The 57,671-nt window shown below is 66.7% G+C and carries 44 protein-coding genes (2 of these 44 only partly in view); 32 read left to right on the forward strand and 12 right to left on the reverse strand.

Annotation, left to right across the window (positions count from 1 at the left end):
- Positions 1-374: the 5' portion of an outer membrane protein OmpA gene (gene ompA / locus AACH10_RS02785; RefSeq protein ID WP_341408826.1), read on the reverse strand. 328 nt of this gene lie to the left of the window's left edge; only the first 374 of its 702 coding nucleotides appear in the window; it begins with the start codon at positions 372-374; its stop codon lies beyond the left edge, outside the window.
- A gap of 278 nt (positions 375-652) precedes the next feature.
- Between ompA and gyrA the strand changes: the two genes are divergently transcribed.
- From gyrA to AACH10_RS02850, 13 genes are all read left to right on the forward strand, one after another.
- Positions 653-3,307 (forward strand): DNA gyrase subunit A, encoded by a 2,655-nt coding sequence (gene gyrA / locus AACH10_RS02790; protein ID WP_341408827.1) that lies wholly within the window; start codon positions 653-655, stop codon positions 3,305-3,307.
- Positions 3,304-3,966 carry a DUF2059 domain-containing protein gene (locus AACH10_RS02795; protein ID WP_341408828.1) on the forward strand — a complete coding sequence of 221 codons (663 nt, stop codon included), beginning with the start codon at positions 3,304-3,306 and terminating at the stop codon, positions 3,964-3,966. The genes gyrA and AACH10_RS02795 overlap by 4 nt, the downstream gene beginning before the upstream one ends.
- Before the next feature lie 28 nt (positions 3,967-3,994).
- Entirely contained in the window at positions 3,995-5,098 is a 1,104-nt protein-coding gene (gene serC / locus AACH10_RS02800) for a 3-phosphoserine/phosphohydroxythreonine transaminase (protein ID WP_341408829.1), read from the forward strand.
- Positions 5,091-6,215, forward strand: coding sequence for a prephenate dehydratase (gene pheA, locus AACH10_RS02805; RefSeq protein ID WP_341408830.1), 1,125 nt, complete (start codon positions 5,091-5,093; stop codon positions 6,213-6,215). Before serC ends, pheA begins: the two co-directional genes overlap by 8 nt.
- A 19-nt stretch (positions 6,216-6,234) precedes the next feature.
- Positions 6,235-7,125: a prephenate dehydrogenase gene (locus AACH10_RS02810; protein WP_341408831.1), complete on the forward strand. Its 891-nt coding sequence runs from the start codon at positions 6,235-6,237 to the stop codon at positions 7,123-7,125.
- 53 nt (positions 7,126-7,178) lie between these two features.
- Entirely contained in the window at positions 7,179-9,245 is a 2,067-nt protein-coding gene (locus tag AACH10_RS02815) for a bifunctional 3-phosphoshikimate 1-carboxyvinyltransferase/cytidylate kinase (RefSeq protein WP_341408832.1), read from the forward strand.
- 163 nt (positions 9,246-9,408) lie between these two features.
- Positions 9,409-11,130: a 30S ribosomal protein S1 gene (gene rpsA / locus AACH10_RS02820; RefSeq protein ID WP_341408833.1), complete on the forward strand. Its 1,722-nt coding sequence runs from the start codon at positions 9,409-9,411 to the stop codon at positions 11,128-11,130.
- A 229-nt stretch (positions 11,131-11,359) separates the two neighbouring features.
- Complete coding sequence (locus tag AACH10_RS02825) at positions 11,360-11,692, forward strand: integration host factor subunit beta (RefSeq protein WP_341408834.1); 333 nt, start codon at positions 11,360-11,362, stop codon at positions 11,690-11,692.
- A 1,199-nt stretch (positions 11,693-12,891) separates the two neighbouring features.
- Positions 12,892-14,487, forward strand: a complete 1,596-nt coding sequence (locus AACH10_RS02830; RefSeq protein WP_341408835.1) for an Eco57I restriction-modification methylase domain-containing protein — start codon at positions 12,892-12,894, stop codon at positions 14,485-14,487.
- Positions 14,488-14,645: 158 nt separating this feature from the next.
- A complete protein-coding gene (locus tag AACH10_RS02835; RefSeq protein ID WP_341408836.1) occupies positions 14,646-17,306 on the forward strand; it encodes a hypothetical protein in 2,661 nt (886 codons plus the stop codon).
- A gap of 358 nt (positions 17,307-17,664) precedes the next feature.
- Positions 17,665-21,504: a helicase-related protein gene (locus AACH10_RS02840; protein WP_341408837.1), complete on the forward strand. Its 3,840-nt coding sequence runs from the start codon at positions 17,665-17,667 to the stop codon at positions 21,502-21,504.
- A gap of 3 nt (positions 21,505-21,507) precedes the next feature.
- A complete protein-coding gene (locus AACH10_RS02845; protein WP_341408838.1) occupies positions 21,508-23,751 on the forward strand; it encodes a hypothetical protein in 2,244 nt (747 codons plus the stop codon).
- A gap of 259 nt (positions 23,752-24,010) precedes the next feature.
- Positions 24,011-24,577, forward strand: a complete 567-nt coding sequence (locus AACH10_RS02850; RefSeq protein WP_341408839.1) for a phospholipase D-like domain-containing protein — start codon at positions 24,011-24,013, stop codon at positions 24,575-24,577.
- Between the two features lie 2,743 nt (positions 24,578-27,320).
- Here the strand turns inward: AACH10_RS02850 and AACH10_RS02855 are convergent.
- On the reverse strand, positions 27,321-27,779 hold the full coding sequence (locus tag AACH10_RS02855) for a hypothetical protein (RefSeq protein WP_341408840.1): 459 nt from the start codon (positions 27,777-27,779) through the stop codon (positions 27,321-27,323).
- A gap of 1,163 nt (positions 27,780-28,942) precedes the next feature.
- On the opposite strand from AACH10_RS02855, the gene AACH10_RS02860 reads away from it, so the two are divergent.
- From AACH10_RS02860 to AACH10_RS02885, 6 genes are all read left to right on the forward strand, one after another.
- Positions 28,943-29,560 (forward strand): LexA family protein, encoded by a 618-nt coding sequence (locus AACH10_RS02860; RefSeq protein WP_341408841.1) that lies wholly within the window; start codon positions 28,943-28,945, stop codon positions 29,558-29,560.
- A 278-nt stretch (positions 29,561-29,838) separates the two neighbouring features.
- Positions 29,839-30,153 (forward strand): hypothetical protein, encoded by a 315-nt coding sequence (locus tag AACH10_RS02865; protein ID WP_341408842.1) that lies wholly within the window; start codon positions 29,839-29,841, stop codon positions 30,151-30,153.
- A gap of 1 nt (position 30,154) precedes the next feature.
- Positions 30,155-30,856, forward strand: a complete 702-nt coding sequence (locus AACH10_RS02870) for a hypothetical protein (RefSeq protein WP_341408843.1) — start codon at positions 30,155-30,157, stop codon at positions 30,854-30,856.
- 17 nt (positions 30,857-30,873) lie between these two features.
- Positions 30,874-32,130, forward strand: a complete 1,257-nt coding sequence (locus AACH10_RS02875; protein ID WP_341408844.1) for an IS1595 family transposase — start codon at positions 30,874-30,876, stop codon at positions 32,128-32,130.
- Complete coding sequence (locus AACH10_RS02880) at positions 32,106-32,672, forward strand: hypothetical protein (protein WP_341408845.1); 567 nt, start codon at positions 32,106-32,108, stop codon at positions 32,670-32,672. The genes AACH10_RS02875 and AACH10_RS02880 overlap by 25 nt, the downstream gene beginning before the upstream one ends.
- 103 nt (positions 32,673-32,775) lie before the next feature.
- Positions 32,776-33,345, forward strand: coding sequence for a hypothetical protein (locus AACH10_RS02885; RefSeq protein WP_341408846.1), 570 nt, complete (start codon positions 32,776-32,778; stop codon positions 33,343-33,345).
- 721 nt (positions 33,346-34,066) lie between these two features.
- Here AACH10_RS02885 and AACH10_RS02890 read toward each other — a convergent pair.
- Positions 34,067-34,585, reverse strand: a complete 519-nt coding sequence (locus tag AACH10_RS02890; RefSeq protein ID WP_341408847.1) for a hypothetical protein — start codon at positions 34,583-34,585, stop codon at positions 34,067-34,069.
- The gene (locus AACH10_RS02895; protein ID WP_341408848.1) at positions 34,545-35,261 is read right to left on the reverse strand and encodes a hypothetical protein; all 717 of its coding nucleotides are present in this window, start codon (positions 35,259-35,261) and stop codon (positions 34,545-34,547) included. The genes AACH10_RS02890 and AACH10_RS02895 overlap by 41 nt, the downstream gene beginning before the upstream one ends.
- Positions 35,262-35,447: 186 nt before the next feature.
- Here AACH10_RS02895 and AACH10_RS02900 point away from each other — a divergent pair, with 186 nt between their 5' ends.
- Positions 35,448-35,768, forward strand: a complete 321-nt coding sequence (locus tag AACH10_RS02900; protein WP_260786578.1) for a LapA family protein — start codon at positions 35,448-35,450, stop codon at positions 35,766-35,768.
- A gap of 25 nt (positions 35,769-35,793) precedes the next feature.
- Complete coding sequence (gene lapB / locus AACH10_RS02905; protein WP_341408849.1) at positions 35,794-36,954, forward strand: lipopolysaccharide assembly protein LapB; 1,161 nt, start codon at positions 35,794-35,796, stop codon at positions 36,952-36,954.
- An 11-nt stretch (positions 36,955-36,965) separates the two neighbouring features.
- On the opposite strand, the gene waaC is transcribed toward lapB, so the two are convergent.
- Together waaC and AACH10_RS02915 are read right to left on the reverse strand one after the other, a co-directional pair.
- On the reverse strand, positions 36,966-37,955 hold the full coding sequence (gene waaC / locus AACH10_RS02910; RefSeq protein WP_341408850.1) for a lipopolysaccharide heptosyltransferase I: 990 nt from the start codon (positions 37,953-37,955) through the stop codon (positions 36,966-36,968).
- Entirely contained in the window at positions 37,952-38,617 is a 666-nt protein-coding gene (locus tag AACH10_RS02915) for a DUF4254 domain-containing protein (RefSeq protein ID WP_341408851.1), read from the reverse strand. The genes waaC and AACH10_RS02915 overlap by 4 nt, the downstream gene beginning before the upstream one ends.
- A gap of 105 nt (positions 38,618-38,722) precedes the next feature.
- Here AACH10_RS02915 and AACH10_RS02920 point away from each other — a divergent pair, with 105 nt between their 5' ends.
- The 3 genes from AACH10_RS02920 to AACH10_RS02930 are packed head-to-tail and all read left to right on the forward strand — an operon-like array spanning position 38,723 to position 42,068.
- On the forward strand, positions 38,723-39,688 hold the full coding sequence (locus tag AACH10_RS02920) for a glycosyltransferase family 9 protein (protein WP_341408852.1): 966 nt from the start codon (positions 38,723-38,725) through the stop codon (positions 39,686-39,688).
- Positions 39,689-39,705: 17 nt separating this feature from the next.
- Positions 39,706-40,800, forward strand: coding sequence for a glycosyltransferase family 4 protein (locus AACH10_RS02925; RefSeq protein WP_341408853.1), 1,095 nt, complete (start codon positions 39,706-39,708; stop codon positions 40,798-40,800).
- A complete protein-coding gene (locus AACH10_RS02930; protein WP_341408854.1) occupies positions 40,797-42,068 on the forward strand; it encodes a glycosyltransferase family 4 protein in 1,272 nt (423 codons plus the stop codon). The genes AACH10_RS02925 and AACH10_RS02930 overlap by 4 nt, the downstream gene beginning before the upstream one ends.
- A 34-nt stretch (positions 42,069-42,102) precedes the next feature.
- Here AACH10_RS02930 and AACH10_RS02935 read toward each other — a convergent pair whose 3' ends face one another.
- The gene (locus tag AACH10_RS02935; RefSeq protein ID WP_341408855.1) at positions 42,103-43,089 is read right to left on the reverse strand and encodes a hypothetical protein; all 987 of its coding nucleotides are present in this window, start codon (positions 43,087-43,089) and stop codon (positions 42,103-42,105) included.
- A gap of 125 nt (positions 43,090-43,214) precedes the next feature.
- Here AACH10_RS02935 and AACH10_RS02940 point away from each other — a divergent pair, with 125 nt between their 5' ends.
- Together AACH10_RS02940 and AACH10_RS02945 are read left to right on the forward strand one after the other, a co-directional pair.
- Positions 43,215-44,066, forward strand: a complete 852-nt coding sequence (locus AACH10_RS02940) for a DUF5672 family protein (RefSeq protein ID WP_341408856.1) — start codon at positions 43,215-43,217, stop codon at positions 44,064-44,066.
- Positions 44,059-44,496 (forward strand): ComEA family DNA-binding protein, encoded by a 438-nt coding sequence (locus tag AACH10_RS02945; protein ID WP_341408857.1) that lies wholly within the window; start codon positions 44,059-44,061, stop codon positions 44,494-44,496. The genes AACH10_RS02940 and AACH10_RS02945 overlap by 8 nt, the downstream gene beginning before the upstream one ends.
- Before the next feature lie 63 nt (positions 44,497-44,559).
- Here the strand turns inward: AACH10_RS02945 and AACH10_RS02950 are convergent, their stop codons facing one another.
- From AACH10_RS02950 to AACH10_RS02965, 4 genes are all read right to left on the reverse strand, one after another.
- Positions 44,560-45,030: a hypothetical protein gene (locus AACH10_RS02950; protein ID WP_341408858.1), complete on the reverse strand. Its 471-nt coding sequence runs from the start codon at positions 45,028-45,030 to the stop codon at positions 44,560-44,562.
- A gap of 117 nt (positions 45,031-45,147) precedes the next feature.
- Entirely contained in the window at positions 45,148-48,702 is a 3,555-nt protein-coding gene (dnaE, locus tag AACH10_RS02955; protein WP_341408859.1) for a DNA polymerase III subunit alpha, read from the reverse strand.
- Positions 48,703-48,756: 54 nt separating this feature from the next.
- Complete coding sequence (locus tag AACH10_RS02960; protein WP_341408860.1) at positions 48,757-50,178, reverse strand: sigma-54-dependent transcriptional regulator; 1,422 nt, start codon at positions 50,176-50,178, stop codon at positions 48,757-48,759.
- Entirely contained in the window at positions 50,175-52,103 is a 1,929-nt protein-coding gene (locus AACH10_RS02965; RefSeq protein ID WP_341408862.1) for a sensor histidine kinase, read from the reverse strand. The genes AACH10_RS02960 and AACH10_RS02965 overlap by 4 nt, the downstream gene beginning before the upstream one ends.
- 173 nt (positions 52,104-52,276) lie before the next feature.
- On the opposite strand from AACH10_RS02965, the gene AACH10_RS02970 reads away from it, so the two are divergent.
- The 5 genes from AACH10_RS02970 (at position 52,277) to AACH10_RS02990 (ending at position 56,398) form a co-directional block, all read left to right on the forward strand.
- Positions 52,277-53,518, forward strand: a complete 1,242-nt coding sequence (locus AACH10_RS02970; RefSeq protein ID WP_341408863.1) for a hypothetical protein — start codon at positions 52,277-52,279, stop codon at positions 53,516-53,518.
- A 7-nt stretch (positions 53,519-53,525) separates the two neighbouring features.
- On the forward strand, positions 53,526-54,038 hold the full coding sequence (locus tag AACH10_RS02975) for a type 2 periplasmic-binding domain-containing protein (protein ID WP_341408864.1): 513 nt from the start codon (positions 53,526-53,528) through the stop codon (positions 54,036-54,038).
- A gap of 160 nt (positions 54,039-54,198) precedes the next feature.
- Positions 54,199-54,609 (forward strand): JDVT-CTERM system glutamic-type intramembrane protease, encoded by a 411-nt coding sequence (locus tag AACH10_RS02980; protein ID WP_341408865.1) that lies wholly within the window; start codon positions 54,199-54,201, stop codon positions 54,607-54,609.
- A 50-nt stretch (positions 54,610-54,659) separates the two neighbouring features.
- Positions 54,660-55,427, forward strand: coding sequence for a sulfurtransferase (locus tag AACH10_RS02985; RefSeq protein ID WP_341408866.1), 768 nt, complete (start codon positions 54,660-54,662; stop codon positions 55,425-55,427).
- Positions 55,428-55,441: 14 nt separating this feature from the next.
- On the forward strand, positions 55,442-56,398 hold the full coding sequence (locus AACH10_RS02990; protein ID WP_341408867.1) for an alpha/beta fold hydrolase: 957 nt from the start codon (positions 55,442-55,444) through the stop codon (positions 56,396-56,398).
- A gap of 21 nt (positions 56,399-56,419) precedes the next feature.
- On the opposite strand, the gene AACH10_RS02995 is transcribed toward AACH10_RS02990, so the two are convergent.
- Positions 56,420-57,136, reverse strand: a complete 717-nt coding sequence (locus tag AACH10_RS02995; RefSeq protein ID WP_341408868.1) for a DUF599 domain-containing protein — start codon at positions 57,134-57,136, stop codon at positions 56,420-56,422.
- A 152-nt stretch (positions 57,137-57,288) separates the two neighbouring features.
- On the opposite strand from AACH10_RS02995, the gene AACH10_RS03000 reads away from it, so the two are divergent.
- On the forward strand, positions 57,289-57,671 hold the 5' portion of the coding sequence (locus AACH10_RS03000; protein WP_341408869.1) for a hypothetical protein. The gene runs 553 nt beyond the window's last position; only the first 383 of its 936 coding nucleotides appear in the window; its start codon is at positions 57,289-57,291; its stop codon lies off the right edge, out of view.

Consider the following 57,671-nt stretch of genomic DNA (forward strand, 5'->3'; position numbering starts at 1 on the left):
AAGGCGTCAGCGGCGAAGGTCACCTTCTCGCTGGTGGGCTTGGCCGGGACCGGCGCAGCAGCCGGAGCGGGCGGGGCCACCGGAGCGACCGGCGCGGGAGCCGGAGCCGGCGGGGGCGGCGGGGGAGCCACGCGCGGCGCGGGGGCCGGAGCGGGCGGGGGAGCCTTCTTCAGTGCGCCATCGCACTGCTCGGCGGCCGTGGCCGGCGTCCATTGCGCATCGCGCCAGCACAGCTCGTTGGTGCCGTTCTTCCACACCGTGCCATCCGTGCCGCGCCAGTTGTCGCCACCCGTGCTGACTTGAGCGAAGGCCGCGAGCGGCGCAGCGATTGCGGCCGACGCGAAGAGCACCGCCACCTTGTTCAGTTTCTTCATGATTCTCCTCTCGAGGAAAGCCGCAGATGACTGCGTAACGTCCAAATCGGAAGCAAGAAAAGCCGACAAACACCCGGTTCGGCAGGCGTTTGCCACCGATGAATCATTGTGCCACGCACATTTCGGCAGACTCGTTTTTCAGCCACCAGATGCGCTGAACGCGCCGGTATGTTGCATGGCCGCGACAACCGGGCGCCGCTTAGAATGACGGATTGCCCACCCGGGACGCCGGGAAGGGCCTGTCCTCGATGCCCGGCGCTTCAGCCCGCCGCACCCGCATGACGTCCTTCGCCAAGGAAACCCTGCCCATCAGCCTCGAAGAGGAGATGCGGCGTTCGTACCTGGATTACGCGATGAGCGTGATCGTCGGCCGTGCGCTGCCGGATGCGCGCGACGGCCTGAAGCCGGTGCACCGGCGCGTGCTGTTCGCGATGCACGAGCTGAACAACGACTGGAACCGGCCGTACAAGAAGTCGGCACGTATCGTCGGCGACGTCATCGGTAAATACCACCCGCACGGCGACACCGCCGTGTACGACACCATCGTGCGCATGGCCCAGGACTTCAGCCTGCGCCACATGCTGGTGGACGGCCAGGGCAACTTCGGCTCGGTCGACGGCGACAGCGCCGCGGCGATGCGCTACACCGAAATCCGCCTGTCGAAGATCGCGCACGAGATGCTGGCCGACATCGACAAGGAAACGGTCGACTTCGCGCCCAACTACGACGGCTCGGAGAAAGAGCCGACCGTGCTGCCGGCGCGCCTGCCCAATCTGCTGGTCAACGGCAGCGCCGGCATCGCGGTGGGCATGGCCACCAACATCCCGCCGCACAACCTCAACGAGGTGGTGGATGCCTGCCTGCACCTGCTGAAGGTGCCCGAGGCCTCGGTCGACGAGCTGATGCAGATCATCCCGGCGCCCGACTTCCCCACCGCCGGCATCATCTACGGCCTGAACGGGGTGCGCGAGGGCTACCGCACCGGCCGCGGCAAGGTGGTGATGCGCGCCAAGGTGCACTTCGAGGACCTGGAGCGCGGTGCCCGTCAGGCGATCATCGTCGACGAGATCCCGTACCAGGTGAACAAGAAGACGCTTCTGGAGCGCATCGCCGAGCTGGTGCGCGAGAAGAAGCTCGAAGGCATCAGCCACCTGCAGGACGAGTCCGACAAGTCGGGCATGCGCGTGGTCATCGAGTTGAAGCGCGGTGAAGTGCCCGAGGTGGTGCTGAACAACCTGTACAAGCAGACGCAGCTGCAGGACAGCTTCGGCATGAACATGGTGGCGCTGATCGACGGTCAGCCCAAGCTGTGCAACCTGAAGCAGCTGCTCGAGATCTTCCTGGAGCACCGGCGCGAGGTGGTGACTCGGCGCACCGTGTACGAGCTGCGCAAGGCGCGCGAGCGCGGCCATGTGCTCGAAGGCCTGGCGGTGGCGCTGGCCAACATCGACGAGTTCATCGAGACCATCAAGAACAGCCCGACGCCGCCGGTGGCCAAGGCTGCGCTGATGGCCAAGGGCTGGGATTCCAGCCTGGTGCGCGAGATGCTGACCCGCACCGAGGGCACGGCGCCCGGCGGCAGCCGCGCCTACCGCCCCGAGGGCCTGCCCGACAGCTACGGCCTGCAGCCCGACGGCCTGTACCGCCTGTCCGACGACCAGGCCGGCGAGATCCTGCAGATGCGCCTGCAGCGCCTGACCGGTCTGGAGCAGGACAAGATCATCGGCGAGTACAAGGACGTGATGGCGGTCATCACCGACCTGCTCGACATCCTGGCCCGCCCCGAGCGCGTGACCACCATCATCGGTGACGAGCTGATCGCGCTGCGCACCGAGTTCGGCCAGACCAAGGTCGGCGCGCGCCGCTCGGTGATCGAGCACAACGTGCAGGAGCTCGGCACCGAGGACCTGATCACGCCCACCGACATGGTGGTGACGCTGAGCCACACCGGCTACATCAAGAGCCAGCCGCTGACCGAGTACCGCGCCCAGAAGCGCGGCGGCCGCGGCAAGCAGGCCACGGCGACCAAGGAAGACGACTGGATCGACCAGCTCTTCATCGCCAACACGCACGACTGGATCCTGTGCTTCAGCAACCGCGGCCGCGTCTACTGGCTGAAGGTGTGGGAAGTGCCGCAGGGCGGCCGCGCCAGCCGTGGCAAGCCCATCGTCAACATGTTCCCGCTGCAGCCCGACGAGAAGATCACCGTCGTGCTGCCGCTGACCGGTGAGTTCCGCAGCTTCCCGGGCGACCACTACATCTTCATGGCCACCGCGCTGGGCACGGTGAAGAAGACCGCGCTCGACGAGTTCAGCAACCCGCGCAAGGCCGGCATCATCGCCGTCGACCTGGACGAGGGCGACCACCTGATCGGCGCCGCGCTCACCGACGGCAAGCACGACGTGATGCTGTTCAGCGACGGCGGCAAGGCCGTGCGCTTCGATGAGGACGATGTGCGCGCCATGGGCCGCCAGGCCCGCGGCGTGCGCGGCATGATGCTGGAAGACGGTCAGAGCCTGATCGCCATGCTGGTGGCCGAGGACGAGACGCAGAGCGTGCTGACGGCCACCGAGAACGGCTTCGGCAAGCGCACCAGCATCGTCGAGTACACGCGTCACGGCCGCGGCACCAAGGGCATGATCGCCATCCAGCAGAGCGAGCGCAACGGCAAGGTGGTGGCCGCCACGCTGGTGCGCGCCAACGACGAGATCATGCTGATCACCGACAAGGGCGTGCTGGTGCGCACCCGTGTCTCCGAGATCCGCGAACTCGGCCGCGCCACCCAGGGCGTGACGCTGATCGCGCTGGACGACGGCAGCAAGCTCAGCGGCCTGCAGCGCATCGTCGAGAACGACGCCAACGACGAAGGCAACGGCGGCACCGACGGTGAGCCCGAGGCTGGCAACGACACCCCGAACCAGGATCCCGCATGACGTTTCTCCGACCGCTGGCGCAGGCCATCACCCTGGCCCTGATCGCCGGCAGCGCCGGTAGCGCATTCGCCCAGGCCGCCGCCGCGGCCTCGGCACCGGCGCCCGCCCCGGCCGCTGCGGCCGCCGCGTCGCCGGCCAAGAAGGAACTGGTGGCCAAGGTGCTGAAGCTGCAGCAGGCCGGCTTCGAGAACATCGGCGCCTCGCTGATCGGCGAGCCGGCGCAGATGCTGCTGCAGGGCGCCGGCCGTGCGCTGGGCCAGCAGCCGGCCGACAAGCGCGAGGCGCTGGCCAAGGACATCCAGGCCGAGGTGAAGAAGTTCTTCGACGCCAACGCGCCCTACATGCGCGAGCGCGCGGTGAAGCTGGCCGCCACCACCATCGGCCCGGTGCTGGAAGACAAGTTCAGCGAAGACGAGCTGAAGACGCTGGTGGCCTGGCTCGAATCGCCGGTGAGCCGCAAGTTCAGCGAGATCGTGCCGCAGAGCCAGCAACTGCTCAGCCAGAAGCTGGTGGAAGACACCCGCAGCACCATCGAGCCCAAGCTCAAGGCCCTGGAGCAGGGCGTGGCCAAGAAGCTGGGCATGCCGGCACAGCAGGGCAGCGCCCCGGCCGGTGGCGGCGTCAAGCCGCCTGCCGCCGCCGCCTCGGCCAAGAAGTAACCCCCGCCCTGCCCGACCCCTTGCGCCGATGAGCACCACGCACCGCCCCTACAACTTCTCGGCCGGTCCGGCCGTGCTGCCGGAAGAGGTGCTGCGCGAAGCGGCCGCCGAGATGCTGGACTGGCATGGCTCGGGCATGGGCGTGATGGAGATGAGCCACCGCGGCAAGGAGTTCATCGCCATCCACGAGGCCGCCGAACGCGACCTGCGCGAGTTGCTGGCCGTGCCCGCCCACTTCCACATCCTGTTCATGCAGGGTGGTGGCCTGGGCGAGAACGCGATCGTGCCGCTGAACCTGTCGCGCGGTGGTGCGGTGGACGTGGTGGTCACCGGCGCCTGGTCGAAGAAGTCGGCCGGCGAGGCGCGCAAGTACGCCGACGTGGCCATTGCCGCCAGCAACGAGGCCGACGGCCACACCTCGCGCCCTGCCCCGAGCAGCTGGCAGTTGCGCCGCGGCGCCAGCTACGTGCACCTGTGCAGCAACGAGACCATCCACGGCGTGGAGTACGGCGAGTTGCCCGACCTGGCCGCGCTCGGCAGCGACGCGCCGCTGGTGGTCGACTGCTCCAGCCACATCCTGTCGCGCGGCATCGACTGGTCGCGCGTGGGCCTGGCCTTCGCCGGCGCGCAGAAGAACATCGGCCCGGCCGGGCTGACGCTGGTGTTCGTGCGCGAGGACCTGCTCGACCGCGCGCTGCCGATCTGCCCCAGCGCGTTCGAGTACAAGACCGTGGCCGCGCATGGCTCGATGTTCAACACCCCGCCCACCTACGGCATCTACATCGCCGGCCTGGTGTTCCAGTGGCTCAAGCGCCAGGGCGGTGTGGCCGAGATGTCGCGCCGTGCCGACGCCAAGGCGCAGCTGCTGTACGGCGCGCTGGACGGCAGCGGCGGCTTCTACGCCAACAAGGTGGCGCCCGAGGGCCGTTCGCGCATGAACGTGCCGTTCTTCCTGCGCGACGAGTCGCTCAACGACGCCTTCCTGGCCGGCGCCCGCGAGGCCGGCCTGCTGCAGCTCAAGGGCCACAAGAGCGTGGGCGGCATGCGCGCCTCGATCTACAACGCCATGCCGATCGAGGGCGTGCAAGCCCTGGTCGGCTACCTGAACGAATTTGCCCGCCGCCATGGCTGACGACACCTCTTCCGCCTCCCCTGCCCCCGCCGTGCGGCCCGAACTGCTGGCCCTGCGCGAGAAGATCGACGCCGTCGACCGCGAACTGCTGGCCCTGCTGAACCGCCGCGCCGGCCTGGCGCTGGAGGTGGGCGAGCTCAAGAAGAGCGAAGGCTCGGTGGTGTTCCGCCCCGAGCGCGAGGCCCAGGTCATCGACGGCCTGAAGAGCGTCAACCCTGGCCCGCTGAAGAACGACAACGTCGCGCCGATCTGGCGCGAGATCATGAGCGCCTGCCGTGCACTGGAGACGCCCACGCGCGTGGCCTACCTCGGCCCGGCCGGCACCTTCAGCGAAGAGGCGGCACTGGGCTTCTTCGGCAGTTCCATCGTCAAGGTGCCCTGCGCCAGCATGGACGAGGTGATGCGCACCACCACGGCCGGCGCCGCTGACTTCGGCGTCATGCCGGTCGAGAACTCCACCGAGGGCAGCGTGGCGCGCACGCTGGACCTGTTCCTGACCTCGCCGCTGTTCATCATCGGCGAGACCAGCCTGATCGTGCGCCACAACCTGCTGCGCAAGGACAACCGCATGGACGGCATCCAGGTGGTGGCCGCGCACCCGCAGGCCCTGGCCCAATGCCACGGCTGGCTCAGCCACCACCTGCCGGATGTCGAGCGCCGCCCGGTGTCCAGCAATGCCGAGGGCGCGCGCCTGGCCTCGCTGGACCCGTCGATCGCCGGCATTGCCAGCGCCCGTGCGGCGGCCGAGTTCGGCCTGCACATCGTGGCCCCGGCGATCCAGGACGACGCGCACAACCGCACCCGCTTCGCCATCGTCACGCACCCCGATCGCCATCCGGCACCCAAGGCCTCGGGGCACGACTGCACCAGCCTGGTGGTCAGCGTGCCCAACCAGCCCGGCGCCGTGCACGACCTGCTGGTGCCGCTGAAGGAGCATGGCGTGTCGATGACCCGCTTCGAGTCGCGTCCGGCGCGCTCGGGCCAGTGGGAGTACTACTTCTACATCGACCTGGACGGCCACCCCGACGAGCCGCGCATGGCCACCGCGCTGCGCGCGCTGCGCGAGGCCTGTGCCTTCTTCAAGATCCTGGGCGCCTACCCGGTGGACGTCCACTGAAGGCCGGGGCGCACTGACCATGTTCAACCAACTCGGCGTCATCGGCTGCGGCCTGATGGGCGGCTCGTTCGCGCTGGCGCTCAAGCGCGCCGGCCTGGTCAAGCGCGTGGTGGGCTACAGCAAGTCGCCCTCCACCACCGAACTGGCCAAGCGCCTGGGCGTGATCGACACCGCAGCCGAATCGGCGCTGCTGGCCATCTCGGGCTCGGACATCGTGCTGGTGGCCGTGCCGGTGGCTGCCACCGAGGTCACGTTCAAGTCCATCATGCACCTGGTGGAGCCGCATGTGCTGGTGATGGACGTGGGCTCGACCAAGCGCGACGTGGTCGACACCGCCCGCCGCGTGCTGAAGGACCGCATCGGCAGCTTCGTGCCCGCGCACCCCATCGCCGGCAGCGAGAACAGCGGCGTGCAGCATGCCGACGCCTCGCTGTACAACAACCGCCAGGTGATCCTGACGCCGCTGCCGCAGACGCGGCCGGAGCTGGTGCAGAAAGCCAGCGACGTGTGGAACGCCATCGGCGCCCAGGTGCTGCGCATGTCGCCCGAGAACCACGACGCCGCCTTCGCCGCCGTGAGCCACCTGCCGCACCTGCTGGCCTTCGCCTACTTCTCGGCCATCGTCAACCAGCCGGCGGGGCCGGAGTTCCTGTCGCTGGCCGGCCCCGGCTTCCGCGATTTCACGCGCATCGCCGCCAGTGATCCGTCGGTGTGGCGCGACATCCTGCTGGCCAACCGCGAAGAGGTGCTCAAGCAGAGCCAGCGCTTCCGCTACGCGCTGGAAATCATGGAGCGCGCCATGCTCAACGGCGACGCCCAGCTGCTGGAAGAGCGCATCCGCAACGCCTCCGAGCCGCGCAGCCACTGGCAGATCGGCGGCGCCAGCCGCGGCACCGGCAGCGGCGCCTGACCACGGCCTGCCCGGCGCCCGCCCGCCGCCCTTCCGACCACGCCGTCCCCCGAATGTTCGACATCCCCCACCTCGACCTGCCGCCGCTGCGCGGCGCCGCCGGCCGCGTGCGCCTGCCGGGCTCCAAGAGCATCTCCAACCGCGTGCTGCTGCTCGCCGGCCTGAGCGAGGGCACCACCGTCGTGCGCGACCTGCTGGCCAGCGACGACACACGGGTGATGCTGGACGCCCTGCGCACGCTGGGCTGCACGCTGGAGCACCGTGCCGATGGCGCGCTGGCGGTCACCGGCCTGGGCGGCCAGCTGGCCGTGCACGAGGTCGCACTGTTCCTGGGCAATGCCGGCACGGCGATGCGGCCGCTGGCCGCCGCGCTGGCCGTGCTGGCCGCGCTGCAGGGCGGCGCGTTCACGCTGTCGGGCGTGCCGCGCATGCACGAGCGCCCGATCGGCGATCTGGTGGATGCGCTGGTGGCGCTGGGCTGCGGCGTCGACTACCTCGGCAACCCCGGCTACCCGCCGCTGAAGCTGCATGGCCAGGCCGGCGGCGCGCTGCACACCGGGCGCGAGATCCCGGTGCGCGGCGATGTCTCCAGCCAGTTCCTCACCGCACTGCTGCTGGCCCTGCCGCTGGCCAGCCAGGCCGGCGCCATCACGCTGGCCGTGCAGGGCGAGCTGATCAGCAAGCCGTACGTCGAGATCACGCTGAACCTGCTGGCGCGCTTCGGCATCGCGGTGCAACGCGAGGGCTGGCAACGCTTCACCATCCCCGCCGGCAGCCGCTACCGCACGCCGGGCGAGCTGTACGTGGAAGCCGACGCCTCGTCGGCCTCGTACTTCATCGCGCTGGGCGCCATTGCGGCGGCGGACGAGCCCATCGTCATCGAAGGCGTCGGCCTCGATTCGATCCAGGGCGACATCCGCTTCATCGAGGCCGCCCAGGCCATGGGCGCCGACGTGCAGGGCGAGCCCGGCCGGCTGGTGGTGCGCCGCGGCGCCTGGCCGCTGCGCGCCATCACGCTGGACTGCAACCACATCCCCGACGCCGCGATGACGCTGGCGGTGATGGCGCTGTACGCCGAAGGCACCACGCGCCTGACCAACATCGCCAGCTGGCGCGTGAAGGAAACCGACCGCATCGCCGCCATGGCCTGCGAGCTGCGCAAGCTGGGCGCCACGGTGGTGGAAGAGGCCGACGCCATCAGCGTGACGCCACCCGCACCCGGCGCCTGGCGGCCGGCCGCCATCCACACCTACGACGACCACCGCATCGCGATGTGCTTCTCGCTGGCGGCGTTCCACACGCTGGTGGGCAATGGCGCACAGGTGGCGCCGCTGAACGTGCGCATCCTCGATCCGAAGTGCGTGGCCAAGACCTTCCCCGACTACTTCGAGGCGCTGTTCTCGGTGGCCCGTGCGCGCACCGGCGAGATCCCGGTGATCACCATCGACGGCCCCACCGCCTCGGGCAAGGGCACGCTGGCCGCCCAGGTGGCCGCGCGCCTGGGATGGCACCAGCTGGACTCGGGCCTGCTGTACCGCGCCACCGCGCTGGCCGCGCTGCGCCAGGGCGTGGCCGCCGACGACGAAGCCGCGCTGGCCCGCGTGGCCGCCGGCCTGAAGCTGCGCTTCGATGGCGAACGCGTGCTGCTGGCCGGCGCCGACGGCCAGGCCGACGACGTGGCGGCCGAGCTGCGCCAGGAGCATGTGGGCTCGATGGCGTCGCGCATCGCCGCCTTCGGTGCCGTGCGCGCCGCGCTCGAGGCGCTGCAACTGGGTTTTCGCGCCCTGCCCGGCCTGGTGGCCGACGGCCGCGACATGGGCACGGTGATCTTCCCGCAGGCCCCGCTGAAGCTGTTTCTGACGGCCAGCGCCGCCATGCGCGCCGAGCGGCGACATAAGCAATTGATTTCTAAGGGAATTTCTGCTAATCTCGCCGACCTTCGCGCGGATCTAGAGGCGCGTGACGAGCGCGACCGCAACCGCGCCGTCGCACCCTTGAAGCCCGCGCAGGACGCGCTGCTGCTCGACAACTCGGGCCTGAGCATCGAAGACTCGGTGCAACAGGTGCTGGCTTGGTGGGCCGAGCGCACGCAAAAGGGCGGGCCGTTCGGCCAGGCGTAAGCCGCACCGACCAGCCCCCCAAGAGGTCTGCCGGGCCTCCCTCCAGCGCCGTCAGGCGCGCCAGGTCCGGCAGTGTGTTCAACCCACCGCGGCATCCGTGCTGCATTCAACCCCGCCGGCTTTCCTCACCCACTTGGTTTCCGCCGGCACCAAGGAACTCCCCATGTCCCAATCCCTGGACCAGATCCCCGACAGCCCCTTCGCCGTCGACAGCTTTGCTGCCCTGTTCGAAGAGTCGCTGAAGAAGAGCGACATGCGCGCCGGCGAAGTCATTTCCGCCGAAGTGGTGCGCATCGACTACAACTACGTGGTCGTGAACGCGGGCCTCAAGAGCGAGGCCTACATTCCCATCGAGGAATTCAAGAACGATCAAGGCGAAGTCGAGACGCAAGTCGGTGACTTCGTCTCGGTGGCCATCGACGCCATCGAAAACGGCTACGGCGACACCATCCTGTCGCGCGACAAGGCCAAGCGCCTGGCCTCGTGGCTGAGCCTCGAGAACGCGCTGGACAGCGGCGAGTTCGTCAACGGCACCGTGTCGGGCAAGGTCAAGGGCGGTCTGACGGTCCTGGTCAACGGCATCCGCGCCTTCCTGCCTGGCTCGCTGATCGATACGCGTCCGGTCAAGGACCTGACGCCGTACGAAGGCAAGACCATGGAGTTCAAGGTCATCAAGCTCGACCGCAAGCGCAACAACGTTGTGCTGAGCCGTCGCGCGGTGATCGAGGCCTCGATGGGCGAAGAGCGCGCCAAGCTACTCGAGACGCTGACCGAAGGCGCCATCGTCCACGGCGTGGTCAAGAACATCACCGAGTACGGTGCGTTCGTGGACCTGGGCGGCATCGACGGCCTGCTGCACATCACCGACATGGCCTGGCGCCGTGTCCGTCACCCGAGCGAAGTGGTGACGGTGGGTCAGGAACTGACCGCCAAGGTGCTGAAGTTCGACGCCGAGAAGAACCGCGTCAGCCTGGGCATCAAGCAGCTGGGCGACGACCCCTGGCTGGGCGTGGCCCGTCGCTACCCCAGCGGCACCCGCCTGTTCGGCAAGGTCACGAACATCGCCGACTACGGCGCGTTCGTCGAGATCGAGCCGGGCATCGAAGGCCTGGTGCACGTCTCGGAAATGGACTGGACCAACAAGAACGTGGCCCCGTCCAAGGTGGTCTCGCTGGGCGACGAAGTCGAAGTCATGGTCCTCGAGATCGACGAAGACAAGCGCCGCATCAGCCTGGGCATGAAGCAGTGCAAGGCCAACCCCTGGGAAGAGTTCAGCTCGAACGTGCACCGTGGCGACAAGGTGCGCGGCCCGATCAAGTCGATCACCGACTTCGGCGTGTTCGTGGGCCTGGCCCAGGGCATCGACGGCCTGGTGCACCTGTCCGACCTGTCCTGGCACGAGCCGGGCGAGCAGGCCGTTCGCAACTACAAGAAGGGCCAGGAAGTCGACGCGATCGTGCTGGCCATCGACGTGGAGCGCGAGCGCATCAGCCTGGGCATCAAGCAGCTGGACGGTGACCCGTTCGCCAACTACACCTCGGTCAACGACCGTGGCTCGCTGGTCAACGGCAAGGTCAAGACCGTCGACCCGCGCGGCGCCGAGATCCAGCTGAACGACGACGTGACCGGCTACCTGCGTGCCTCGGAAATCAGCCGTGACCGCGTCGAAGACGCGCGCAACGTGCTGAAGGAAGGCGACGACGTGTCGGTGATGATCATCAACGTCGACCGCAAGGCCCGTTCGATCCAGCTGTCGATCAAGGCCAAGGACGCCGCCGACCAGCAAGAGCAGATGCAGCGCCTGGCGCAAAGCAACGAGCGCGAGAACGCTGGCACGACCAGCCTCGGCGCGCTGCTGCGTGCCAAGATGCAAGACCGGGAGTGACTGGAGCCCACGCCGTCTGACGGCGGCCCCCGAGGGGGCGAGTGGGGACGAAAGGCGGCACCTGCGTGCCGACTTTCGCCTCACGAGCCGCACCGGCATGCTTGCCGGTGCGTGGGCCCTCCGACCCAGTCCGCGCTCCCCTGACCGCCTGCGGCGGTCTGTCCCCTGCCGGGGACTGGGTGGGCGCGGCGTGTTTGGCGATGTTTGGCCTGGCTGTACCTTCTGATCGATGACCCGCAGTGACCTCGTGAACAAGCTGGCCGAGCGTTTCAGCCAGCTGACCCAGCGCGACACCGAGTTCGCGGTCAAGACCATCCTGGACGCGATGAGCGACGCCCTGGCGCGTGGCCACCGCATCGAGATCCGTGGTTTTGGCAGCTTCTCGATCAACCGCCGGCCGCCGCGGCTGGGGCGCAATCCCCGCAGCGGCGAAAAGGTCACGATCCCCGAGAAGCTGGTGCCGCACTTCAAGCCGGGCAAGGCCCTGCGCGAGGCGGTGGACCTGCAACAGCCGGTCACCGACGACGATGCGGCCGCCACACGGCGGCCCGCCTTCGACTGAGCGGCCGACCGGCGAGCACCGTCGCGTCCAACATCCCATGACGGGGCCCTGCGGGGCCCCGTTGTTCTTCTGGCGGGGTGTTATCGAGCTGATGACCAAAATCCTTGCAAATCAAGGACTTAGCAGAAATTTCTGGTGCCTCAGCGCGAAAATTAGAGGCGCGAGGCCGTAACCTGGCCCCAACCGCCTGCCGAGCAGTGCCTCCTAGTCTTCGGCGCTAGTCCTCGACAGCGTCCAGGTCGACGGCCGCTCGGGCTGGCCCGCTCCGCGACGAGCGATTCGAGTGGGTGAACCACAACGTCAACAGGCGGCCAGCAGGTCCGGCATCCTCGGCCGACGGTCGCGCCAATCAGACCCGCCAGGGCACCTCGTGTACCGGCTTATCTAGCCCCTCTGCAAACAATTTGCGACGTAGCTCATCAGCCTTGATGTCCCGCAACGTTACCGCGCTGGCGCGGCTGAATGCCTCGCCCTGCCCGCGAATTCGAACCTTCACGAGGCGTTCGACGCTCGGGTGTTCAACTGCTTCCGACAGGAACGCAGCTTCGTAGCCAAGCGGCCGCTTCGCCTGCAGTCGTTATGGAGGTCAGGCTAGGCGCTGTAGGTATGCTACAGGACACACCTCCGCTCCCAGGCTTCACCGATGTGTTTGACGATGCCGCCGGCGAACGTTGTTAAGAAACCCGTCAGCAGGTCCAAGACCTGCACGGCCGAGCGCCACTTTGAGTCCGCGGCAAGTCCTGTCCCCGATGGCAACGTCCGTACTTGCAACTAAGTACCCGCATAGCTGTCATCCTCCAAATTGGGGAGACGACCTTCGATTAGTCTCATGAGTCGAGGGGCGGAGCATCCCGGACATAGACCCTCTTAAGTCAAAGCGTAAAGCAGAATCGCCTTTACATTCTGCACAGGGGGGGCGCGCCCGAGGAATGCAGCGGTGGCCAGACGTAGGTCTACCGGTATAGGAGCGTTGGCTAGACAGAAACGCGTTAACAGAACAAGCGGCGTTCACGGTGGTACCTGCAGCCAAATTCAAGTTCCTTCATCGAGTACGGGACCTCGGCCACTTGGTAAGTGGCGAGGACCATGGGGCTGAGCACCTCGTGAAGGCTGTGCTATACCGCTGGCAGGTTCGCGATTTTGCGAACCTCGCAAAGCGAGTTCCTTGGGGAACATCCCATCTGGCCCACCTTCCGAAGGTGGACCAGTTCGCGGAATGGCTGGCAGCCCAAGAGACATTTAACGAGTCAGCCTACTGGCTCGCCACAGCATATGCAATCTGGGTTGGCGATGCGACGAGAACTGCTCGTTCGCTTTATTTCACGCCGCCGCGACTTGCTGACCGCGTCATCAAAAACTTGGTGACTCAAGGTGCATCGCTGACGCAGCATCACTGGCACGACCCAGCCTGCGGCGGCGCCGCGTTCCTCGTCCCAATTGCGCAGGGCATGGCCAAGGCCTGTCAGGAACTGGGGCTGAGCGCCCGCGCCACCCTCAAGAAAATTGAGGAAAGCCTTAGTGGAAGCGACCTCGATGAGACGCTGATTTATCTATCGCAGCAGTTCTTGCTCATGGCGCTCGCTCCGCTGATTGCAGCAGCAGGGCACCAACCTAAAGTATCCATCCGCTGCGCTGATGGTTTGACCGCTCGCGGCGTGAACGGGGCATACGACGTGGTGGCGTGCAATCCACCGTACCGAAAACTCAAGGCGACAGAGGTCGCCAGGTACGGCGGGCGGTACGCCACTGTCATTGAGGGGCAGCCGAACATCTACGGCCTCTTCATCGACAGAGCGCTAAGCATTGCCCGAAGGGGAGGATTAATTGGACTCCTGACCCCGACGAGCTTCCTATCCGGCACCAACTTCTCAAAGCTTCGGACAAAGCTGCTCTCGCATTCTGACGTCCTGCAGATTGACATGCTCAGCGACCGGACGTCCATGTTCATCGACGTCGAACAAGAGACCGCTATCACCACGCTCAGGTCAAGAGAGCCTTCAAGAGCAGTAGCCACCACAACCAGCGTTGCCGTGCTTGGAAACGATGGCGACTTCGCGACCGCCGGAACCTGCCTCCTGCCGAACTCGGGCCGGCCCTGGGCGATTCCTCGGTCACCCGAGGACGCTGCTCTACTGCTTGCCGCGGAACAGTGCGAGGCGAGGCTCCGCGACTATGGCTATGTTGCGCGGGTGGGCCACCTCGTGGCGTATCGAGACGAACGAGTGCGCCATGCCGCACGACCTCCCGCCAGCAAAGGCAAGGTCGTGTTTCCCTTAGTTTGGGCAACTGACATTTCACCTCAAGGGCAGTTCATTCACGGGCGAGAACAGCGACTAGCGAGGCCCGAGCTCTTCGTCGAAGTTGACGCTGTTTCCCAGCCCGGCGTGACGCGGCGCCCATCTGTGCTTCTCCAGCGGCTCACCTCAAGTGACCAGCGGCGTCGCTTGGTGGCTGCACCCGTGCCCGCGGATTGGCTAGCAGAGCACGGAGGATTCGTTAGCGAGAACCATGTGATTGTCCTGGAGCAAATAGCGGAGACACCGTGGTTGCCTCAAGTCTTCGCCCGCCTTCTTCAAACAGAGACAGTCGACCGCGTATTTCGCTCGATGTCTGGTGCAAGCAATGTCTCGCTCTTCGAACTGAATGAACTGCCGTTGCCCCGACCGGAGGCGCTAAACCCCCTGGACGCGCTTGAAGAGGCGTTCGACGCCGTCGTGGAGCGGGCGTATCTCGGGTATGGCTGCGACGTTTTGTCCAACGACTCTGTTGGTGTTTCTAGACATGGGCATCAATGACTTAGCGAATTGAAAGTATGCCCAGTCCGGACCGCCGTCTTCAGCAGCAAGAGGCTCTAGAGCGCAAGAAGGCGCTCGCTGCAAAGCTCTTCTCGGCTCGCGGCAAACCGCCGACGCCCAACACTCAACCCACGGAGGTTGCACCGGCGTCGCGTACCGTGAAGAACGCCCCCGCGAGCCCAGCGCCGGCTCAGAGCAATCCAACCGCTGAGCGGCCGCTGTGCGGCAGATTCACGCTTCGCCAGGCAGAAGACGAGCACCCAGTCCGAGCGGGTAAGGCTGTAGAAAGCTTGGCGGCGCGGCTGCTAGCCGCAGGCGAGTCAAAACGAACGGAGTTCGTATTGCTCTGGCCGGGGACGCTGCGCAGTCTCAGCCTCGTACATGCGCTCGCCACCATGTCCGCTTGGCACGAGGGAGACAAGCGAGGACGCAGGACGCTCGTCTACCCGGCAAAGGCGAACTTCCTCCAGGGCTTGAACCACCTACTGGTGGACCGAGTCGAGGTGGGCCGCCTTGCAGGGGCCTTGTACGAGCCACCTCGTGAAGTCAACAAGAACGTCAAGGTTTCCTTGCCTGACAAAGACGCCTTCATGACTTCGCTCAACAGCGTCAAAGAGCCGAATGGCGCACCCGTCCATCCGACAGTTGGCGAGCTTCTGCCGCACTTCTACTCCGACCTGGCTTTTGAGGCCTGGCGGCCGTGCGATGGAGACCTTCTACGGAACATCAAGGCGCGCCTCGGTGACAGGGACCACACCCGCTCACTGAACGACGGGGCAATCCGCAGACTCGCAGCGCCGGACGCCGCTCCTGACGCTCTGTTCGCGCTTGGATGGCGAACCTCGCCCACCGATGTTGAGCTAGCCCTTCGGAAGTTGAAGCGACTTGGTAGTCCAGACGCTGTGCTACTCGACCTCACCAGAGGAATGCGCCGAGGCAACCCGCGCTGGAAAGCGAATGCTGTCAGGTTTCTGGAAGCGCTGGACCAGGTCTGGCCGACTGAACCGCCCGGAGTTTGCATCGTCAGCGACGAACCGCATGTGCGAAGTCAGCTTCTTCAGGAGTTGAACAAGCGAAGCATGAAGGGGAGCGGGACTGCGGGCCGTCTACTCAAGATGGGCTTGCCTGTGGTGGGTGTTCCGTGCGCCACCACTCGTGACGGCATCCTGACGAACGGTGACGCTGAACATCTACAGCCTGACGCGCGCGGTCTCCGAGTAGCCTTCACCGACACCGAAGCGTCAGAGGTCATTGGACTCTTCGACCGCCTGCGTGGAGCACTGAAGCGGGAAGAGTGGCAACAGCCACTGGCCGAAGCTGCCGCGTACCTTCTAAGGCTGGCTTCTCTGCCGTCAAGCACTCGAGTGCTCTCGCAGTGGCTCGACCAAGCGGGGGTGCCAATGGCTGTCCGCGACGCCTATACGTGGCCCACCTATCGAGCGAAGCTGTCCCGCTTGGCAGGAGACCCCGAATTTCCTGAGCGCGGAAGGCTCGAGCGGCTGGTCGCCAGAGCAGACCGACTATGGGTGAACTACGAGAACGGGACACCCTTTGCCCGTCAGCTAGCGGACCTCATCGAAGAACATACACGCGGAACCGAACGATGCTGTGTTGTCTTCACTCGTCCGACCGCCAGGGTGCTCGCGGAGCGCTACTTCGAGACGTACGACGGCTACCCCGAAGGAGCCGGGTTTGAAGTCCTCGCAGATTGTGTTCGCTTCATTACGGCGAACACCCTTGCATCAGAGCTTGGCACCCGCGGGAAGGAAACCGTAGTCTTCGCCGGCCTAGACGAGGAGTCACTACGGTTGCTCGTCACTGACCCAAGGATTAGCGACCCCGCCTACGTTCTTCTTACGCGGCGGAATGCCGCCTATCTCAAGTCCACCCTGAAATCTGTTGCTTCCGGCCAGGACTTCTCCAGCCTGGCCTCGCGCACTCTGCCGCTGCTGGCGCAGCTACCGGACTTCCCCGACCTCGACGAGCGGGTGCTGCTTACCCGGGAGGACTTCGTCCTACCAACCTTCTCGTTTGAGCAAGCGCTGTCCGCGTCTATCGAGGCACACGAGGACCGCGACCCGACGGCGTGGGAGCTCGTATTGGACAGTGGCCAGATAGTTCGCCGTAGCCCCGCTGCGCACGTCTATGTGTACGACCCGCTTCTAAGTCATACGCAGACGCGTGGGTACAAGCGGTTGGATGTATCGGACCTTTCCGAGGGGATGCGGCTGTTCGTGATGTCCGGCGAGCTGCGCGAGTTGACTGAGACAGCGCTCAAGGAAGCGGGCGTTCCGATAAGCAATGACAAGAAGTTTGAAGAGGCGCTCCGGTCGTACCACCGCCGAATTCTCGCCGCCACCAGCAACCCAGAGCTTGGCGGAACTCTGACCGACAAGGCGAGAACTCTGCGACAGCGGATGCTTTCTCAGAAGGACAGTCCCAAGGCTCTCCCAGAAGAAGGAACTGTTCGAAGCTGGATTGACGTCGAGCGGCTGCTGAACGTGGACTTCGAGCACTCGAAGCCGCAAGCACCTCGGCATGAAGCCCACTTCCGGGCGTTCGCCCAAGCCTTAGGGCTCAGTGACATTGAGGCCATCTACTTCTGGAAGGCGGTGATTCGCCCCTTGCGCGGCGTGCGAAGAGCGGACGGACGCCGCGTTGGTGACGCCTACGCGGACATGTTGCTCGAGCCCGAGTCAATGGTTGTTCACCAGAGGCTCAAGCCCGCGGTTGTCAGCTCGCTGTTCTCCCGAGCGAAGGAGAACGTCTACGCAATTGAGGCCATCAAGAAGCCAGCGGAGGACCTTGCAAATGAATGAGGCAGTACTTCGGGCAGACCCAAGTGAAATCTCAACCACGTTGAAGGAGGCAGTGGTTGATGCCCTTGTCAACCTGACCTTTTCTCGCATCAGTGGGCATGGTCCGGATGGGCGAGTCATCTACGGAGCGAAGCCACGGGCGCTACTCAACTCCGCCTTTCTTCTGCCGCGTCCTCCACTCGCGCAGTCCGGTGACGAGGTGACCCAACCGATTCAGATTTGCACCCACGGTTTGGACCTTCAGATTCGGCGTGGTATCGGCGGAGAGGTGCGCGTTCAACCGCGTCTTCAGGTCTATGTGCGCATCCTGCCGACACTAGAGGACCTCTCGCGGCCGGACTTCGCCCCAACCTTTCGCTTGAACGACGAGACAAAGAAGCTGCTCCGCACAAAGAAGAAGGAGGCTTTGGATGCAGGGTGGGAGCTTGAGGCCCAGCGGGGCTTCAAACGACGCTATGAGCACCCCGAGTGGAAGGCGATTGAGGCGGAACTGACCGCCAAGGTGCATGAAGCGCTCGGGCTCCCCTTGGACTTGAAGAACATCTTTCTTGACGAAGCCCCCGAGGAAGGTGAGCAACGGGAAGAGGCCGGCGCGACGGGCGAAGGCGTCAAGGTGCCAGCAAGCGGGGCTGTCTTGCTGAAGGACGAGCACGCCAAGCCGATGGACGTGCCACACAAGTGGCTGCGGATACCCATCAACCCTGGACAACTTCCAGAACTGGTACTTAGCGCTGGTGCATCAGAGGCAGAGCTCGCAGCGGCATCTCGGCTAGCCTCGGACGCCCTCACGGGTGCGGTCGGCGCCGCTGTTCAGCGCTGGGCCAATAGCGACGAAGGCAAGCTGTGGTGCTACAGGCGCGCCCAGAAGGTGTACCCCTCGCAGTACAAGGACTGGAACCGCTTCCTCGAGAAGGTCCGTTCAGGTGACGCAAAGCTGGCCCTGCCCAACATTGCGCTGGCGTGGAACATAAAGCTGTCGCGCGACTGGCTGAGCAAAGACAGACTCAATCTGCACATCGCTCTTGAGAACGTTTCGCAACCCCCGGTCGGGGCTGCGGATGAAACCGATGAGGCCGTCTTTCAAGTCGACCTGTCCTTGACGCTGCCACGCGTGTTGCACGCTCCCCTGCGACTGGGGCGAGTCAAAGCATCTTATCGGTACAACCAGTATTTGGAGTACCCGGCGACGGGCTACAACGGTGGCGTCGAAGTGACGCACGAAGCGCCACAGGGCACGTTGCGACTGCTAACCACTTGGGCCCCAAGATACACGCAGCCACGGGTGGTTCCTGTCTCCTACAAGGACGTCAATCCAAACATCCGAGCCTTGAGCCAGCCCGATGGCCTGAGCGGTCTCTCGCATTTGGAAACGGAGCTGGAGCGCTGGTTTGAGGACCTACCCTCCAAGGTCGACCTGTCGGCGGGGCTAGATGCAGGGGACACGGACGCCCTAGACAAGGAGCGGGCTGGATTCGACTTGGACCGGAACGCTTGGCGCAACGAGATTGACTGCGTCAAAGCGGGGCTACGCATCCTGAGGGATTCGAAAGCTGCGTGGGATGAACTCAAGCAAAGAGGCCAGCAGAAGAACGAGCGTGCGGTGGTCTACGAAGCCTGGCTTGAGATGAATGAAGCCATGGCCAACCTGCTGCAGCAGCGACTGGGGGATGACTCAGGCGCATGGCGACTCTTCCAGATTGCGTTCGTTGTCGCAAACCTACCCTCCATTGCGTCTCGCTCGCAGGCCTATCGCTCAGAGTTCCTCAAGAACCGAGACGATACGGTGACGCTGCTGTACTTCGCAACGGGCGGCGGCAAGTCGGAGGCGTTCTTCGGCTTGCTGGTTTTCACGCTCTTCTTTGACCGGCTGCGTGGCAAGCACACGGGCGTGACCGCCATGCTGCGGTACCCACTACGGCTCCTAACCATTCAACAAGCGCAGCGCTGCGCGAAGGTTCTCGCGCAGGCTGAACTCGTCAAGCACAAGTACGGCGTCGCCGGAGACCCGCTGGCCATTGGCTTCTGGGTTGGTAGCGGGGGCTCTCCGAACAGTCCTTCCGACCCCGGCGTCGCGTTCGTGCCAGACATCTCAGAGAAGGACGCCACCGCTACGACTGAGCAGAAGCTGGTCGATGAGGACGTCAAATACCGGCTCCAGAAGGAGGCTTGGAACAAGATTCCACGATGCCCGTTCTGCGGGCACGAGACGGCGCTTCGGCAGTTCAAGGTTCAAGGCGGGACGCTCGCGCACGTATGCACGAACTCCAAGTGCCACTCGAACCGAGCCGGGTGGTCGCCACTGCCCTTCTACATCTGCGACACCGACATCTATGACTTCGCGCCTCCGGTCATTCTCGGAACGGTGGACAAGCTGGCGCTGATTGGCCAGTCGTACAAGACCCTGAGGCGCATCTACGGCATGTTCGGGGCGGCACCGTGGAGGCATACGGCGACGGGCCGACTGCGCATGCCGCTCGAGGCAAGAGACTTCGAGCGAGGTCCTGTGGCTGAGGGCTGCCAAGGCCTGTACCCAGCGTATGCAGATGGGGTGAAGGTATTTCTCGACCCGTTCCCAAGCCTCCTCATCCAGGACGAGGCGCACTTGTTGGACGAGTCGCTCGGGACCTTCGCGGGGCTGTTCGAATCCGCGTTGGACGCAATCCTTGCAGAGATGGCTAAGCCGCTTCACGAGCTGGTCGCGTACGAGCCCGATGGAGTGACGCGACGGCGGTCGAAAGTTATCGCTGCTTCAGCCACTGTGTCGGAGCCGCAGCGGCAGATGGAGCACTTGTACCAACGCGTGGTGCCGGCGATGCAGTTCCCTCATCCTGGTCAGAGCCTGTACGAGTCCTTCTATGCTGCGCCGGCCGAACCACCGGCAGAGGATGCCGAGCGATTGGGGCTCAAAGAGTCAAGCACGGAGACTTGGGCTCGATGGAACCGAGTCTACGTAGCGTTCATGACCAACGGACGGCCTCACACGGCGACGACTGTGGCTGTTCTGTCGAACTTCCACACGGTTGTCTCAGAGCTACTCCTAGACCTCACCTCCGGTGAGGTCGAGCGCATCGGTCGAGCAAGGGACCGTCTCCTTGCGGCGGTTTCGAATCGTGAATTGGCTTCAATGTACCGTTCACGAGTCTCTCAGGCCTCGGCCTCGCACCTCGCCACACTGATTGACCTGCACCGCATCGCGCTGACCTACGTCACGAACAAGAAGGGCGGCGACCAAATCATGGCCGCCGAGTTCGAAGAGACGCGTAAGCGACATGCTGAGAGACTACTGCCGATTACGGACCTTCCAACAAGGCTAATCACAGGGTCGGTAGCCCAGGGTGAAATTCAGCAGACCGTTCAAGACGCGCAGACCAGGCCTAAGCCGGGCAAGCCCTTCGATGACTTGTCGACAGTGCTGCGGTCCATCATCGCGACTTCGGCCATCTCTCACGGTGTAGACGTCGAAGAACTGAACTCGATGTTCTTCGCTGGGATGCCCTCAGATACCGCTGAGTACATCCAAGCGTCATCCCGCGTCGGACGGACGCATGTTGGCTTCGTCGTCCTTATCCCCACGCCCCAACGGCGTCGGGACCGCTACATCGTGGAAGTCTTTGACAGCTACCACCGATTCCTTGAGCGAATGGTGCAGCCGGCCGCCATCGACCGCTGGGCCGACAAGGCCATCGCGCGAGTCTTGCCGAGCCTCATCCAGGCATATCTGGCAGGTGTGGCCTACGTCCGCGACGTTACGCGGGCAGAGCCAGACAAGAAGAAGGCTGTGGACGACCTCGCATGGATTCCCACGGTAAACAAGCTCTACAGGAAGCCAGCAACTCAGAAGCCCCTTGTTGATGGCATCTGTGGCTTCATCGAGCGAGCCATCGGACTCGACAACCCTGATTTCGCGCCAGGTGGCCGCGAACACTATCAACGAATGGTTCGAGACAAGGTTTACGCCTTGCTTGCTCGTTGGTCCACCGACGACCTTCTGGCTGAGCAGTCCTTGAAATCATTCTTCGACGAACAGCGGAGTTCGCTAGACCGGCCGATGACCTCATTGCGAGACGTCGATGAGGCGGGCGACATTCACTTCGGAAACAAGGACCTCAACGGCCGCAGACTCGACAGCGCAACCGCACGGCGCGTGATGGTCTTCATCCGCCATGGAGTCGCTGAAGGCACAGAGGCGGGAGACTGAGACATGGCAACAAAGTACAACAAGCGGGGCGGAGCCGAGGATGACGCGCCGAAGGAGCCGAAGGCGCCGCGGATGAGTCGGTCGCGGGGGCAGCTCGCTTCGGCCTACGCGCCTGGAGCTCTCTTCACATTCGAAGGGGGCCTCGGTGCCTGTCTTTCCATCCCGGACCAAGGCGAGTACCCCGACTTGGCTCAAGTCTCCGAAGAGACGAAGAAGCAGATTCACCTGCGCCTGCGCGAGATTTGGCAGAACTGGTTCACTGCTGCGATGAAGGGGGGCACTGACAAGCACCCTGCGTTGGCGGCGCAGTGCCTCGACGGGATGCTGCTGCGCGGCGAAACCTATCACCCGCCAGCCGCAAACGAGTTTGAACTCGTGAACCCGAAGAACATGGGCTACATACCGGCGCCGCTCGCTTTCACGTGCAATACGTGCGGCCGCTTCCGTGACTATGACTCCGTCTATCACGCATCGAATGGGTTGCAGGACTTGTCGGCGGGGTCATGCGATGCGAAGAACGAAGGGCTGCGCGGGAAGTGCCGGTGGCGGCAGCTTGACGTGGTCTTTGTGCACTGGTCGGGCAACTGGGAGGCGCCTACACCTGGTCGCTATGAGTGGAGCAGCGAACGCCAGGACGTACTTCCACCACTTCCCGGCTGCTCTGACTGCGGTAGTCGAAAGTTCTACCTGAGAGACAGGTCGCCTCGCATCGGTCAGTGGTTCTTCGAGTGTGAGAACGGACACAAGGCCGGGGATACGTGGCTTCAAAACGACCCAGACACGACGCAAATCCTCGCGGACGAGTGCAAGACGAGGCCTCCGCGTTGGCGACGGATGGAGCCCGTGTCCTATCGAGCAACCTCGGCCTTCTATCCACATGCCGAGCAGTTTGTCGTCTTCTCCGAAGAGCAGCGAGACCTACTGGAGTATCTCCAGGACGGAAAACAGAATGAGCTGGGGGGGTTCATCGCCGAGCGGTACGGCTTGGGCGCGAGGCCGCCCACCGATGAGGAAATCCTCGAGATTCTGGAACGGGCAGGTCATGCCGACAAGGTGGCGACGTACCGCATGCAACAGACGATGGTGAAGCATTTTGCGGATATGGGCAACGAGAAGATGGCTGAGCAGGCCCGAGGTCTTCTTGCCGACCTAGTGAAGACATGGAAGCAAATTCCAGGTCTCATTCCAGTTCAACACGAGGTCCCCCCACTCCTGGCTGCGCAGATTCAACGCCGTGCTGACTTTGGCAGCCGCTTTGACCCGGTCGTGCTGGCCGTAGAGCACGAATCGCTGAATAGAAGCAAACTGTCCGCGACGACGCTACTGGATGGGCGAGCGCCCTTCGTAAGGTTCAATCGACTCGACAAGGACCTAGCACCGAAGTCCGAGCAAGAGCTCGCGACCCAGCAACAAGTGACCGAGCGGCTCCGTGACGCGCTGGGTATCGCAGATTTTGGCCTGATTCGCGAGTTCGACCTCTGCAGGTTCACTCACGGCTACACGCGGATGTCCACTGACCCGCTCATCGAGAAGACGGACCAGCAGATGCTGCGACTCCCGGTGCGCTTGCGTCTGTTCCCGCCTCTTGGCAACAAGCGCCGCCCAATCTATGTGGTCACGCAGGCCAACGAAGCAATCTACGTTCGGCTGCGCGCAGAGTCGGTCTTTGAGTGGTTGAGGCAAGTAGGCGTCGCTGACCTCCCCGAGTGGAATCCGGAGAGCGGGGTTTCACTCGGAGCTCATGTGCTACAGCAGGCGGCTCCGTTTGGTAAGTTCTTCTCGGACCTGCATCCCAGCCAGCCGCTGATGTACCGATACGTCTACACCCTGCTGCACACGTACGCCCACACGGTTATGAAGGCAGTTGCCGAGTTCTCCGGGCTTGACCTGGGTTCTTTGGGTGAATACGTGTTTCCTGCCGACCTCGCGTTTGTGGTGTATCGCAACGGTACGACCATGGACCTGGGCAATCTCTCGGCGCTCTGGCGCAACTACAACAACACGTTCCTAGAGCACCTGCTGTCGCCCCGCACTTTGCTGTGTGGGTCAGGTAGCCTCTGTGAGTCGAAGGGTGGCGCCTGCCCCGATTGCATCGTCATCCCAGAGACATCCTGCATTGCTTCCAATCGGCTCCTTTCGCGCTCAGTCTTGAGAAGCGGTCTCGCGCCCCGCGAAGACGACGTCCACAAGGGGCAAGTGATTCCGGGCTACCTGGATGTTGTCCAACAGGCCTTAGATGCTGGATAACGTCCTCAAGCGCATTGCGCCCTATGCACGACTGCTGGAGCCCGTCTTCGCGGCTTCGGCAAGGGGGCTATTTCGAGGACCTACGCCTCTTCGAGCGCTAGCCTCGTCATGTGGGCACAGCACGGCCAAGCTGCCTTTGTTGGAAGAAGCTCTGCGGGTGTCATCTTCAGCAGAGGTTGTCCGCCAAACCGCGATGGGGGCATGGCTTGTCACCCTCGAACCTGAGGCATGCCAGCGTCTCGCCAACATGCTTCATGGCGTGAACCTGTACCTCGACCAAGTTCACCATGACACGGACACCGTTGCGGTGGTCATTTCCCATCCCGCTCAGCCCAGCAGGCTTGTCAGGGAACTGGAACAGACGTTGCAAGGGACCTGGGGCCTGGCCGAGACAGCAGACGTGCTGCTCGAGCTTGCCAGGCGGGCCACTCGTCGCTTCACTGTGATGACGCCGTTCGTTGACGACGACGGAGCAGGTCGCATCATTGAACTTCTGGACTTGACCGCGCCGGGCGTTCGCCGAGAAATCATCGTTCGCGGTGGTTTGCCTCCCGCCTTGCAGCTACGTAGAGCAGACTTAGAGCGGCTTGAGGCAGCAGTTTTCGACTTTCGGATTTCGCGCGACGAAGGCGCGGGTACCGAGACCTTTCATGCCAAGGTGGTTCGAGTGGACTCCGACGAATGCTACGTCGGGTCATCGAACATGACGGCCTGGTCATTTAACTACTCGCTCGAGCTAGGCTTCCACGTGCGTGGCGCGGCCGGCAAGCGCATTTCGCAGGTCGTCGATGCAGTGTTGCAGGTATCGCAACCAGCACTTGCCTAGCAAGCTAGGGACGAAAGCACTCAAGGACGGCACGCGTTGTCCGGCTTTCAAGAGTTCACCAAGCCGGTCGTCGAACTACCGAGGTCTTCACCATGCCGGACAAGGTCCGGTGCGTGCACTGATGGGCGCCTGGGGCCCGCGGTCCAGCTTGAACCTCGCCGCCATCGTACGGAAAGTAATCCGGTAACGTCAAGACGGTGCGGCCTTGGAATATTTCGTTTCTCGGCGAGCGGTTGCACTGGACATTTGCCTTGAGGCAGCTGGCGGCTCGCCAAGCGACAGCGCAAATACAGCGTTTGAGGTTCCGATGGAATATGCTTGGTCGCTATACAAAATATGGACCATTCGACTCAGTCAGAAGACCAGAAAAAGCCCGCTCGCACCCGCAGTAGCGCGGCGTCAGCGGCACTTTTTCTGTCTTTTGGGCTGCCGCTGTGCGGTTATGCCTTGCTGTATCTTATCGAGCGTTTAGGAGGATGCACCTTTGATACTGGTAGAGGGGCTTGGTGCCCTGCTGGCAAGTCGCACGATACGCTACTGGCACTGAGTAATATTTCGATTCTTGCTCTGTGCTCGATTGTCCTTACGCCGGTTTGGCTGGTAGCGGGCGTGATAGCAGCAATACGCGAAAGGCGATAAGCACTGGAAGCACTAATCTCAGGTGTCCAAGTAAATGGTGCGCGAAATTATAGGAAGGCCTACCAATGAATCGTCCTGGCTTCGACCGGTTGGTCCGTGCGCCTTGATTCCAAGGGCTATTTGGGGAGAGTGGAACGCCCCGGATAGCCCTGAAGTTAGTTACCCACGAGATACCGACCCAGATTGGCAGCGGTTTAAGGCTGAGTATCGGGACGGGTTATCGGATTATTGGGATACCTGCAAAACATCCGAATACGTCGAGACACTTACTCGGGGGGCACATGCCTATGTGGTCTTCGGAGGTGAGCCTTTAAGAACAAAGCTGCTTGCCTGGGGTTCGGTCATAACATTGGTCAGGGTAGTCTACTCGGAATCCGAGCAGTTGCTGGCAAACTGTTTAACTTCGTTGGCTGCGGTACATGCAGGAACTATAATTGACACGACTTGCATTGCACTTGAGGGTGACTACATTCTTGCGGATGCGGGCTGCAAAGGAGCGCGGCTAGAGCGTGAAGGATTGAGCGTCTATTTTCCAGCCGGTCATTACGAAATTTCGTCCGAATTTTTCGAATGGGACGTTCGTGTAAAACTTTTGATTCATCGCATCAAAAGCAATGAGCTAAAAATTAGTTAGGCCTGTTTCAGGATTCATGGAACAGATGGGCCGCCGGAGGCCGCTCGAGGAGCTCCTGGATGCCGTGATGGTCTTGCGCCACTTGGGCTTCAGTGCTGCTTTTCTCACAGTGTTGAGCTCGTCGCTGATGTCCTCGCGGACAAGTTGCCAGCCAGCGGGTACGCCGGGCGGTTGGACTTTGGCGGCAGCTTCCTCTAGGGCGGCGCTCAGCTGTTGCTCGGCCTTTCGATACTCCGCGACGCAGTCGAATGACTTGTTGGAATTAGCTAGCCTCTTACCCTCGTATCGCAGCCGAAATCAAACCAATGAACAATGAAACTATTCTATCCCTGTTGATTTTTGCAGGCTTAGGGGCCATAGCCCATTGGCTCTGCACCACGTACAAATTCAAACGAATTACCGGTAAGAATGTCCACGTGATTCTGGTTTTCGCTTGCGCAGGTGCCGTGGCCTGGCACTTTCAGCTAGATAGTGCCAGAACCCAGTCTCTCGAAAAAGATAAGCTTGTTTGGATTGACGCGACGGCTGTGCGTTCCCGGGGGGTTGGCGGAAGGCCGCGCGTTGAGGTAATCTACCAAAATCAGCAAAGGTCCTTTCGATGCGGTTCTTGCCGACATGATTTGGCGTGGACCAATGACCTGATAGCGCGCGGGAATTTGCGACTATTGGTGGCTGCCGCATCCGTAAACATGGAGCCCATTGGGTTGGAGCGAATTTTCGGTGGGAACGCGCCGCTCGAAGTTTATCAAATCGAACATGGCGGACGAATTTTGTTCTCACGAATCACGTAATCAACCAAAACCAGAAATAGAACATCTGACCGAAGCAGCGCTTTGTCGCTTTCTCCGGTCGAGGCCATGTTGACCCTGGAGGGCGGGCCTATAGCGGACGGGGCCCGGCTCCTTTGACGCGTCTTGCCGGGCGAGTGGCCGTACAAAAGCCAAAACTGAAGCTTGTACGGCCAATGTCGGCGCGGCGCAGACGGCGCCACGACCAATTTTGTCAACGACCCCACCGGCCACCTGATTGGGGAGTATGCCGCCTTCGGCGCCGTTATTCAGGAGACTGTCTGGGTCGGAGATATTCCGGTCGCAGTACTCAAATCCAATGGCCAAGCGGTCGTTCCTTACTACGTTTACTCCGACAACCTGAATACGCCGCGAGCCAGTACCAACACCGCCGGTCAAGTCGTATGGCGCTGGGATGAGGAACCCTTTGGCTCAATATACGGCTTTACCAACGCCCATTCACCGCCCGACAGGTTCGGCGCATAGCTCTTCGGCGTACACAAAGCTCCTATGCAGAGCTCGCGGCTCGTGCAGTCGCACTTCTTAAACAGTCTCTTATACGGTCTTCGCAGTTGCTGACGTAGTAATCCAGTTCTTCCAGTAGACCATTTTGAAGTAGAGAGGCGCCAGCAGGGTGCGGATAAGCGCTTAGCGAGCCTGAATAAGTACCTCTTCGTTCACGTCATTCTTGCTTGAAGATTGTCTTCAACAGTAATTTGCTTGTTTGCGGACAACAATCCACGGTATTGTTTGGGGACAATGTGTCGCCGCCATCTCTGCAATAGGTCTTTTGTCGACCTAAAGTTTCACCTGTTAAAGAATCGACGTAGGACCACTCTAGCATCCTTAGTGCTATGCGATGTTCGGGCTCCGCCTTCAAATACTCCTCCCGGTCAACATGAATATATCGGCCTGCGACTGCCAAATTCCTTGGTGAGTCCGGCGGGTTCCGCTCAACCTTGGCAATTCCATTTTCAAAGTATCGAGAGGGCAGCGTAACAGTCTTGTAGACTTGTGGCGCCCCGTCCCTCGCGCATAGACTCAACATCTCCTCTTGGTACCGAGTTTTGGCTAGATAGGTGCCGCAGCCGCTCAAGGCAGATACCGCCAGCAACACTGTGAGGTAGGTGATGAATTTCATACTGGCAATTCCCCGGTCGACTCAAGTCCAAAGCAATCTGTATAGCTGCTCGGGTTACCCGGCGCGGTAAGCCACGATTCGTAAAGGTGCCACCTGAAATCTAAGCGTCGAGCACGTCCTGCCTAAATCGAGCAGACGACGGCTGATAGCGGTAGACTTAGCAGAAGAGTCGCCGCGCAGGCTCGCCGGCGCCGCTAAAAAATTCAGCAAGGCGAGTCAGGCGCTTCTCGAATTCGGAGCGACGCTCTACAAGATGCTGCCGCCGGGATAGTCGCTTCGTTAGTTAAAAAAAAATAGTCCCCTCATCGTTGCGCCTACTTTTTGTTAACAAAGGTAGGTATGCTGACCGGAGAGTCAATTCGAAGCTGCCTGTCAGGAAGTTTGACAAATACAGACGCCACCGTATCCGCCCTATTCTTGCTATTCTTGGTGTGGTAGTACACCAAGAATGAGTATAAGCCCGGCGATACTCTGGTTTCTTCATCACTATCTACCGTAATAAAGACGTGCTTAGGTTTGAGCGAAAGCCCGTCCATCTCGGAGTCGCATCTTTCTGCCAGCCGTTCAACCACGAACTCGCGTTTGAGGACTTTGCATCGCTCTTCTTTAGGTGCGGACAAGACCAGATTTAGCGATTGAAGGACGCCAGGCAGGATTTTCCGAGCTTCGACCTTTTGAACTGGACTCGGAGCTCCAGGTGGAGTTGAGTATTCGATACTTAAACCGCTAACTGGCGTCTGCGTCGTTTCCGATGCCGCACGGGCAGGAAGAATGCAGAAAAGGCAGGCAAGGGAGATTATTGCTGTGCGCATAGCTAGTTCAATGAGACCAATAGCTCACGAATAGCGACCCGCGTTAGTCCTAGCGTTGGTCACGCGCATTTGCAGCAGTCCAAAGGGCAGACGGCAGGGGCCAGGGCCTGCCGTCTGCCCGAGTCGATTGGCCGTACAAAATCCAAAATTGATATTTGTACGGCCGATGACGTTGCGGCGGGGGAGCTGACGACATCCGTCCGCTGAGCCGCTCGACTTCTGCGGCGTCGTTCAGCTGTTGCGCATCCTCTTGGCTCGCTGCATCTTGAAAAAATCCGTTCTCTGATAGACACTTGCACAACTTGCTGTAATTCCATACAGTCCACTCCGAGCAATCATTCGGAGTCGACCTTGCACGCCTTCGCAGCAGCCCCCGCCACCTCGGCAAACGACCAGCGCTACCTGGCCACGCTGCGCACGCACTGGAAGGCCAACAAGAGCTTCCCCAGCTTGGCCAAACTCGCCGACCTGCTGGGCATGAGCTCGACCGGCTCGGTCTTCGAGATGGTCGCGAGGCTCGAGGAGGTGGGCTATCTGACCCGCAAGGACGGGCGCGTGGCCCCGGGCAAGCGGTTCTTCGCCTACCCCGTGCTCGGCACGGTGCGCGCGGGCGTGCCGCAGGCGGCCAGCGACGACGAGTTCGAGTTCCTGTCGGTCGAGGAACTGCTCATCCGCGAGCCGAACAAGACCGCCATGTGCCACGTCCGTGGCGATTCGATGAAGGACGCTGGGCTGCTCGACGGCGACGTGGTCATCGTGGAGACGCACTCCATCGTCGAACCCGGCGACATCGTGGTGGCCGCGGTCGACGGCCAGCTGACGGTCAAGTACCTGCGCAAGACCAGGGACGGTGCGTACTACCTGGACCCGGCCAACACCGCCTACGAGCCCATCCATCCGCGCACGTCGCTGGACATCGTGGGGCTTGTCACGGGGTCGTTCCGGACCCTCAAGAAGCAGCGGAGGTGACCACCTGACCACCGCTGACGCGCGCGGCTAAGCCGCCCCTCCAAACTGCCCGCCAATGCGCGCCGCGTGCGTGCCGGGCGGAGCCTTGCCCAATCGTTCGTTGCAGCCCTCGCGCCGCAAGGAGCCACCGTGCCTGCCTCTGTTTCTCTGTCCGGCCCTTTACGCCCGCAATCCCTCCTTCGACCTAAAGCAGTCGTTCGCGGCTTTACGCACCGCGCCGGTACTACACCCCTGCAGAGCATGTGCGCCAGGTCGGCGCCAACTGAGCGAGCAAGGTCATGAAGGATTCGGTGATGAAGGTGCAGGTGCGAGTGCTGCGCAAGCAAGGGCGTCTGTTCAGGCGGGACGAGCTGAAGGACGTCCCGCCGCACGTCGGCGTGCTGAAGGTGTCGGAAGTGCGCGACCCCGACCTGAGCCGCCCGGTGCTCATCGCACGACTGCTGGACCCGAACACCAAGGTCGACACCGACCTGCTGCCGGTGCTCGGCGATGCCCGGATGCTCTGCTGGGACGGCCGGCAGATTCGCCTCACCGGTGTGGAGCGCTTGCCCGAGGTCGATGTGGCCCAGACCTGGCTGGTGGAGGTCGAGTGACATGCTGCGCCTGACCATCCACGCCGGCCTGCTCGCCGAACGCAACGACGCCAACCACGTTGCCGTGCTCGACATCGCCTACCAAAAGCGCGCCGCCCTGGCCGACTACTTGGTGGCGCTGTCGCTGCGGCACCAGGGAGAGCTGGAGCCCGCGGTCGTTGCCAACTACCCTCGCTGGTCGGGCAGCCTCTGGGACCTCTGCGCACGCGGCCTGACGCGCGTGCTCTACAAGTCCGACCTGCCGCCGCCCATCGCGCGGGTAGACCGTCGATGCGCCTACGCCACCAAGCTGTGCGCGACCATCCAGCGCATTGGCGCTGACGAGCGCGGCGTGCAGCTGGCCTCCGCCGAAATCGTGCAGCCCGGTCGGATTCGCGGCCAGTACCAGGCAGTGTTCCAAGAGGACATCCTTGGCACGCGCAAGGCCGAGTTCACGTACGGCTGCAAGTTCTTGAACCCGGCGGACCTCGTGCTCCGGGCCATCTGCTTCGCGCTGTTCGGCGACGGCCAACTCGGCAAGCGACCGAAGCTCGTCCTGCCGGCGTCCACCGTCATCGAAGGCAAAGAAGTCTTTGACATTGAGGGCCTTGAGGAGCCGGCGCGCACGGGCTTCATCCGCCACCGGGCCAGCGTGGCGCCGTTGGCCAAGCCGGAGCCCCTGCCGCTGGCACAGGACTACGTTGACTTCTTGATGCGGGGCTGACAGTGACTGCTGCAGCCTTGCCCGCCGGTTCCAGCCCGGCCGACGCGAAAGACAGCGCCAAAGACGGTGCTAAGCGGAAGAACTTTCCGCTGCGAGGCCGCACGGGCACAGCTGCCCACCACCTGAAGGCGCACATCACCGACATCGGCACCGAGTTCCTGGAGAAGCTGACGCCCCGGGAAGCCGTGATGTTCATGGCGGAGGCCTCCTGGGGCTCGACCACGTTCATGCCGTGCCCTCACTGCGGCTCACTGGATGAGCACTACTTCCGAGCCAAGGAGCTGCGTTGGAAGTGCACGTCCTGCGGCAAGACGTTCTCGGTCACCTCGGGCACGGTGCTGGCCGACCGGAAGCTGCCTCTGACCAAGATTCTGAAGATGGCCTTGTCCTGGGCCAACGGAGCCTCTGGCAAGCCTGCGCTGCAACTGCGGCGTGACTGGCAGGTGTCGTACACGACCGTGTTCACCTTGGCGCACAAGCTGCGCGAGGGCCTGCTGCGCGGCTTCAACATCGGCATCCTGGCCGGCGTGCAGGAGATGGATGGTGCCGACCAACTCGGCCGCCGCTACAAGGAAAAGCGCAACAAGCCCCGGGGCGGCGACCGGCAGAAGCCAACGATTCCCGAGCACCTGCGCGCGCCGACGGTCGACCCGGATACGGGCGAAATTCTTGGGCCACCGAAGCCGCCCAAGTTCGACAAGGCTGCGAAGCAGCCCGAAGACCGCCGGCTGATGCTGGTCATCCGCCAGCGAGGCCTGGCCCGTGGCCGCGGCGCGGTGGCGACCCGCGTTGGCATTGCGCTGACCGAATCTCGAACCACGGTGACGACGATGGCCACCCGGTATGCGTCGAGCGAGTCGCACATCATGACGGACGAGGACCCGTCGTACTCGCGGTTTGCAACGCTGTTTGCCGAACACCGGACGGTGAACCACAGCCAGGCCTACAGCGACCGCAAGGGCACGAACAACAACCAGGCCGAGAGCTTCAACTGGCGCATGAAGCGCCTGGTTCGCGGCATCTACCTGAACCCGTCGGTGAAATACCTGCTGGACTACGCCGGTGAAGCAGCCTGGCGCGAGGACACCCGCAGGCTTTCGGTGGGTGACCGTCTCAAGCACCTGCTAAAAGCAGTTATGGGCGTTGGACTATCCAGATGGTGGCGCAACTATTCCCATGGGCACCACCGAGAAGAGGAACTGCTATTGGAGGGCGCGCGCGAGGCAGGAACTCGCGGCAAGGAGAAGGGGTGGAAGCCGAAGCCCCCTCGGTAGAGGTTGATTGGCTATACCGCGGGCGCATTAAAGCTGCGCGAGCCACCCACCTTCCGGCCAACCAAATGCCACTCTCACCTGTCAAAGTACTGACCACAAAACTGACCGTATTCGCCGCACTCATTCTCTCGGCTGTCGCCAGTCCTGCGGCTACTTCCGATGCGCCCGAGTCGTTTTCGTTCACATACATGAGCTGCGGCGGTTATAAATTACAGTATCGGCAAAAGGGTTACTCTGCTTCTATAGTTGTCCTCGATACGCGCGGGAACGTGCTGAAAAGCATTCGGCCGCTAATGTTCTCCGAGCGAAGCTCTTTCTCGTTGCCGCCCGTTGGGTTGTTCAACAGCGGTCTACCGGTATGTTGGCCAAACGCAAATAAAATCCTTTATACCGATGTTCGCTGGTACAACACTGGTGACGACTTTTTGCCTGAGGGTATTCATGGAACCCTTGAGTATGACCTTAAAGAAAAGACCACAAGAAAAGTCTCCGCTGGCGTTTATATGGACGATAGCGGGCGAATCGTCACCGAGCTGAAGTAACTCTTGAGTTAGGCTATTCGCGAGGGGGTTCTTCGTCGGCCCTAGTGCCTACACAGGGCGTCCCGGCGCAAAGCTGCGCCCGAAGCTATGCTGACTAACAATCATGTATTTGCCAAAATCCTTCCTACGAGCCGTCGCCTTCTCACTTCTGTCTGGTGCGCTGACAGCGGCATTTGCCGGCACGTCACAGCCGGCCGAAAAGGCGCTACAGAATTACCTGGCCGCAGAATCCGAGGGAGTATCGCATTTCGAATTTTGCAAGAAGACTCGTCCCTACGTGCTCATGCCGGCCGCGCGCGACCCCGAATGGGATTGCCCTCCGCATAGCGGTGCGGACATCGTATTGAGCGACCGGACAAAGTATTCTTGTAAGGCAGAAAAGGACGGCTATCAGTGCGAAGTCACCTACTCAGTGGTCGGCACGGGGTTGCCGGGGTCTAGTGCGCCCTGGAGAGTAGACCGGGTTCAGAAAAGTCCGACCACTCAGCGAATCAAGGTGAACCTTGTAAACCAAGGAGGCTGGAAAGTGGAAGACCCGTATATCAGCCCCCATATTTCAGCTGCCGCGCTACTTCGCGCAATTGAGCGGGAACTCGCTGCCGCAAGTCATCCGGCTGAGCGCTCGATGCTCAATAAGTCGAAAACCATGCTGATGACAGCTGGTGTGAAATAAGAAACTCTGGCGAGCCTAGCGAAGGCGCACTGTAGACGCACAAATTTATGACCAGCTACTGCTTGCTGGTGGTAAGTCAGCAAACTGCTGGCAATGAATCTGGAGCTCGGACAACGCATTCCAAAATAAAGGTTAGGCATGGTTCTCTTTTCTTATTCCCTCATTCTCGTGGCCTTGTGTCTATTATTCGAAGGCATTCTCATGTGGCGAACCTTCCGTCGTGTCAACGCCCCGGTAGAGGCGGAACTCGGGATGCTGCCGTCGGTAATCGTGTGCGGGGCGTCGGCCCTCATGGTTGTGTTTTCCAACCTTGCTCTCATAGGCGCACTCGCCCGCGTCATCGCCAGCGTCATTGCGCTTGCAGTTGTAGCGTTGGTTGTTGTCCCTAGCTACCGCTTCTTGCGGAAACGGCGCTGTGTGCATTCGCCTCGCGGCTGATTCGTAGCACTGCCGGGCCACCTTGCCTTGCCCAATCGACCTCATCCCCTCCTGCGGGACCCAATCGCCACCGGGTCCAGCTCGGGGTCGAACTGTCGGAGCGTCACGTAGAGCGCATCTCGAAGCGGCAGTAGTTCTCCACGGCGGCGCTCCGCCTCTATTCGCAGTTCGAGAGGGAGCTCGCCCGCCAGTCGGTTATCCAGATAGGCCAGCTCTCCATGAACGGCCGCGATTCGCTCCGCCAGTTTGGTGAGCGTTGTCTGCGTCCGGTTACGGGTCATCCTCAGGGCCATGAGTCGTCGCCCTCCGCCGCCGCAGCCAGCGCACTTAGTTCCGCCATGGAGGGCTGGTCCACTTTCCACCGCCAGATGCCCGGGGAGTTGGGCAGCACCTTGTAGTCGTGCAACCGCTCCACGTGGCCGGCGTTGACCAAGCGCTGAAGGGTGTGGCTGACGGTGGCGCGGCGAAATCGGTTGCGCTGCTCTCGGGTGGCGAACTCCAGCCCGAAGTGCTTGATAGCGAGCTCAGTCATCACTCGGGTGTCGACGGGCTTCGGGTAGGCCCGCCGAAGCGTTGCGCGGAAGAACTCCACGATGGCGCCGCGGCCGCCTCGGGCGGGGTGCGCTCGTACAGCAGGAACGCTCCCCGCAAGGCCCAGCGTGTAGGCCTGGTCCGCAACAGTCTCCAGCGAGGCCGCAATGGTGGCCAACTTCGCCCGGCGAGCCTGCAGCCGCTCCAGCTCTTCGTCGATGCGCGCCAGTTCACCCTTCGTGGCCGCCAGTTCGTTCGCAAGCCACTTCAACTCCGACGGGGTCTGGGTTCGGGGCGCGCTCACCTCCGACCTCCTCGTCGTCCTCGTCCTCCGCTGCATCCGCAGCCAGCTGCAGTTCGGCCAGGCTTGGCGCGTGCGACTTCCAGCGCCAAAGGGGCTGTGGCAACCGACCTCGCCAGTTCTCCACGCGCTCCAAGACGCCGTGGTGGTCGCGCAGCTGGCGAAGGATGGTGCACAGGGAGCTCTTGAGGCGCCTGCGCTCTTGTGGGGTCCTTACTTCCAGTCCGAAATACGCTACGACCGCTCGTTGAATTTCGGCAGCTAGGGTGGCTTCCGGCCAAAGTGCCCGAAGGTGCTCTTGAACGAAAGCGGTCAACGCTCCTCTTTCGCCGAATCGCCCGGCCCAGGCCTGTACGCAGCCGGCTGCGGCCGGATTCACTTCCGGATGCATCAGCCCAAGCGTGGTGTCCAGCGCGTGAAGCTTGCCCGCGACCGCCGCAGCATGCGAGCGCGCCGCCTCGAGTTCCGCGGCGACGACCGAGAGCTCGACTTCTAACTGCTTGAGATTGAGCGCCAAAGCGCGCTGGCGCTCCGAGACTCGGTCGGCAACGCCCAACAGGGCCGCTCGCTCGTTGAGCAGCCACTTGAGGTCGGGCGGGGTGCGGGTGCGCGGAGTAGCCTCCGTGCGAGCAGAATTCAGTGGCATGTGGGCGGCGCATGTGGGAACACTACCCCTGCGTAGCCACCCGTCTCCGCGTCCACATCCCCTCAGAGCCCGTCAGACCCTCGCCATCCCGGTTTTTGGGTCATCAGCTCGATAACGCCCTTCTGGCGCCCGGTGGCGCGGCGGCAACGGGCGCGACCGCCCCGGTCCGTAGAATGCCGAACTGCAATGCGTCTGGCCGTCTGGCTCCTGCGAGCCTTCATCTTCTTCACGCTGTTCGCCTTCGCGCTCAACAACGAGCAGGAGGTGACCGTGCGCTGGTTCTTCGGCTACCAGTGGCGTGCGCCGCTGGTCATCGTGGTGCTGGTGGCATTGACGGCCGGTGCCGCGTTGGGCGTGCTGGCCATGGTGCCGGCCTGGTGGCGCCACCGCCGCGTCGCGCGGCGTCATGCGCCGCCGCCCCCGCCGCCGCCGCGCAAGGCCAGCGATCCGCCCACCGTGGCGCCGTCCGAATTCGGCCCCGAGCATCCGCCGCGCGAAGGCCTCTGAACCCCGCCATCGCCGGACCGATCCCTTGGAACTCGACGCCCAGAGCCTGCTGTTCGCGCTGCTGATCGCGCTGCCCGCCGCCTTCGCCATCGGCTGGGTGGCCTCGCGCATGGACCTGCGCCAGTGGAAGCGCACCGACCGCGAGGCACCCAAGGCCTACTTCAAGGGCCTGAACCTGCTGCTCAACGAACAGCCCGACAAGGCCATCGACGCCTTCATCGAGGCCGTGCAGCACGACCCCGACACCAGCGAGCTGCACTTCGCGCTCGGCAACCTGTTCCGCCGCCGCGGCGAGTTCGAGCGCGCGGTGCGCGTGCACGAGCACCTGCTGCAGCGCGCCGACCTGGCCCGCAGCGACCGCGAGCGCGCCCAGTACGCGCTGGCGCAGGATTTCATGAAGGCCGGCCTGTTCGACCGCGCCGAGGCCGCCTTCGCTGCGCTGGAGGGCACGCCCTTCGAGACCGAGTCGCGCCTGGCCCGCCTGGGCCTGCATGAGCGCTCGCGCGACTGGGCCGGCGCGGCCGATGTCGCCGGCCGGCTGGAGAAGGCCGGGGCCGGCTCGTTTGCCACGCGCATCGCGCATTACCTGTGCGAGCAGGCCCTGGAGGCCGATGCCCGCGGCGATGCCGCCAGCGCCGAGAGCCTGCTCACCCAGGCCCAGGCTGCCGCGCCGCAGTCGGCCCGGCCCTGGGTGCAGCGCGCCGAGCGCCTGGCCCGCAGCGGCGATGCCGCGGGCGCGCTGGCCGTCTACCTGGGCCTGGCCCAGCGCAACCCCGAGGCCTTTGCCCGTGTGTCGGGCGATGCCGTGGCCTGCGCGCAAACGGCCGGCCAGTTGCCCGCCCTGCGCGACACACTGCAGCGCCTGTACGAGCAGCAGCCGGGCATCGACCTGCTGCGCGCACTGGCGCGCGCCGACGGCCAGCCCCCGGGCCAGTCACCGCGCCTGCCCAGCCTGCTGCGCGAGCAGCCCAGCCTGTCGGCCGCGATCGACCTGCTGGACACACCCGCCGCGCAATGGCCCGAAAGCGGCCAGACCACCGTGCGCGAGGCCGTGGCCCGCGCCGCCCGGCCGCTGCAGCGCTACCGCTGCGCCGCCTGCGGCTTCGAGAGCCAGCGCCACTTCTGGCAATGTCCGGGCTGCCTGGGTTGGGACACGTTCCCGCCCCAAAGAATCGAGGAACTCTGAACCGGCGCGCCTCAGCGCGCCTTCAGATGCTTCTCCAGTTGCCCCATCACCTCGTCCAGCGAGGGCACCTGGCCCTTGCCGCCGAAGCTGGCCACCGGACCGGGGCCGGTGATGCCGGCCAGGCCCGGTTCGTGGTCGCAGTAGATGCCGATGGTGGGTGCGCCGAAGGCCGCCGCCAGGTGGCTGAAGCCGGTGTCCAGGCCGACGATCTGGCGCGCTCGGGCCAGCACCGCGGCCATCTGCGCCACGGTCAGGAACGGCGGCACCACGCCGCCGCAGCCGGCGGCGATGCGCTCGGCGCGCACGCGCTCCTCGTCGTTGCCCCACACCACCACCGGCGTCAGGCTGGCGCGGCGCAGGCGCTGGCCGATGGCGATCCAGTGCGCCTCGGGCCACAGCTTCTCGGGCCGGCTGGCACACGGGATCAGCGCCGCGCCCAGCACCGGCGGCTGCCAGTCGCCGTCGGCAAAGGCCGGCGGCACGATGCCGAAATCGGGCCGCGCCTCGGGCCAGGTGTCAGGCAGTTGGTAGCCCAGCAGGCCTGACACCAGCGCGCGGCAGCGCGCCACGGCATGCGCCTCGCGCGAGACGCGCACCATGCGCGTGTAGGCCAGCGCGGCCAGCGGCTCCTTGATGCTCTGGCGGTCGTAGCCGGCCAGCGGGCCGCGCGCCTGCACGCCCCACATCACGCTCTTGAGCAGGCCTTGCAGGTCGATGACCAGGTCGTAGTCGTCACGCCGCAGTTCGGCCCGCGCCGCGCCGATGGCCGCGCGCGTGGGCGCCGCGAACAGGCTCTTGCGCCACTTGCGCCAGGCGATCGGGATCACCCGCCGCACCGCCGGGTGCAGGGCCGGGATGGCCGCGAACGGCGCCTCCACCACCCAGTCGATCGTCAGGCCGGGCCGGTAGCGGCGGATGTCGCTGATGGCCGGCAGTGCATGCACCACGTCGCCCATCGACGTGGTCTTGACGATCAGGATGCGACCGCTGTTGAGGTTCAAGCCTGGGCCTTCGCTTCTTTCACCAGCTCGGGGTTGAAGCGCGGGTCGTTGTACATCTTGAACTGGCGGTAGACCTTGAAGTAGGCACGGCCGGCCTGGGCGTCGGCGATCAGCGCATCCAGGCAGTCGCCCAGGTCGCCACGCTGCTGCTGCAGGCGCGCCAGCTTCACGCGGCTGCCTTCGCGGTGGGCCTCGTCCACGTCGGTGCGCTCGGTCTGCGCGCGCATGGCGTGCACCTTCAGCGCCATGATGCTCATGCGGTCGATGATGCTGCCGGCGGTCTCGCTGTTCAGGCGGGCACCGGCCGGCACGGTGGACACCGGTGCATCGGTGCGCGCCGAGGCCGCATCCACCAGGCCCAGCGCGGTGAGCAGGATCTCGTCCACGCGCTCGGTGGCGTCGTTGCGGGCCTGGTTGAAGCCGTCGATGGCGCGCTTGTTGGCGGCGATGTCGGCGGCGCTCACCGTGGTGCGGCGGGCCAGGTCTTCCTCGGCCCACAGGCGGCTGTTGAAGCAGTGGTTGGTCTGCACCCAGTGCCACAGGCTGCCGTCGCCGCCGTCTGCCGCCGGCACCTGGGCGGGCCAGCACGCCGTGGCCAGCAGGCGGTCATGCAGGGCGATCACGTCGGCGGCCTGGGGCAGGGACGGCGGGGGTGTAGACATGGCGGGTGGCAAAATGCAAAAGCGTGATTATCGGTCGGCCCCGCGGGTCAACCTCCGCCCCTCCCCTCCCCGCCCACACAGCGCCGCCACCGCCCACCCGACTGCATGACCCCCAGACCGTTGATCGTCCGCCTGCGCAACTGGGTGGGGGATGTGATCCTGGGCGTGCCGGCCCTGCACCTGCTGCAACAGCACGGCTACGCACCCACGCTGGTGGGCAAGGGCTGGGCCAAGCCGCTGCTGGCCGGCGAGGGCTGGCCCACGCACGGCCGGCCGGGCAAGCTGGGCGAGCGTGTGGCCCAGCTGCGTGCGCTGCGCACCGAGGCCCGCGCCACCGATCCCGGCTTCGACCGCCGCGAGAACGCGCTGGTGCTGCCCACCTCGTTCTCGGGCGCACTCGAGATGCGCCTGGCCGGCCTGAAGGCCGTGGGCTATGCGCAGGAGGCGCGCGGCCTGCTGCTCAAGCGCGCCGAGCCCATCACCTACGGCGGCCATGCGCTCACCAGCTACTGGGAGCTGGCCTGCCGCTTCCTGCGCATCGAGCAGGCACCGCCCGAGCGCATCGGCCTGGCCACTGCGCCGGCCGACCAGGCGGCGGCCGATGCGCTGCTGGCCGCGCGCGGCATCCGCCCCGGCTTCGTCGTCATCGTGCCCTTTGCCGGCGGCCTGTTCGAGAAGCAGGACAAGACCTGGCCGGCCTTCGGCGACTACACCCGCGCCCTGCACGCGGCGTTCAACGGCACGCGCGACATCGTTGCCTGCCCCGGCCCGGGCGAGGAAGGCATCCTGGCCCAGCACCCCGGCGTGGTGATGCTCGAAGGCGTGAAGCTGGGCGTCTACGGCGGCCTGCTGCGCCGCGCCGGCCTGGTGGTGAGCAACGACACCGGCCCGGCCCACCTGGCCGCCGCGGTGGATGCGCCGGTGCTCAGCGTGCTGGGCCCCACCAAGCCCGAGCAGTGGGCGCCCTGGGGCCCCACGGTGCAGGTGCTGCGCCACTGGCCGCGCTGGCCCACGGTGGACGAGGCGCTGGCCGCCACGCACGCGATGCTGGCCAAGCCGCGCACCGCCTGAACGGCAGCACCACGACCATGGCAGTCCCCACACGGCACATCGGCCTGGGCCTGGGCCGCGTGCGCCACTGGCACGACGGCCTGGGCGAGTTCTCGCGCCAGCTGGGCCTGGCGCTGGCCGCGCAGGCACCGCGCCTGGCCGACGAGCTGGGCTGGCGTCTGCACTTCCATCTGCCGCGCCAGTGGCACGGTCTGTTCGGCGACGCCGTGGGCTACCTCGACACCCACACCACGCAGCGCTGGCTGCACCTGCGCAGCACGCGCTTCGCGCTGTGGCACACCGTGCACCAGCACAACCGGCTGCGCGCACCGCTGGGCACGAAAGCCCAGGTGGAGACGGTGCACGACCTGAACTTCCTGCACGCCAAGAGCGCGGCCAAGATCGGGCGCTACCGCGGCATCCTGCGCCGGCGCCTGGCCCAGCGCGATGCGGTGATCGCCATCACGCACTATGTGGCCGAGGACATCGCGCGCGAGATCCCCGGCCTGGCCGCGCCGGTCAGCGTGATCCACAACGGCGCCACCGACTTGACAGGCGTGGCCCAGCAGCCGGTGGACGGCGTGGGCGCGCAGCCCTTCCTGCTGCACATCAGCCGCATGGCGCCCAACAAGAACATCGTGGCCCTGCTCGACCTGGCCGCCGCCTGGCCGGAGCAGGCGCTCGTGCTCGCCGGCGCCACCAGCACCTACACCGCCACGGTGCAGGCGATGGTGGCCGAACGCGGCCTGCGCAACGTGACGCTGCGGCTCGATCTGGCCGAAGCGCAGAAGGCCTGGCTGTACGCGCATTGCGCGGGCTTCCTGTTCCCGTCGCTGGCCGAGGGCTTCGGCCTGCCGCCGATCGAGGCCATGCACTTCGGCAAGCCGGTGTTCCTGTCGCGCCGCACCTCGCTGCCCGAGGTGGGCGGCGCGGTGGCGCATTACTTCGACGAACCCTTCGACGGTGCCGCGATGCGCGCCGTGGTGCAGGCCGGCCTGGCGGCCGACGCCGCACCGGGCCGCGCCGAAGCCATCGCCACGCATGCGCGGCAGTTCAGCTGGACGCGCTGCGCCGAGCAGCACATCGCGCTGTACCGCCAGGTGCTGGCGGGCCAGCCCGCGGGGGGCGCATGAAGCCGCGCATCGCCATCGTCGTGCAGCGCTACGGCCGCGACATCAACGGCGGCGCCGAACTGCACGCGCGCCTGCTGGCCAACGCCCTGGGCACCCGCTACCAGGTGGACGTGCTGACCTCGCGGGCCCACGACTACCAGACCTGGGCGCCGGAGCTGCCGGCCGGGGAAGAATGGATCGACGGCGTGCGCGTGCTGCGCTTCGACCACCCGGCGCGCAACCGGCGCGACAAGCGCCACCTGCCGCTGCGCCACAAGCTGCGCTGGGTGCTGCGCCGCTGGATCGAGCGCCCCGGCCGGCCGTTGGCCGCGCGCCCCAGCGGCCGCGACACGCCCGACGGCCTGGCCTACCTGCGTGGTGCCGGCCCCACGATGGACGGGTTGATGGACCACCTGCGCCAGCACGGCGGCGACTATGCGGCGCTGATCTTCTTCACCGCCCGCTTCCACCCGGCCGCCATGGGCGTGCTGCTGCATCCGCAGCGCAGCCTGCTGCTGCCCACGCTGCACCATGAGAAGACCATGGTGCTGCCGCACTTCCACCGCGTGTTCCGCGCGCCGCACCGCATCCTGTGGAACACGCCGGCCGAGGCCGAGGCCGCGCAGCGCCTGTACGGCGACGACCTGGCGCCCGGCGTGCTGTGCGGCGTGGGCATCACGGTGCGCGACACGCCCGACGCCGTCGAGGCTGCGGCCCGCGCTCAGCGTTTCGACGCACTGGCGGCGCAGCACGGCATCCGCAGCCCGTACCTGGTGTACGTCGGCCGGGTGGACACCAGCAAGGGCTGCGACCGGCTGTTCGCCCACTTCGCGGCGCTGCGCGCGACCCAGCCGGCCGGCCAGGCGCTGCAACTGCTGGTGTGCGGCCAGTGGTTCATGCCGCGGCCTACGCACCCCGACATCGTGGCCACCGGCTTCGTCAGCGAGGCCGACCGCGACCTGCTGATCGCCCGCGCCGAGGCGCTGGTGATCCCGTCACAGCACGAGAGCCTGTCGATGGTGTTGCTGGAGGCCCTGGCCGAGGGCTGCGCGGTCATCGTCAACCGCCGCTGCGAGGTGCTGCTGCGCCATGTGCACGACAGCGGCGTGGGCGAGGCCTTCGACGATAGCGCCAGCTTCAACGCCGCCGTGCAGCGCACGCTGGCGCGCGATGCCGCCACACGTACCGACCAGGCCGCACGCGGCCGGCGTTATGTGCGCGAGCGCTACGACTGGCAGCGCATCGTCGAGCGCATCGGCGAGGCCATCGACAGCATCCCGCGGGCCTGAAGGCGCAAGCCCGCGCGCTGTAGGGCCCAGCCGCTCACTTCGGCCGACGGCGGCGGAACACCAGGTACTCGTGGGCACCCAGGCGGAAGCGCTTCTGCTTCAGCCCCGCCAGGTCGGGCACGGTGTGTTTGAACGCCAGCGAATGCTGCTGCAAGGTCCACAGGTGGCGCGCCAGGTTCAGGTACATGCGCGCGGCGGCGCTGGGCACCTGGTCCAGGTCGGCCAGCGCATCGATCACACGCAGCGCCGGCAGGCCGGTGGCATCGTCGGCGGCCGCGTCGAAGGCGATGTTGCCGAAGCTGCGGTCCTGGAAGGCGTCCGAGATGTGCGTGCCGCCGGCACCGTCGTGCATCACGCGCGGCACCAGGCTCTGCAGCACGCTCAGTTCGGGCCGGCACAGCAGCCAGCGCGTCATCGCCACGTCCCAGCCGGTGACCTGGCGGCCTTCCCAGTTCTCCATCAGCGGCGCATCCACGAACCAGTTGTCGCGGAAATGCGCGGCCCATTGCTGCCGCGTGAACAGCAGGCCGTAGGAGCTGAAGAAGCGCGTGCGCAGCACCAGACCGGCCAGGCGCGCACGCTCGCCGGCATCGGGCACGAAGATCGACTCGCTGTTGCAGGTGGTGGTCAGCAGGTTGGCGGCCATCACGCCGGGCTGCTGCAGCGGGCCGTCGGCCATCCCTTCGCACCAGCGCAGCGCCTGGTGGTCGATCAGCAGGTCGTCCTCCAGCAGCAGCACGGTGTCGGCACCCTCGGACAGCACCCATTCGACGTTGTCGAAGGGGTTGCGGCGCACGCCCTTGCGCTCGGCATTGACGCGGGCCTGCAGCGTCAGGCGCGTGCGGTAGCGCTCGATCACCGCCAGGATCTGGTCCTGCACCGGCGTGGGCTCGATGCTGATGTACATCGGCCACTGCGCGCTGCCTGCCGCGTCGGCCACCGAGGCCAGCAGGCGCTCCAGCCGGTCCGGGCGGTTGTGGGCGGTGGCGGAAATGGCGAAGCGCAAGGGGGTCGACTGCATGGCGCGCGCATTATCGGCGGCCCCACCCGCGGGCCTGGCGCCGCCGGATTGTGGCGTGGCTGCCACCCAGGCACGGGACGCGCGCCATCAGGTCGGTCATTTCTTGCCGACAATGTGCACCGACCATGACCGCCCTTCCGCCCCGCCTTCAGCTGCCCGACGTGACGCTGGTGTGCGTGGACACCGGCGCCCCGCGCGCCAGCCTGGCCGCGCTGCTGCACTGCATGCGCCAGGCCGATTTCGGCGACGTGCTGCTGTTCACCGACCCGATGCAGGTGCGCGACGCGCCGCACGAGGTGCGGCTGCGCGGCCTGCAGCTGCAGGATGCCACCAGCCGCACCGAGTTCATGCTGGAAGAGCTGGCCGCCCATGTGTTCACCAGCCACGCGCTGGTGATCCAGCACGACGCCTTCATCGCCGACGCATCGCAGTGGCACGAGGACTTCCTGCTCTACGACTACATCGGTGCGCCGGTGCGCGGGCTGCCGGCGTCGCGCGCAGTGGGCCATGGCGCGTTCTCGCTGCGCTCGCGCCGGCTGCTGGTGGCCCTGCGCCTGGCGGCCATCAGCCCGCAGGCGCCCGATGACGAGCTGATCTGCCAGCACCACCGCGAGCACCTGGAGCGCGTGCACGACATCCGCTTCGCGCCGCCAGACCTGGCACAGCGCTTCGCGCGCGCCACACCGGCCACGCCGCCGGCAAGCTTCGGCTTCCAGGGGCTGGCGCACCTGGCACATGTGCTGCCGCCCGAGGGGCTGGACGAGTGGCTGGCCCAGCTGCCCGACGCGCTGCTGCAGGGCCCCGACGGCGCGCGCCTGTGCGCCGCGCTGCTGCAGGCCCAACAGCCGAATGCAGCGGCCAAAGTGCTGGCCGTGCGCAGACGTGATGGCCGTGCCGACCCCCGCTGCTGGCACCTGCGTCTGAGGCTGGCGTGGGCACTGCGGCACCATCGGCGACAATCGGGGTTCCATGCCTGAACGTGAACCCACCCGCAGCCGCGCCAGCGGCAACCCGATCGAACTGGCGACGCCCACCCGGGCCCGCCGTCCCCGCCGCACCGCGGTGCCCGAAACCGTCGAACCCACCGAGTTGCAGGTGGCCGTGAACGCCCGCACCATCTGGCGCGGCGACATGGCCGCCTGGCTCGACGCGCTGTGCGCCTCGGTGCGCCCGCTCGAGATCAACAACGCCACGCTCGACGCCCTGCAGGCCTGTGAAGGCCTGGCCGGCGGCCTGGCCGAGCGCGTGGTGCACGCGCGCAGCAACTCGCCCTTCACCGACTGGTCGGATCTGATGCGCCGCGTGCGCGGCATCGGCGCCCGGCTGGCGCGGCGTCTGTCCGAATCGGGCGCCACCGTGAACGGCGCGCCCTACGCCGGCGCCCCCACCCGGCCCTCGGTGTCCTGACGGCCACACCGGCCGCGCACCACGCGCGGCCGGCGCCGGGCCGGGCGGCCCGCCCACCCAGGCTCAGTCGCGGTGGCCGTGGCGCTCGCCACGGCCGTCCCCGCGGCCTTCCCCACGTCCCTCGTGCCGTCCGCCATGGCGGCGATCGTCGCGGTGCTCGTGCGGCGGCGCCCAGTCGTGGCGGTCCACCATCACATGCTGGCGGTACCAGTCGTCGCGCACGAAGTACACCGGCACGCCGCAGGCACCATAGGCGCGGCAATGCTTGGCCCAGTGCTTCTGGTGGCCGGGCGGCACCCACAGGTACACCGGCGGCGGCGCATGGCGCACCGGCGCCACCACCACCGGCTGCGTGACCACCACGGTCGGCTGCGGGAAGCGGCCGATGTCGATGCGGCCGTACACGCCCGGCTGGCTGATGCCGATGGACACGCCGACATCGGCGGCGTGCGCGGCCGGCCAGCCACCGATCGCGGCGGCGCCGCACAGCACGGCGGCGGCCGCGCGCCAGGTGAATCGACGGGGAGTGGTCATGCGCTGTCTCCTGGCGCCACCGGGCGCCCGCATGAGGATCCAACGCCCGGCGGCACCCGCGCGTTGTCAGGGCGCGCGCGGTGACTTGTAAGAAAGCTTGACCGTGCGCGCCGCCGCTCAGGCCTCGTAGACGATCTGCGCCCGGCCTTCGCCGGCCAGGGCCTGCACGCGCGCCAGCGCCTCGTCGCAGGGCCAGATGCGCGCGGCGTCGCCCAGGTCCAGCTCGGCCTCGGCGCCGGGGCGCGCCAGCTTCAGGCGCAGCAGCAGGCCCTGGGTGATGTCGCCCTGCTCGGTGCTCTCGGTGCGCGCCGGCCAGGTGGCCACCAGTTCGGCCAGCAGGCGCGGGTCGCGCTCGGCAGGGCCGCCGTCCAACGTCAGGCTCAGCCAGCGGCCGAAGCGTGCGCGGGCCGCTGCCAGGCCCCACACGGCCTGCACATTGCAGCGCAGGCCGCCGCCGCTGAAGCGGTCGGTCTGCACCCGGCCCTGCAGCAGGATCAGCTCGTCGTCCTTCAGCAGGTCCTTGGCGCTATCGATCAGCGCCTCGTTGGCCACGCACTCGATGCTCTCGGTCTTGTCCTCGAGCTTGAAGATCGCCACACGGCCGCGTTGGCCGTTGATGAAGCGCAGGTCGCTGACGATGCCGGCCACCAGCTGCGGGTCGCGGCTGTCGACCAGATCGGCCACGCGGCGCTTGCAGAAGCGGCGCACCTCGGCCTCGCACTCGTCGAACAGGTGGCCCGACAGGTAGAAGCCGAGTGCTGTCTTCTCGTGGCTCAGGCGCTCGCGCACGCCCCAGGGCGCGGCGGCCACCAGCGGCGGCTCCTGCGCATGCGAGCCATGGCTGTCGTCGTCGAACAGGCCGCCCTGCGAGGCATTGGCCACCTGGGCCTCGGCGAAGTCGAAGCCCAGCGCCACGCTGGCCAGCAGGCGCGAGCGGCCGAAGTCGGTCTCGGCGCAGGCCGGATCGCGCGCGATGCTCAGCTTGTCGAAGGCGCCGGCCTTGATCAGCGCCTCGACCACACGCTTGTTGACGCGCTTGCGGTCCACCCGGGCGCAGAAGTCGAAGAAGCTGAGGAAGGGCCCGCCCTCCTGGCGTGCCTCGACGATGGCCTCGATGGCACCCTGGCCGGTGCCCTTGATGCCGCCCAGCGCATAGCGCACCTTCTTCTTGTCGACCGGCTCGAAGCGCCAGGTGCCGTGGTTGACGTCGGGCGCATCGAAGGCGATGTTGAACAGCTTGGCATCGTTGAGCAACACCTTCAGCTTGTCGGTGTCGTCCATTTCGATGGTCATGTTCGCGGCGTAGAACTCGGCCGTGAAATGCACCTTCAGCCAGGCCGTGTGGTAGGCCAGCAGCGAGTACGCGGCGGCATGGCTCTTGTTGAAGCCATAGCCCGCGAACTTCTCCATCAGGTCGAAGACCTCGTCGGCCTTCTCGGGCGGGATGTCCTTCTTGGCCGCACCCTCGCGGAAGATCTGGCGGTGCTGCGCCATCTCCTCGGCTTTCTTCTTGCCCATCGCGCGGCGCAGCAGGTCGGCGCCGCCGAGCGAGTAGCCGCCCAGGATCTGGGCGCTCTGCATCACCTGCTCCTGGTAGACCATGATGCCGTAGGTCTCGCCGAGCACCTGCTCCAGCAGCGGGTGCGGGTACTCCACCACCTCCTTGCCGTGCTTGCGCGCCACGAAGCTGGGGATCAGGTCCATCGGGCCCGGGCGGTACAGCGCGTTCAGCGCGATCAGGTCCTCCAGCCGGCTGGGCCGCGCATCGCGCAGCATCTTCTGCATGCCGGTGGATTCGAACTGGAACACCGCCTCGGTCAGGCCGTCGGAGAACAGCTTGTAGACCCGCGCATCATCCAGCGGCAGGTTCTCGAAGGCGAAGTCCTTCTGGTCGGGGTAGCGCTTGACGATGAACTCGCGCGCCAGCTCCAGGATGGTCAGCGTGGCCAGGCCCAGGAAGTCGAACTTCACCAGGCCGATGGCTTCCACATCGTCCTTGTCGTACTGGCTCACCGCCGAGTCGCTGCCCGGCTGCTGGTACTGCGGGCAGAAGTCGGTGATCTTGCCCGGCGCGATCAGCACGCCGCCGGCATGCATGCCGATGTTGCGCACCATGCCCTCGACGCGCGTGGCCAGCTTCAGCAGTTCGGCCACCTCCTCGTCGTTCTTCTCGCGCTCTTCCAGCTCGGGCGCCTCCTGGCGCGCGTAGATGATGCCGCCGTCGGGCTTCTCGGGCACCGGCGCCAGCGTCACGGTCTTGCCCGGCGGCGCCGGGATCAGCTTGGCGATGCTGTCGACATGGCCGAAGCCCATGCCCAGCACGCGGCCGATGTCGCGCAGCGCGGCCTTGGCCGCCATGGTGCCGAAGGTGGCGATCTGGCTGACGGCCTGGCGGCCGTACTTGTCCTTCACGTAGTCGATGACGCGGTCGCGGTTGCCCTGGCAGAAGTCGACGTCGAAGTCGGGCATCGACACCCGCTCGGGGTTCAGGAAGCGCTCGAACAGCAGGTTGTACTGCAGCGGGTCCAGGTCGGTGATCTTCAGCGCATAGGCCACCAGCGAGCCGGCGCCCGAGCCCCGGCCCGGCCCCACCGGGCAGCCATGCGTCTTGGCCCACAGGATGAAGTCCGACACGATCAGGAAGTAGCCGGGGAAGCCCATCTTCAGGATGGTGCCGATCTCGAACTCCAGCCGCTCCACATAGCGCGGCCGCTCGGCATTGCGCTTGGCTTCGTCGGGGTAGAGGTGGCGCAGCCGGTCTTCCAGGCCCTCGAAGCTGGCCTGGCGGAAGTAGTCGCCCATCGGCATCGGCGTGCCATCGGCCTGGATCGGCGTGGGGAAGTCGGGCAGGTAGAACTTGCCCATCTGCAGCGTCAGCGCACAGCGCCGCGCGATGCGCTCGGTGTTGGCCACGGCGGCCGGCAGGTCGGCCCACAGCGCCTGCATCTGCGCCTGGGTCTTGAAGTACTGCTCGCGGCTGAAGCGCTTGATGCGCTTGGGGTTGGCCAGCGTCTCGCCATCGGCCACGCAGACGCGCGCCTCGTGGGCCTCGAAGTCTTCCGGCGCGGCGAACTGGATCGGGTGCGTGGCCACCACCGGCAGGCCCAGCTCGGCGGCCAGCGGCACGGCGGCGCGCACATGGGCCTCGTGGTTGGCCAGGCCGGCGCGCTGCAGCTCGATGTAGAAGCGGCCCGGGAACAGCTCGGCCAGTCGCCGCGCCTGGGTGCGTGCGCGCTCGGTGTCACCCGCCAGCAGCGCCATGCCCACGGCGCCCATGTCGGCGCCCGACAGCGCGATCAGGCCCTCACCCAGCTCGGCCAGCCATTCCCACTTCAACCAGGCCTGGGCGCGCTGGGCGTTGCGGATCCAGCCGCGCGCCAGCAGCTCGCTGATGTTCAGGTAGCCCTGGCGGCTTTGCACCAGCAGCAGCAGGCGGCTGGGGTGCTTGTCGGTGCCCTCGGGCTCCAGGAACACGTCGGCGCCGATGATCGGCTGCACACCCTTGCCACGGCAGGCCTTGTAGAACTTGACCGCACCGAACAGGTTGGACAGGTCGGTGATGGCCAGCGCCGGCTGGCCGTCGGCCTTGGCCAGCGCGGCGGCGTCATCGACGCGCAGCGTGCCGTCGACGACGGAGTATTCGGAGTGGGTGCGCAGGTGAACGAAGGGCATGGGGCATTGTAGGAAGTGCCCCGGCCCGCACCCTGCCTGCCCTGGCGGCCTGCCCTAGGGTTTGCGGCCCAGCTTGTACCAGAGCGCCCGCTCGCTGATGCCCAGCAGCGCGGCAGCCCGGCGCTTGTTGTCGCCGGTGCGGCGCAGGGCCTCGGCGATCAGCCGGTCCTCGAAGGCCTCGACCGCCGGGCCGAGCTCCAGCGTGGCCAGGTGGGACAGCTCATCCGATGCCGCGGCCGGCGCGCCGGCGGCCTCGGTCCGGTCCGCCGCCGGGGCGGACGGCGCCGGTGTCACGCCCTGGCGGATGTCGGCCGGCAGCTGCGGCACGTCGATCAGCACCGGCTGGCGGCGGTCGGCGCCCAGCGGCGGGCCCGACAGCACCAGCGCGCGCTGCACCACGTTGTCCAGCTCGCGCACATTGCCCGGCCAGGCATAGGCCTGCATCAGCGCCAACGCGGCGGGCGTCAGCTCGGCCGGGCGGCCCTGGCGCGCGGCCAGGTGGGCCACCAGGCCGGGCAGGTCGTCCAGGCGCTCGCGCAGCGGCGGCAGCGCCAGCGAGAACACGGCCAGCCGGTAGTACAGGTCTTCGCGCAGCCGGCCTTCGCGCACGGCGGCCAGCGGGTCGCGGTTGCAGGCGGCGATCACGCGCACATCCACCGCCACGCTGCGGCTGCTGCCCAGGCGCTCCAGCGTGCCCTCCTGCAGCACGCGCAGCAGCTTGGCCTGCAAGCCGATCGGCATCTCGGTGATCTCGTCGAGGAAGATGCTGCCGCCATTGGCCAGCTCGAAGCGGCCGGTGCGGTCCTTCACCGCGCCGGTGAAGGCGCCCTTGTGGTGGCCGAACAGCTCGGCCTCGATCATCTCGGCCGGCAGCGCGGCGCAGTTCACCGCGACGAAGAGTTGATCGGCGCGGTCGGAGGCCCGGTGCACCGCGCGCGCCGCCAGCTCCTTGCCGGTGCCGGTCTCGCCGGTGATGAACACCGCCGCCTTGGTCGGCGCCACCTGGCGGATCTGGGCAAACACATCCAGCATCGCCGGGCTGCGGCCGAAGAACTCGGCCGTGGGCTTGTCGACCTCGGCGCGCAGGTAGTCGTGCGCCGCGCGCAGTTGCTCGCGCGCCAGCGTGCGCGTGATGGCCAGCTCCAGCACGTCCATGTCCACCGGGCGCTGCAGGTAGTCGATGGCGCCCAGGCGGATGGCCTGCACCGCGCTCTCCACCGTGCCCTGGGCGGTCATCACGATCACCGGGATCTGCAGCCCGGCATCGCGCATGGCCTGCAGCAGGCCGATGCCATCGAGCACCGGCATGCGCAGGTCGGTCAGCACCAGGTCGATCGGCGTGTCGGCCAGCACCGCCAGCGCCTGGCGGCCGTCGGCGGCCTGGTGCACCACATGGCCCAGCTGGCGCAGGCCGATCTCGAGCACGCGGCGCATCGGCGCTTCATCGTCGACCACGAGGATGCTGGCGGGGGTCATGCTTGGGATTCTCCCGCTGCCATGTCAGGGCCATGTTGCCGCCTGGGCAGCCTGCACTCGAACAGGCTGCCGCCCCAGTCGCTGCGGCCCACGCGGATCTGCCCGCCGTGCGCCTGCACCACCTGCTGCACCACGGCCAGGCCCAGGCCGATGCCACCGCCGCGCCGGGTGACAAAGGGCTCGAACAGCCGTTCGGCGATCTCGGGCGGGATGCCCGGGCCATCGTCGGCGCAGGCCAGCACCAGCATGCCGGTGGCGGCGTCGTCCTGCGCCGAGAGTTCCACGCGGCCGCCCGGGCCCACGGCCTGCAGCGCGTTGTGCATCAGGTTGTAGAGCGCCTGGATCAGCTGCTCGGCATCGGCCTCGATCACCGGATCGGCGGCCTCGGCGCGGATCCGCACCGGCACGCCCCCCGGCGCATCGGCACTGGCCGCTGGCCCGGCCTGGCCCGGCTGCACGCGCTGCATCTGCGCACAGCGCTGCAGCAGCGCATGCACGTCGCAGGGCTGGAAGCTGGGCGCGCGCGGCCGCGCGGTGTCCAGCATGGTGGTCACCAGGCGGTTCAGGCGCTCGGTCTCGGCCTGCATCAGGCCCAGCAGCTCGCGGCTGTCGTCGCTCAAGCCCTTGTCACGCTGCAGCAGCTGGGCCGACGAGCGCACGATGCCCACCGGCGTGCGCACCTCGTGCGCCATCACCGCCGCCAGCTCGCCCAGCATGGCCAGCTTGGCGCTGCGCACCAGGGTCTCGCGCGAGCGCTGCACCGCCCGCACCATGTCGTCGAAGGCGCGGCCCAGCTCGCCCAGCTCGGTGATGCGCGAACTGCGCGTGCCGGCATCGGGCGGCGTGCCCTCGGCCTGCCAGCGCCGCGCGGCCTGGGTCAGCGCCAGGATGGGCCGGGCGATGGCGCCCGACATCCAGGTGGCCGCCGCCAGTGCGCCCCCCAGCACCACGGCCAGCAGGCCGACGAAGATCTGGCCCATCTGCCGCACCGGCGCCAGGGCCTCGCCAGCGGGCTGCAGCACCAGCGTCGTCCAGCCGGCATGGGCCAGCGCGCTGCCCGGACGCGAGCGCCCCACGCCCAGGATCACCGGCTCGTCCAGCCACGGCGTGCCGGGCAGCACCTCGGTGCGGGCCTGGTCCGCCGGTGCGGCGGCCAGCAGGCGGGCCAGGGCCGCGCGCTGGCCCTCGGGCGACGGCAGCGCGCGCTCGCGCAGGCCGCGCGAGGCCGCCACCCAGCGCCCCTCGCCGTCGATGACCACGATCTGCCGCCGGCCCACGGCCGCGCCGTCGAGCAGGCGCTCGAAGGGCGTCACGTCCACGTCCAGGTGCAGCCGCGCCAACGCGGGCGCGCTGGCCACCCGTGCAGCGGCGGCGGTGGCCACGGGGGCAGATGCGGCGGTCGGCGCCGCCTCCGGATAGGCCGAGGCCACCGGCGTCTGGACGGCCAGCGTGCGCCGCGCCGCCAGCACCGGCACCGGCGCCAGCAGCAGCTGCGCCGGGCCGCTGCGCAGCTGCGCGGTCAGTGACGGCTGCAGCCGCGCCGCATCGGGGGCCAGCTGGCCGATGGCGCCGGGCCGCGTGGCCGCCAGCACGCGGCCGGCCTCGTCGCGGCAGTCCATCGCCACGTACTGCTCGCGGTAGCCGTCCACCAGATCGGCCAGGTAGTGCGAGACGCGCTTGTCCACGTCGCCCACGCGCAGGTCCTGCATCAGCTCGGACCGGCTCCACACCCGCGCGTTCTCGAAATGCTCGAACAGCATGCGGTCGATGTCGGCCTGCAGGCCGCCGGCCTGCACCGCCAGGCTCTCGGCGATCTGCGCCTGCATGGCCTCGCGCGTACGGCTGAAGCTCAGCCACGACAGCGCGATGCAGGGCAGCAGGCCGAGCAGGATCAGCGCCAGCAGCAGCGTGCGTCGCAGGGTCACGGGGAATCGGGCGGGTTCAGGGGCGTTCAGGAAGGGCGGGCGGCGGCGGCCGGCACGCGCGGCCCGTGCGCGGCACGAAGCGTGCAGTCACGCGCAGCATGGACAATGGGTTTGCGATGAACGATAGCAATGCATGTGCCCACCCGACCGGCCCGGACGGCCGGTCGAGGGCATTGTGCCCCGCGGGCAGGGTCGGCCTGGCCGCCTGGCTGGCCGCGCTGCTGGCCTGCGCGCTGCCACCGGCCTTCGCCCAGGCGGACGCTGCGGGCGCGCCACCGGCGGTCACGACGGCCGAGCTGCCGCAGCCCGAGCAGCCCGGGCCCGGCTTCGACGGCCCGGTCATCGGCACGCGCATCGGCCCCGGCCTGACCGTGGGCGGCTACGGCACGCTGCAGCTGATCGTGCCGGGCCTGGGCACCAGCCAGAAGGCAGCCCTGCCGCCCGGCGCGTCGCCCACCGGCTGGCATCCCGGCGCGCGCCAGGGCCAGTCCAGCGCCCAGGGCGTCGGCAGCGTGCCCGGCAAGCCCTTCAGCGACGCCCAGGCCGCCAGCCGCAGCCGGCTGAGCATCAGCCACCTGAGCGCGATGCTGTGGTGGGAGCCCTCGCCGGTGTGGAAGCTGCTGGCCGAGGTGGACAGCCAGGACGTGGTGCAACTGCCCGCCCACGAGAGCGGCCGCGACGGCGACAACAGCTCGCCCTATGTGGCGCTGGAACGCCTGTACGTCGAGCACCGCGCCAGCGACGCCTTCAGCCTGCGCGTGGGCAAGTTCCTCACGCCCATCGGCCGCTGGAACCAGGACCACCCCGACCCGCTGACCTGGACCACGCTGCGCCCGCTGATCTCGCAGTCGGCCTTTCCCACCAACGCCACCGGCGTGATGGCCTTCGGCAGCCTGCCCGGCGGCCTGGGCGCCGACTGGCAGGCCTTCGCGTCGGCGGGCAGCAACTGGCGCTCGGGCCCGCGCACCGACCCCTTCACCCGCGCGGGCGGCGTGCGCGTGGTGCTGCCGCTGTCGCCCGAATTCCAGCTGGGCGCCTCGGCCGCGCGCTACAAGCAGCTGGACGCGCACGACGACCGCCGCCGCCTGGTGGGTCTGGACGCCGTGTGGGCCGGCCGCGGCGGCGAGCTGAGCGCCGAGATCATCGAGCGGCGCGGCCCCGACGGCGCGCCCGACGACCAGGAGCGCGGCTGGTTCGTGCAGGCCGTGGTGCCCCTGGCGCCGCGCCTGCACGGCGTGATGCGCATCGAAGCCTACCGCCGCGCCTACACCAGCGACAGCACCCGCACGGCCCTGGTGGGCGTGGTGTGGCGCAGCGGCCGCCACTGGGTGTTCAAGGCCGAGTGGGTGCGCGCCACGCCGTCGAACATGGGCCTGGCCCAGGGCCTGCTGGCCTCGATGACGGCGCTGTTCTGAAGGACCGATGAGGCCGGCCCGCCGCACGCCCACCCTGCCCCCCGCCCCGCCGTCGCCGCGGCGGGCCCGGGCCTGGGCGTGCGCTGCGGCCCTGCTGCTGGCGGCCTGCGCGGCGCAGGCCGAACCCGAGCCGCCGATCGCCGTGGTGATGGCCCCGGCCGAGGCCCAGCCGCTGGGCCTGCCGCTGGTGGCGGCCATCTACCGGCGCAAACGCCAGCTGTGGGACGACCAGAGCCGCATCGCGCCGGTCAACCTGCCGGCCGCGCACCCGCTGCGGCGGCACTTCTCGCTGTGGCTGCTCAAGCGCAGCCCCGAGGACCTGCAGGACTACTGGAACGACCAGTACTTCCACGGCGTGCTGCCGCCACCGGTGCTGGCGTCGGAGGAGGCGGTGATCCGCTTCGTGGCTGCCACGCCGGGGGCCATCGGCTACGTGTCCTCGTGCAGCGTGGACCGGCGCGTGGCCGTGGTGGCCTGGCTGCCCAGCCCCGACGGCAGCGCCCCCTGCCCCGGCCGCTGAGCCCGGCGGCGGCCTGCAAAGCCTGGCGCAGTGCGCAAGTTCTTGCACGGCACACTGCGCAAGAAATTGCACACCGGATCGGTGAAGCGCCGGTTTCGGCCCGGTTTCGGCGTGCCGACGCTCGGCGGCCTGCTGGCGCAGAGCTTGCGCTGGCATCGGCATGTCCGCGCTGCCGCTGTTTCTCCCCGACTGGCCCAGCCTGTGCCAGAGCCCGCTGCCGTGGCGCCAGCCGATGACGCTGCTGTGGCTGTGCCTGGGCGCACCGCTGCTGCAGGAATGGGCGCTGCGCGCCGGCCTGCAGGAGTACCTGCTGCGCCGCGCCGTGGCGCGCCTGGGCCCGGCCGGCGACGAGCGCCGCCGCGAGCGCCTGCTCAGCGTGATGCTGCCGGCGCTGGTGTTCACGCTGCTGCAGCTGGGGCACGGCTGGCTGGCGCTGCAGCTGGCGCTGCCGGTGGCGCTGCTGATCGGCCTGGTGTACCTGCACACCCGCGACTGGTTCGCCTGCGCCTGCGCGCACCTGGCGGCCAACGCCTTCGCCTGGCTGAGCTGCTTTCCGCCACCGCTGCCCTGAGCGCCGGGCGGCCGGCCCAGGCGCGCCGGCTCTCTAGAATTCCGGCCACCATGGCGCCCATCCTGAACATCAGCACCTACCGCTTCGTGCCGCTGGACGACCTGCCGGCACTGCGCGACACCCTGCACCAGCGCGCCGCGGCGCTGCAGCTCAAGGGCACGGTGCTGCTGGCCGAGGAAGGCATCAACCTGTTCCTGGCCGGCCCGGCCGAGGGCGTCAACGCCTGGCTGGACGCGCTGCGCGCCGATGCGCGCTTTGCCGGGCTGGAGGCCAAGGAAAGCTGGAGCGACAGCACGCCGTTCAAGCGCCTGAAGGTCAAGATCAAGCGCGAGATCATCCGCATGAACCGCCCCACCATCCGCCCGGCCAACGGCCGCGCGCCGGCGCTGGCGCCCGAGGTGCTGGCCCGCTGGCTGACCCAGGGCCACGACGACGCCGGCCGCCCGGTGCGGATGCTCGACACGCGCAACGCCTTCGAGGTGGACGACGGCGCCTTCGACAACGCCATCGACTGGCGCATCGCCAAGTTCACCGAGTTTCCCGACGCGCTGGAAGCCCACCGCACCGAGCTGCAGGACGTCACCGTGGTCAGCTACTGCACCGGCGGCATCCGCTGCGAGAAGGCCGCCATCCTGATGCAGGACCTGGGCCTCACGAACAGCTGGCAGCTCGAAGGCGGCATCCTCAAGTACCTGGAGCTGACCACGCGCGACGGCGTGGCCCCCGGCTGGCACGGCCGCTGTTTCGTCTTCGACGAGCGGGTGGGGCTGGACCCGGCACTGCACCCGGCACCGGCCTCGGCCGGCGCGGCAGCCTGAGGCGCGGCCGGCCGATGGCTGCGCTGGTGCTGCGCCTGCTGGGCGTGCTGCTGCTGCTCAGCGCGCTGGCGCTGCCGCTGGTGCGCGCGCCCGACCGCGCGGTCGACACGCTGGTGGCGCGCTGGGCGCCGCCGCCCTCGCAGTTCCTCGACCTGGGCGGCCAGCTGGTGCACTACCGCGACGAGGGCCCGCGTGGCGATGCCCTGCCCCTGCTGCTGCTGCACGGCACCTCGTCCAGCCTGCACACCTGGGAGGGCTGGACCAAGGCGCTGCGCGGCACGCACCGCGTGGTCAGCCTGGACCTGCCGGCCTTCGGCCTGACCGGCCCGTTCGACGGCACCTATGCCGGCCGCCCCTACACCGGCGAGCAGTACGCGCGCTTCGTGCTGGACGTGCTCGACCGCCTGCAGCTGCCGCGCGTGGCGATTGCCGGCAACTCGCTGGGCGGCGAGGTGGCCTGGCGCATCGCGGCGATGGCGCCCGAGCGCGTGGGCCGGCTGATCCTGGTGGACGCCTCGGGCTACCGGCGCGAGGCGCTGGGCGATGTGCCGCTGGGCTGGCGCATCGCCCGCCTGCCGGTGCTGGGCCGGCTGAGCGAGCACCTGCTGCCGCGGCCGCTGATCGTGCAGGGCCTGGTGGCGGTGATGGGCGATCCCACGCATGTCACCGAGGCCATGGTCGACCGCTACTTCGAGCTCACGCTGCGCGAGGGCAACCGCGCCGCGCTGGTGGAGCGCGCGCGCCAGTGGCAGCCCGGCGAGGGCGTGGACCAGGTGCGCGGCGTGACCGCGCCCACGCTGGTGCTGTGGGGCGGCCGCGACCGCCTGATCACGCCCGACCACGCGCAGCGCTTTGCCGCCGACATCCCCGGCGCGCAGGTGCAGGTGTTCGACGACCTGGGCCACATCCCGCAGGAGGAAGACCCGGCGCGCACGGTGGCCGCGGTGCAGGCCTTCCTGGCGGCGAAATAGCCCCGCTCAGCGCAGCGCCGCTCAATCGAGGCCGGCGCGCAGCGCCGACAGCACCTCGCTGTGGAACTCGCGCCGGTACAGCACCCACAGCACGAAGGCGGTGGCCAGGATGAAGGCCCAGGCCGAGAAGAACCAGGCCACCACCGCGAACGACAGGTAGTAGGCGCGCAGGCCGTCGTTGAAGGTCTCGGCGGCCAGGCCCATCACGCGGCCGGCGCGGTCGGCGAACAGCTGGCGCTGGGCCTCGTCCTCGAAGCGCTTGACCTCGGGCGCGGCGCCCACCATCACCACGCCGAAGCTGTACTGGCGGATGCTCCAGGTGAAGCGGAAGAACGCGAACACGAAGATCGCCGTCAGCGTGGCCAGCTTCAGGTCGAACACCAGGGCCGAGGTGCGCGCGGCGAACGGGATCTCGCGCACCAGCTCGGTGGCCTTGTCGGTGGACGCCAGCGCCGCCAGCAGGCCGCCGATGATCAGGATGCTGGTCGACGCGAAGAACGAGGGGCTGGCCGACAGGCTCTGCGCCACCGCCGAATCGACGATGCGGTTCTCGCGCCAGGTGACCTGCAGCATCCAGCGCCGGCGCCAGCGGTTGGTGGTGGCCAGGATCGACGGCCGCACCTCGGCGCGCCGCTTGGCCCACAGCGCATAGCCCACCCAGCCGGCGAAGAACAGCACCAGGGCGGCCCAGTCCAGCAGGGGCAGCAGTTCGAGGGCTTGGGCCGGCAGCGGATTCATGGGGCGTGACTGTACGTCCGGCGCGGGCCCGGCCGCCCGGCCTGCGCGGCCCGCCCGGCCCTCATCTCCCGAGCTTTCCGGGCCCTTTTCGCGGCTTCAGTCCGGGGACCCCCGTGAAACCATCACGGGGCCCGTATCGGAGGAAATTCCGCGTGTTCTCGCTCTCCCGTCCCACACTGCTGCCCGGCTGGATCGGCTGCGCCCCGCAAGGCGGCCAGACCGCGCTCGCGCTGGTGGCGCCGGGCGTCGATGGCGGCAAGCCCGCGGTGCGCTGGACGGCGCACGAGGCCTGGGACCACCCGGCCCGCGTGCTGCGCCGGCTGCGCAATGCCCGTGCGCTGGCCCGCCACCGCCGCGTGGCCCTGCTCGAGCGCGGCCAGTACCTGTGCCAGAGCATGGACGCGCCGGCCGACGTGGCGCGCGACGACTGGGCCGCCGCCGTGCGCTGGCAGATCAAGGACACCGTCGACTTCCCGGTCGACACCGCCGCGGTGGACGTGCTGGCCGTGCCGCCGGGCGCCAGCTACCGCCCGCA

It is taken from the genome of Pseudaquabacterium inlustre (genome assembly GCF_038066595.1).
Classification (GTDB): Bacteria; Pseudomonadota; Gammaproteobacteria; order Burkholderiales; family Burkholderiaceae_C; genus Pseudaquabacterium; species Pseudaquabacterium inlustre.

Excerpts from the sequence above, each read along its gene's own strand:
- gyrA (WP_341408827.1), top strand. The coding sequence starts at position 653 with ATGACGTCCTTCGCCAAGGAAACCCTGCCCATCAGCCTCGAAGAGGAG.
- AACH10_RS02795 (WP_341408828.1), top strand. The coding sequence starts at position 3,304 with ATGACGTTTCTCCGACCGCTGGCGCAGGCCATCACCCTGGCCCTGATC.
- serC (WP_341408829.1), top strand. The coding sequence starts at position 3,995 with ATGAGCACCACGCACCGCCCCTACAACTTCTCGGCCGGTCCGGCCGTG.
- pheA (WP_341408830.1), top strand. The coding sequence starts at position 5,091 with ATGGCTGACGACACCTCTTCCGCCTCCCCTGCCCCCGCCGTGCGGCCC.
- AACH10_RS02810 (WP_341408831.1), top strand. The coding sequence starts at position 6,235 with ATGTTCAACCAACTCGGCGTCATCGGCTGCGGCCTGATGGGCGGCTCG.
- AACH10_RS02815 (WP_341408832.1), top strand. The coding sequence starts at position 7,179 with ATGTTCGACATCCCCCACCTCGACCTGCCGCCGCTGCGCGGCGCCGCC.
- rpsA (WP_341408833.1), top strand. The coding sequence starts at position 9,409 with ATGTCCCAATCCCTGGACCAGATCCCCGACAGCCCCTTCGCCGTCGAC.
- AACH10_RS02825 (WP_341408834.1), top strand. The coding sequence starts at position 11,360 with ATGACCCGCAGTGACCTCGTGAACAAGCTGGCCGAGCGTTTCAGCCAG.
- AACH10_RS02845 (WP_341408838.1), top strand. The coding sequence starts at position 21,508 with ATGGCAACAAAGTACAACAAGCGGGGCGGAGCCGAGGATGACGCGCCG.
- AACH10_RS02855 (WP_341408840.1), bottom strand. The coding sequence starts at position 27,779 with ATGAAATTCATCACCTACCTCACAGTGTTGCTGGCGGTATCTGCCTTG.
- AACH10_RS02865 (WP_341408842.1), top strand. The coding sequence starts at position 29,839 with ATGAAGGATTCGGTGATGAAGGTGCAGGTGCGAGTGCTGCGCAAGCAA.
- AACH10_RS02870 (WP_341408843.1), top strand. The coding sequence starts at position 30,155 with ATGCTGCGCCTGACCATCCACGCCGGCCTGCTCGCCGAACGCAACGAC.
- AACH10_RS02885 (WP_341408846.1), top strand. The coding sequence starts at position 32,776 with ATGTATTTGCCAAAATCCTTCCTACGAGCCGTCGCCTTCTCACTTCTG.
- AACH10_RS02895 (WP_341408848.1), bottom strand. The coding sequence starts at position 35,261 with ATGCCACTGAATTCTGCTCGCACGGAGGCTACTCCGCGCACCCGCACC.
- AACH10_RS02900 (WP_260786578.1), top strand. The coding sequence starts at position 35,448 with ATGCGTCTGGCCGTCTGGCTCCTGCGAGCCTTCATCTTCTTCACGCTG.
- AACH10_RS02915 (WP_341408851.1), bottom strand. The coding sequence starts at position 38,617 with ATGTCTACACCCCCGCCGTCCCTGCCCCAGGCCGCCGACGTGATCGCC.
- AACH10_RS02920 (WP_341408852.1), top strand. The coding sequence starts at position 38,723 with ATGACCCCCAGACCGTTGATCGTCCGCCTGCGCAACTGGGTGGGGGAT.
- AACH10_RS02925 (WP_341408853.1), top strand. The coding sequence starts at position 39,706 with ATGGCAGTCCCCACACGGCACATCGGCCTGGGCCTGGGCCGCGTGCGC.
- AACH10_RS02930 (WP_341408854.1), top strand. The coding sequence starts at position 40,797 with ATGAAGCCGCGCATCGCCATCGTCGTGCAGCGCTACGGCCGCGACATC.
- AACH10_RS02935 (WP_341408855.1), bottom strand. The coding sequence starts at position 43,089 with ATGCAGTCGACCCCCTTGCGCTTCGCCATTTCCGCCACCGCCCACAAC.
- AACH10_RS02940 (WP_341408856.1), top strand. The coding sequence starts at position 43,215 with ATGACCGCCCTTCCGCCCCGCCTTCAGCTGCCCGACGTGACGCTGGTG.
- AACH10_RS02945 (WP_341408857.1), top strand. The coding sequence starts at position 44,059 with ATGCCTGAACGTGAACCCACCCGCAGCCGCGCCAGCGGCAACCCGATC.
- AACH10_RS02950 (WP_341408858.1), bottom strand. The coding sequence starts at position 45,030 with ATGACCACTCCCCGTCGATTCACCTGGCGCGCGGCCGCCGCCGTGCTG.
- dnaE (WP_341408859.1), bottom strand. The coding sequence starts at position 48,702 with ATGCCCTTCGTTCACCTGCGCACCCACTCCGAATACTCCGTCGTCGAC.
- AACH10_RS02960 (WP_341408860.1), bottom strand. The coding sequence starts at position 50,178 with ATGACCCCCGCCAGCATCCTCGTGGTCGACGATGAAGCGCCGATGCGC.
- AACH10_RS02975 (WP_341408864.1), top strand. The coding sequence starts at position 53,526 with ATGAGGCCGGCCCGCCGCACGCCCACCCTGCCCCCCGCCCCGCCGTCG.
- AACH10_RS02980 (WP_341408865.1), top strand. The coding sequence starts at position 54,199 with ATGTCCGCGCTGCCGCTGTTTCTCCCCGACTGGCCCAGCCTGTGCCAG.
- AACH10_RS02985 (WP_341408866.1), top strand. The coding sequence starts at position 54,660 with ATGGCGCCCATCCTGAACATCAGCACCTACCGCTTCGTGCCGCTGGAC.
- AACH10_RS02990 (WP_341408867.1), top strand. The coding sequence starts at position 55,442 with ATGGCTGCGCTGGTGCTGCGCCTGCTGGGCGTGCTGCTGCTGCTCAGC.
- AACH10_RS02995 (WP_341408868.1), bottom strand. The coding sequence starts at position 57,136 with ATGAATCCGCTGCCGGCCCAAGCCCTCGAACTGCTGCCCCTGCTGGAC.